A 57,671-nucleotide genomic window follows, 5' to 3' on the forward strand; every position below is an offset into this window, starting at 1 on the left:
GATTTCGAACTCAAGATTCCGACCACAGCAGGTTTAGGGATTGAAATTGATGAAAACAAAATTGATGACTTACGTCGTAAATAACATTTAGCTAGGAGTGAGAAATGCTTTTCCAAGTACGCATGGATGTCAATATTCCATTAGATATGCCAGTCGAAAAAGCCAATGAAATTAAAGCTGTAGAAAAAGCTTATTCACAAGATCTACAACGTCAAGGTAAATGGCGCCATATCTGGCGCATTACTGGTCAATATTCAAATATCAGTATTTTTGATGTTGAAAGCAATGAAGAGTTACACAACATTTTACAAGGATTACCCCTTTACCCGTATATGAATATTGAAGTTATGGCTTTAAATCGTCATCCCTCTTCTGTTCGTAGTGATGATAGCTGATGCGTTTGGATTCCAATTGTGTAGCACATGATTGGAGTCCATTGATCTGCATTTTTAAGTTTGTAAACATTTGAAATAAAAGATTATCTTCCTTACATGACTGAAGTGGTTAGTCAGGTAAATAGTTTTATCGTTCTTGATGAAGGATCGTAGCATGATTGATAAAAGTACCGCTTCCTTAACAGAAGCACTTTCTCAAATTAAGGATGGATCTACCATTATGATTGGCGGCTTCGGTACGGCTGGTCAGCCTGCTGAACTGATTGATGGACTGATTGAACTTGGCATCAAAGATCTCATCATCGTCAACAACAATGCAGGTAATGGTGACTATGGATTGGCTAAATTACTCAAAGCTGGTGCTGTCCGTAAGATGATCTGTTCTTTCCCTCGCCAATCGGACTCTTGGGTGTTCGATGAATTATATCGTGCAGGAAAAATAGAACTTGAGCTTGTACCACAAGGTAATTTGGCTTGCCGTATTCAGGCGGCAGGCATGGGTTTGGGTCCAATTTATACACCAACAGGTTTTGGTACGTTGTTGGCAGAAGGCAAACCTACACTCAATTATGAAGGCAAAGATTTTGTCCTCGAAAATCCAATTAAAGCTGATTTTGCTTTAATCAAAGCTCATCAGGGCGACCGCTGGGGCAACTTGGTTTACAACAAATCAGCGCGTAATTTTGGCCCCATTATGGCTATGGCAGCAGATGTGACAATTGCTCAGGTTTCTGAAGTTGTTGAACTTGGTGCATTGGACCCAGAGCACATTATTACCCCTGGTATTTTTGTACAACATGTTGTTGCTGTTCAACCTGCACAGCTTGAGCAATCTGCATAAATCACGTGAGGAAAGAACCATGAGCTATACCAAATTAACCCGTGATCAAATTGCAGAACGTGTTGCACAGGATATTCCAGATGGTGCTTATGTCAATTTAGGCATTGGCTTACCCACTAAAATTTCAAATTATTTACCAACAGACAAAGATGTTTTTCTACATTCAGAAAATGGCCTTTTAGCTTTTGGTCCTCCTCCGGCTAAAGGCGAAGAAGACCCTGAATTAATTAATGCAGGAAAAGAGTTTGTTACTATGCAAACGGGCGGCTGCTTTTTTCACCATGGTGACTCTTTTGCCATGATGCGTGGCGGGCATTTAGATATTGCAGTATTAGGCGCTTTTCAGGTTGCCCAAAATGGTGACTTAGCAAATTGGCATACTGGTGCGCCAGATGCAATTCCTGCTGTAGGTGGTGCAATGGATTTGGCTGTTGGGGCGAAAAAAGTCTTTATTACTACAGACCATGTGACCAAAAAAGGTGAACCGAAAATTGTCGCTGAATTGTCATACCCTGCGACAGGCCTGCAATGTGTCGATCGTATTTACACAGATTTGTGCGTGATTGATGTAACAGTTGAAGGCATGAAAGTGATTGAAAAAGTTGAGGGTCTGAGCTTTGACGAATTACAGTCAATGACCGGTGCAAAGCTGATAGATACGACAGCATAAAGCAAAAAGTCCCTCCTTGATTAAAGGAGGGATTTAGGGAGGATTAATATTCAAAAATTAACTTCCTGTAAATCCCTCCCAACCTCCCTTTAAAAAGGGAGGAGCTGAGTTTTTAGGATTTATAAAATGAAAAATGCCTATATTATTGATGCAATCCGCACCCCTTTCGGTCGCTATGCGGGCGGTTTGGCAGCAGTACGTACCGATGACCTAGGTGCCTTACCTATCAAGGCACTGATGCAGCGAAATCCAAGTATTGCTTGGGAGTCTGTTGATGACGTGATTTACGGCTGTGCGAACCAAGCCGGTGAAGATAACCGTAATGTTGCACGAATGTCGTCGCTACTCGCAGGTGTCCCTTTTCAAGTTCCTGCTACAACTGTGAACCGACTTTGTGGTTCATCACTTGATGCAATTGCGATGGCAGCCCGTGCAATTAAAGCAAATGAAGCAGACTTAATTATTGCTGGCGGTGTTGAAAGTATGTCCCGTGCGCCCTTTGTTATGGGTAAATCGGAAAGTGCTTATGGACGCAGCCAAAAGATTGAAGACACCACCATGGGCTGGCGTTTTATCAATCCAATACTCAAACAAATGTATGGCGTGGAAACCATGCCTCAAACCGCTGAAAATGTGGCAGAACAATTCAATATTAACCGTGCTGATCAAGATGCTTTTGCCTTAGAAAGTCAGCGCCGTACAGCTGCTGCACAAGCCAATGGTTTTTTTGAGAAAGAAATCATCTCTGTAATCATTCCACAGCGTAAAGGCGACCCACTGATAGTCGATACAGATGAGCATCCACGCGCATCGACGACAGCAGAAGGCTTAGCAAAACTCAAACCTGTGGTGAAAGCAGATGGTACGGTAACTGCGGGCAATGCTTCAGGAATCAATGATGGTGCGGCTGCACTACTGATTGCTTCAGATGATGCTGTTAACAAATTTAAGTTAAAGCCACGAGCCAAAATTATTGCGGCAACGGTGGTGGGTGTTGAACCCAAAATCATGGGCTTTGGTCCTGCGCCTGCCATCAAAAAGCTATTAGCTCAAACAAGTCTAAGCCTTGAACAAATGGATGTGATCGAGCTGAATGAAGCTTTTGCGGCTCAAGCCTTAGCGGTTACCCGTGAACTAGGTTTAGAAGATAGCGCTAAACATGTCAATCCAAACGGTGGCGCTATTGCTTTGGGGCATCCTTTAGGTGCATCTGGAGCTCGTTTAGTGACGACTGCGTTAAATCAACTTGAGGCAATTTCAGGTCAATATGCCCTCTGTTCGATGTGCATTGGTGTCGGTCAAGGCATCGCTTTGATTATTGAACGTGTTTAATCCCCAATAAAAGTCCTCCTTCTCATGGGGGGATTTAGGAGATTTATAAAATTAAGGATTCAAAATATGCCTACATTCATATCCAATGATGCTTTGATTAATTACGCAACTTTTGGTGACCACACACAACCTGCGATTGTCTTTTCTAACTCTTTAGGCACAAAGTTCAGCATGTGGAAGCCTCAGATAGAGGCGCTGCAGCAGGATTATTTTGTCATTTGTTATGATACACGTGGTCATGGTGCATCTTCTGCCCCTCAAGGGCCTTATAGCCTTGATCAATTGGGTACAGATGTCATCCATTTATTGGATCATTTAAATATTCAACAGGCCACATTTTGTGGAATATCGATGGGTGGTTTAACAGGTCAATGGCTTGCAATACATCATCCTGAACGCTTTAACCATGTCATTGCATGCAATACCGCTGCAAAAATTGGGCAAGAATCAGCTTGGAATGAACGTGCACAGTTAGTCCGTCAACAAGGTCTGAAACCAATTGCAGAAACGGCAGCATCACGATGGTTTACAGAACCCTTTATCCAAAGTAACACGGCAACTGTACAATCTTTGAGTAACGACCTCGGAGCTGGCAGCCCAGAAGGTTATGCAAGTTGTTGTGAAGCTTTGGCTAAAGCGGATTTACGCAATGAAATCTCGTCTATTCACATCCCAGTATTGATTATTGCAGGTCAACAAGACCCTGTAACTACAGTTGCAGATGGTCAATTCATGCAAGAACGCATTGCAAATAGCCAATTATTTGAAATTAATGCATCGCATATTTCAAACATTGAACAGCCAGATGCATTTAATCAGGCTTTGCAGAATTTTATACAGCAATAATAAGCAGCTGAACAAATTCAATGTAATGTTATTAAAATAGAGCCTTGCCATTGTGCAGGGCTTTATTTCGTTTGAAGGCTTATACTCTCATCAATGGAGGTGGTATCGATGATCTTGCTGTGCAATTAGTAGACTTGAAAAATAGGCATATAAATGCTTATTGCGTGCAGCATTGCGGAAATTGGTTTGTGTATAATCCAGAATTTGAATGTTATAGCTTTAAGAAAAAATATCAAGGCGCAAAAGTATGGACATCTCTTTCATACAAAAAAATAAAGACCGTATTGCAGGCCCAAGCTTTGATGAATAATTATACTTTATCTAGAAAATTAACATTAAAAGCACTCCGTAAATGAATATTGATATTGAAAAAGACCGAAGTATTGGAGTCCTTCGGTCTAAACTTTTAACTCCACTCATTCCACATAGGCGTTTAAGCCCATATATTGAAGAATAGTTTGAAGAATAATCCCATGAAATTTTAAGCTGCAGGATGATTGAGTTGATCAATGATGCCTTGTGCAGCCAATTCATTTAATTCAGCTTCAGTTTTAAATTGAGACAAAATTTCGATTGTGTGCTGCCCTAACTGCGGCGGTGCATGACGGTATTCTACAGGCGTATCAGATAATTTCATCGGTGATCCAATCACTTTAAAATCATGATTTAAAGCATGTGGAATATTCACAACCATTTGACGATGTTGAATTTGCGGTTCATTTAATGCGTCTTCTACAGAGTTGATTACACCCACTGGCACTTTTACCGCATGAATCGCATCAACCCAAACTTGAGCATCTTGAGTCAGAAAATAAGCACTCAATAATGGAATTAATTCTTCACGGTGCTTCACTCGATCTTGATTACGTAAATAGTTCGGCTGATCTAGCAGTTCTTTATAGCCAATCGCAATACACAAATCTTTAAATTGTTTGTCATTACCACAGGCAATAATAAATTCTTTATCTTTAGCTTTAAAGGTTTGATACGGCACAATATTCGGGTGATTATTTCCCATGCGCTTGGGTGCTTTGCCCGAGGTCAAATAGTTCATACCTTGATTGGCCAAAGCCGCTACCTGTACATCGAGTAATGACATATCAATATATTGACCACGTCCAGTATGTTGCCGTGCTAACAATGCCGCCTGAATGGCAATCGTTGAGTACAGTCCGGTCTGAATGTCGACCACAGCGACCCCCACCTTTTGTGCGCCACCACCGATTACATCATCAGATTCACCAGTAATACTCATCAGACCAGACATGCCTTGAATAATAAAGTCATAGCCTGGTTCTTCCGCACGTGGACCATCCTGACCAAAACCTGTAATTGAGCAATATACGATATTGGGATTTAGTGCACTGAGCGATGCATAATCCAAACCATATTTTGCAAGTGAACCTGCTTTGTAGTTTTCAATCACGACATCTGCAGTTTGGGCAATTTCACGGACTAGGGCTTGCCCTTCTTCACTGGCAATATCAATGGCTACAGAATATTTATTGCGGTTCGCACATTGGTAATAGCCTGATTCTTTCGTCGCTTTACCTTGCTGATTTGGCATCCAGGGTGGTCCCCACATGCGGGTATCATCCCCGACTTTAGGACGCTCAATTTTGATTACCTCTGCACCTAAATCAGCCAATATTTGACCGCACCAAGGACCTGCCAAAACACGGCTTAAGTCCAATACACGAATTCCTTTTAATGCACCCATAGTTCACTCCAGATGTGCCATAGTATTGAGCTATGGCACAGATCTTTTAATTATTTTACTGTTGCAGTTTTTGCAGATGCTTTTTGTTCTGCATCATCAACATATGTATCTACACTTGCCAGTTTTTCTTTTTCCGCATCTGAAGAAAGTGATGCTTGCTGGGGATCATATTGACGTTCACGAATGAACAAGCCCGGAATAACACCTGCAATAAAGTACGCAGTACCCATTACAATAAAGGCCATAGTGAATGATCCGCCAGCGGCAATCATACCAATGGTTGCTGGTGCTATGGCTGCGCCTAAACGTCCCATATTGTAAGCACCGCCAATAGCCGTACCGCGTACATCCGTCGAGAAGCTTTCTGCCATATAAGTTGCATTTACACCGTATGGAATACCGTATAAGAAACCGAAAGTTACGAGTAAATAGGCGATATTGGTTGGTGTGTTATAGAAAATGATGATCGGTAAGAATGCTGCCGTAGCTACCGTACCAAACACAAAGGTAATACGACGTCCGAACTTGTCAGCGGCATAGCCTGCTAAAATTTTACCCAGAATCATGGCGGTATATGCGCCTACCATATAGCCTGTCATCGCTTTAAAGTTCATGCTGAGTTCGGTTTCTAGATACGTTGGCATCCAGTTGTTGACACCGTAGTAACCGAATTGTAGAAATGCAGCGGTCGACATCCAAAAGAAGAACATTTTACGATGATTGGTATGCCCAAAAATACGTTTATAAATACTTTCAGAAGGTGCATTTTGATTGACTGCAGCATGTTGCTGTACAGGTTCAAGTTTTAATTCACGGCGTTTTAGCTGCTCAATTTTTGCTTCCTGCCAAGATTTTGGTTCAGGAACAAAACGCATAAAGATCAGGGCAAAAGCAGCAGGAATAATGGTGACATAAAATAGCATGCGCCAGCCGTGATCTGGAATAATGGCACCCGCCATCAGCGTTGCAACGATATACCCCACAGTTTGACCCGTCTGCAAAGTCCCAAGTACTGTTGTGCGGTATTTGGTTGGTACATATTCTGCCATCAGCGTATTACACGCCATATAAAGTGAGCCCAGACCAAATGCGCCAATAAAACGTAAAATTAAAAATTGTTCATAGCTTTGGGTAAAGCCTAAAATACAGGTCATGATTGAGAAAAATACTACCGACCAAGCAATAGTTTTCACACGGCCAAATTTATCGCACGCCCATCCACCCGAAATACCACCCAGCGCCATCCCTGCTAAAGAAGAACTACCGAGCATTCCGGCTTGAAATGTACTTAAACCAAATTCAGCCTTTAAACTGGTCAGGCTGAATGACAGCAACATGATGTCTACACCATCAATCACCAAGGAAATAAAGGCAAAAATAAAAGCCATTTTCCAAGTGTTGCTTGTAATACGATGCATCGTGCCCACGTTAGAAGGCAATTTGAGCGTTCCTGCTCCGTTTCGCATTTCGTTATTCATTTCCTTGTTCCTCATTTTCCCAAATGAGTCATCGGCATTCCTATGTCTGCACATTTGCCTTTTTTATTCTTTTTATTTCATCACTGCTCAGGCTATTGCACAGAGTTACAAGAGTGTTTCACGATGAATCCTTTATTGATTAAGTTTATTTTTGCATAAAAAGTCTCTAAGGCACTCTATGTAGAGCACCTTATCGATATATAATTCAATTAGTTACCAAAAGCCGCGATGCCTGTTTGCGCACGACCTAAGATCAGTGCATGTACATCATGCGTTCCTTCATACGTGTTGACGACTTCGAGATTGACCAAATGGCGGGCAACACCAAACTCATCAGAAATGCCGTTACCACCCATCATGTCACGCGCAACACGGGCAATATCTAAAGCCTTGCCACAGTTGTTACGTTTAATTAATGATGTGCCTTCTACAGCAGCAATGCCTTCATCTTTCATACGTCCAAATCGAAGCGCAGCTTGTAAACCCAAGGCAATCTCAGTTTGCATATCTGCCAGTTTCTTTTGAATCAGCTGATTCGCTGCCAATGGTCGGCCAAACTGTTTACGGTCCATAGTATATTGGTGCGCTGTATGCCAGCAGAATTCTGCGGCGCCCATTGCGCCCCAAGCGATACCATAACGAGCACTATTTAGACAGGTAAATGGACCTTTTAAACCACGTACTTCTGGAAAAGCATTCTCTTCAGGGACAAAGACATTGTCCATCACAATTTCACCGGTAATCGATGCACGTAAGCCAACTTTACCGTGAATTGCAGGAGCAGATAGACCTTCCCAGCCTTTTTCTAAAATAAAACCACGAATGTCACCAACATTACCTTCAGGCGATACTTCTTTCGCCCAAACAACAAACACGTCGGCAATTGGGCTGTTGGTAATCCACATTTTTGCACCCGTGAGACGATAGCCACCTTTGACTTTTTTTGCACGAGTAATCATGCTACCTGGGTCAGAGCCATGATCTGGTTCAGTTAAACCAAAACAGCCAATGTATTCGCCTGTTGCCAGCTTTGGTAGGTATTTCTGTTTTTGCGCTTCAGAGCCAAATTCATTAATGGGCACCATCACCAAAGAACTTTGAACGCTGGCCATTGAACGGTAGCCAGAATCCACATATTCAATTTCACGTGCAACGAGACCATAACTAACATAGTTTAGACCTGCGCCGCCGTATTGCTCTGGAATCGTTGGGCCAAGTAAGCCAAGTTCGCCCATTTCTCGGAAAATAGATGCATCGGTTTTTTCATGGCGGAATTGTTCGAGTACACGTGGCTGTAAACGCTCTTGACAGTATGCATGCGCAGTATCGCGAATCATGCGTTCTTCTTCAGTTAATTGCTGTTCCAAAAGAAACGGATCTTGCCAGTTAAATTGTACTTTTGGTTTTTTTACATTGACCATTTGATTCATAGCATCCTCTGCTTTTTCGGGCTTTCTTTGTTTTATTCGATGCTATGTGTGAAAAGTGATTCATTCAAACGAATAATTTGCATGTAGATATGCGCCTTTCGCATACCTGAGCTTTGTTCACAGCGTGTTAAGCACTTTAGCCACTGATTTGAACTGCAGATTGCTTTATTTATAGACTATAGTGGTATATGAAAATCATTCTTATATGCCATTTTGTGATACCTCTCGATAAAAAGGACTTTATCTATGCGGCGTAATATTCCATCATTGCAAAGCTTAATTTGCTTTGAATCTGCTGCAAAACACGCAAGTTATACGCATGCTTCTCAAGAGTTATTTATTACTCAAAGTGCCGTGTCGCGCCAAATTCAACAGCTTGAAGAATATTTAGGTGTAATGCTATTTAGCCGAACACGTCACGGTGTCGATCTCACAGAAGCAGGCAAGCAATATGCAAAAAGTATTAAACCCTTTTTGCAAGGCATCGAAAAAAGCACTTCTGATATCATGACGCACAAAGGCTTAGGCGGTACTTTAAAACTGGGCGTTGTGCCAACGTTCGCCACACGTTGGCTGTTGCCAAAATTACATAAATTAAATGCGCAACATCCTGAAATTACCGTGCATTTGGAAACCAGTACCAAACCTTTTTTGTTTAATGAAAATGTCTTTGACGCGGCGATTTTTGCAGGAACGCAACAACAAATTGAGCATTGGCCTGGCATTCAAGCGCATTATTTAATGGATGAAGAAGTGGTTCCCGTTTGTTCCCCCAAATTGATTGAAAACAACTTTCCACTTGCGGAAATGACAGATGATCACAGTTTTAATTTAAGCGATGATGAATTGCTTCAATTGCCCTTATTACAGCAAACCACCCGTCCAAGTATTTGGCAAGAATGGTTTCAAGCCCATCAAATTCAGCATCCCAAGCCTTTCGATGGGCAGAGGCATGAACTATTTTCTATGCTTTCTGTGGCAGCCAGTCATGGCATGGGTATGGCACTGATTCCACAAATGCTGATCGAAGCAGAACTGAGAAAAAAAGAATTGGTGATTGCATCAAATAAGAAATTGCACGGTAGCAGAAAATATTATTTAGTCCACTCGAGCCAAGACAGTTCACCGCAAATACAAAAATTTGTCGATTGGGTGCTACAGGAGTTGCATCAGTTGAGCTGAATTAATCGCTATATTTTGGGTACAGTGAACTCACTGAACATCTATTTAATAAATGCAGTAGCACTCAATAGATTTATAAATTAGATATAAGGCTTAAATGACTATGCAAAAAGTTGTGGTGTTTTCAGGTGCTGGTATGAGCGCAGAAAGCGGCATCAATACTTTCCGTGACAGCGATGGTCTTTGGGAACAGCATCGTATTGAAGATGTTGCGACACCAGAAGCTTGGGCACGTAACCCTGCTTTAGTACAGCGTTTTTATAATGAACGCCGTAAACATATTTTAGCCGCAGAGCCAAATGCAGCGCATAAATTGATTGCTGAACTCGATGATTTTTTTGATGTACAAGTCATCACACAAAATATTGATGATCTACATGAACGTGCAGGCAGTCAAAATGTGCTGCATTTGCATGGCAATATTCGCTACGCTAAAAGCTCTGGCCCTCAGGCGCAATATACGCAGGAAATTTTCCCTATTGAAGGTGCAGATTTAAACTTAGAGACCGACAAATGCCCTGAGGGTTATCCTTTACGTCCACATGTGGTCTGGTTTGGCGAAGCAGTTCCTGCCTATGAAGATGCCAGTGTGAGTGTGCAAACAGCAGATATTTTTATTGTGATTGGCACGAGTCTGGCTGTCTATCCTGTGGCAGGATTGATTCACGAAATCCCTGCCAACTGCCGTGCATTTTATATCGACCCGAAAGCAGATTATCAGCGTGTACCTGAGCAGTATCAATTGATTAAAGCAGGCGCGAGTGAAGGAATGAAAAAACTGTTTTTGCAATTGGTTGCGCCATAAAAGCACATTTTGGCATCAGTTTTGATCTAAAAAATGATATCGCCTGCTTCTTTTGCAGGCTTTTTGCTGTTTATAGCCTATATAACTTTGCTTAAGTCCAATAAATCATGCCATACACGCGCTTGGCATTCAAATTGCTTAACAGTATTACGTTTTATTAAAAAAGTAATATTGGGGCTTGGTCAGTATGGGTTATGTCGCAAGAGAGCTCAATCCAAAAAGTAAGCTATTGCTTGGCTTAGGATCATTTTTAATTCCTGTGCTCATTTGGTGTGCAGTGAGTTATTTGCCATTTTTATGGCATCCACAGGTGCAAATTACGCAGTCTGGCAGTGTGCAGTATTTTCAGGTTGATAGCCGTGTAGACAAAGCGGTGTTTTATGCCGAAGCGCAATCTGCGGTCAATGCAGGTTTAGCACCACCTCAAGGTAAACTGGTCAATCCAATCTATTTACCTGCACCGCACGAAGTAGCAAAAGCATTAGTTACGGCTTTTATAACTCCGCCTGCCCAACCTGATGCCCCATGGTTTCATCAAAGCTTATGGCACAGCATTAAAATTGTGTTCAGCGCTTTTTTTATTGCCTCTCTCATCGGTATTCCGCTGGGTATTCTTTGCGGTTTTTCTCAAAAAATATCTCAACTGACCGAACCCTTTGTTGAGTTTTTCCGCTACTTGCCCGCTCCTGCTTTTGGTGCCTTAGCCGTTGCGATTTTAGGCATTAATGATGCACCTAAAATCGCCATTATTGTGATTGGTACGCTATTTCAGCAAATTCTAATTATTGCCAATACCACACGGATGGTTGACCGTGGCTTGATCGAAGCAGGTTTTACGCTGGGCACCAATAAATTGAAAAGCTTATTTCATGTGGTGATTCCAGCGGCGCTTCCCGACATTTACCGCGACTTGCGTGTCTTGCTCGGCTGGGCTTGGACTTATCTGATCGTATCTGAACTGATTGGCACAACCTCTGGGATCACATGGTTTATTACTCAACAAGCGCGTTACCAAAACTTTGACAATGTCTATGCCGCGATCCTCATCATTGGGGTGATTGGTTTGGTGTGCGATGTGGTGCTCATGAAACTCGGACAACGTCTATTTAAATGGAAAGCAGGAGCAAAATAATGAACAGCACAGAATTTAATGCCACCACTTATTTCGATGCAATTTATGCGCGCCCTGTCATTTTAGAAGCAAAAAAACTTACACAAAGTTTTAAGCACGGCAAAACTGAACGCACTATTTTAAATCAGTTGGATTTAAAGATTCATAAACGTGAATTTATCTGCGTGATTGGCCCATCGGGTTGCGGTAAATCGACCTTTAGCCGAATTGTGGCTGGACTTGACCCTTACAGTAGCGGTGAATTGCTGGTCGATGGCCAAGCCATTGAAGGCCCAAGTCCTGAGCGTGGCATGGTGTTTCAAGGCTACACGCTTTTTCCATGGAAAACGGTCAAAGAAAATGTGATGTTCGGCCCTTTAATGAAAGGTGCCAGCAATGCTTCGGCTGAATCCAGCGCCCGCGAATGGATTGATATTATTGGTCTAGAAAAATACCAAGATCAGTACCCGCATCAGCTTTCTGGCGGGATGAAACAGCGCGTTGCTATTGCCCGCGCATTGGTTAATGAACCCAAAATATTATTGATGGATGAGCCGTTTGGCGCGCTTGACCCGCATACCCGTCAAAAAATGCAAAAACATTTAATGGATCTTTGGCAAAACGTTGATATCACCATCATTTTTGTGACCCACGATATGGATGAAGCCATTTTATTGGCGGATCGTATTGTGGCGCTCAAAGCCAATCCTGGTGAAATTAAAGAAATAATTGAGGTCGATTTACCCCGTCCTCGTAATCCTGAACTCATGCTGAGTCCTGAATTTAAACAACTGCGCGAACGTGTAGATTTCTTGGTACATGCACAGGAAGACGAGCTCGACCCTGCGATGGAAAACCTACCGAAAATTCCGCGTATGACCCAAGTCAGTACGCAAAAATAACTGGATTAATCCCTCTTCATCTTTAGGACGGCCTAAATGATGTACTACAGCGTTGGACGGCCAACATTATAGGAATTGAAGATGAATGAATCTTATGTTTTGCCACTTGTTGATATTTCAAAAATGCAAAGCACGGTACTGTCAGAACGCTTAGAGGTGGCAACCGCGTTGGATCAAGCCTGTAAAGATGTTGGTTTTCTATATTTAAAAGGTGATCAGTTCAATTTTGATTTTGCGACATCACTTATTCAGGTGGCAAAGCGTTATTTTCAACAAGATACCGCCAGTAAAATGCAACACTATATTGGGCTGTCGAAAAATCATAGTGGCTATGTGCCAATTGGTGAAGAACAGTTTGCTGGCAACAGCTACGATTTAAAAGAAGCTTATGACGTCAATTATGATTACCATGGCGAACCTACAGCATTTCCCTTGCTGGGCCCTACGTTATGGCCAGATGATGCCACATTTAAAAGTACGGTCAGTGATTATTACCACCATTTACGTAGTATCAGCGAACAAATTTTTCAGGCCTTTGCTTTAGCATTGAATGTAGATGAGCATTTTTTTGATTGCAAAATTACCCATCCGACCAGCCAACTGCGTCTAATCCATTATCCCTATAACCCTGAAGTTAAAGATGCCGAAGGTATTGGCGCACATACAGACTATGAATGTTTTACACTGCTCTTGCCGACGGCACCGGGTTTACAGGTACTCAATAAACAAGGTGAATGGATGGATATTCCATTGATTGAAAATACCTTGGTGATGAATATTGGCGACATGATGGAAATTTTGTCGAATGGCAAATATTTGGCCACCAAACACCGTGTTAAAAAAGTCCCTGAAGAACGCTACTCTTTCCCTCTGTTCTGTACCTGTAATTACGACACGATCATTGAGCCTGTACATTCTACTGACGCGCCCAAATATCAGCCCTTAATTGGCGGTGAGCATTTATTTAATCAAACCGCGCAAACCTTTAATTATCTTAAAAAACGTATCGCTTCAGGAGAGCTGAGTCTAAGAAATGCTGTGCCGTTGTCATCATTTGGTATGGATGAAAATACAGAAGTGCAAGGAGCAAGCGCATGAATCTATTTCAAGCTTTAAAACAGCTTCCAGCCAGCCAAGAGGTTTCAGGTCCTATTCCAGACTATTTATATGGTGCTTTTCGCCGTAAAAGCATTAGTTTTTCGAATGGATTAATGGATGAAAAAACCATTGTGTATTGGTTTCAGTCACGTAGTTTCACCATCGATCTACGTTTAAAAAGCCGTGAAAATACGCCAGTGAATGAACGTCAAGGCTGGATTGGCAACACTCTTTGGGATGCTGAACAGCAATTATTGTCTTGGGACGTTAAAGCACACTCAAATTATCAAAATCATGTGCAATGGCCAGAACTTGCAAAACTACATGCGATTGGCAACTGTATTTTAGAATTCTCTCCAAGCAATGCGTATGTCGAAGACTGGCGTCAACAAGTGCATGAAGGGTTATTTTTAGGCCTGCGCTTGAAGTCAGCTTTAGATGTAGAAAGCCATCAGCCATTGCAGATTGATGGCGGTTTAATTATTTGTGATAAGCATGTGGCCTTTGCACGGAGCCGTTTACCTACAGATCAGCAAACTGTTGCCAGCATCGATATATCATCTGCACCTACTATGTATGAAACGGTGATTGAAAGCTTTGAAGTATCCATCGCTGTAGATGGTCTGCATAAGCACTATACAACGACTTCATCTCAGCAAGATCAACCACTTAACTTTGATCATTTCAAAGTTATTGATGAAACACATTTAATGCAAAACGTCATTATTAATGGTCAAGCAATACAGCTGATGTTCGAGGTGGATATTTATGTTCCGCATTATGCATTTCAGCGTCGCACTGATACCACGACAGAAAGTACAGATTGGTTGCAAAATGAAAAACAGCACCTCTTGTACCATGCCGTAGAATGTCTATAGGAAATCAATGTCGTTTATATATTTGCTCATCGCAATCATTGCTGAAGTGATTGCCACGTCCGCCTTAAAAGCCAGCAATGGCTTTACTGAACTAGTACCGATTATTTTTACCGTATTGGGCTATGCCATTGCACTCTTCTTTTTAGGTTTGACCTTTAAATCAATTCCTATGGGATTGGCCTACGCCATGTGGTCTGCTGCCGGCATTGTACTTATTTCTTGTGTGGGCTGGATTGTGTTTAAACAAAATTTAGACCTGCCTGCCATGATTGGTTTGGCCTTTATTTTATTGGGTATTGTGATTATTAATGTTTTTTCTAAAAGCACAGAGCTTTGAAATGTCAGTTTTAAAATGAATTTTTTAAATAATATCTCTGAAATTTTAAAGACTTAAATTGCTTTAAATAAAAATGCTCTAGCTTGCTGTTGCACACTAGAGCATACGCTTCGAATGAATTAACTGTGATCAGTCGGCTTCTATAAAATGCCTTTCACTAGAAAAAAGCATCCAACAATACATAACAGCACCGCAAAACATTTTTTCAGTACTGCTGGTGAAAGCGCATGCGCAGTTTTCGCGCCATATTTAGCCGTAAAGAAACTCATCACACTAATGCCCAAAAAGGCATAGATATGAATAAAGCCAATGGTATTTGGAATTTCAACTTGCTGTTTCATACCAAAAAACATAAAGCCTAATGCACCAGCAATGGCAATGGGTAAACCGCAAGCCGCAGACGTCCCGACCGCTTTTTGCATCACCACGCCATTTGCCGTTAAATACGGTACCGTAATACTACCGCCGCCAATCCCGAAGATGGCCGATGCAACGCCGATACCCGAACCTGCTGCAATTTGTTTAGCTGTAGATGGCAGTGTTTTGTTGGGATGGACTGGCTTTTTTGCACCCATAAACATGGTATAAGCCACCCAAAGTAAAAACACACCGACAATCATTTGCAGATGTAAGCCTGACAGCCAGCCTGCAATACCCGCGCCTGCAAAACAACCAATCGCCATAGGCGGAGCTAAATTTTTAAATACAGGCCAAATCACAGCGCCATTTTTATTATGCGCCATCAATGAACTGATAGACGTCACAACAATCGTAGCCAAAGATGTGCCGAGCGCCAAATGCATAATCACATCGGGACTATAACCCATTTGGCTAAAAACAATATAGAGCAATGGCACAATGATAGTACCGCCGCCAACGCCAAACAGCCCCGCAGCAAAACCTGCAAATGCGCCAATAATTAAGAAAGTAATGAGTTCCACGAAATAGATACTTTTAAAGTGATGTATTGAAGAAGTCTGACTGGTTTAAGCCAACTCCACTTGACCAACAGCATGATAAGCGCGGTTGAAATATACCAAGCTTTCCTCCTGCTGACTTTGCTTGATTGCAACCACACGGCACATAAACACACTGTGCGTACCCACTTCTTGAATCTGTTCAATCTGACAGTCAAAACTGACCAAAGCATCTTTTAATATCGGTGAACCTGTTTCTAATACAGTCCAAGAACCCAATTTAAAACGCTCTTCCGAATTGAATTTGCTTGAAGCAAAAGCATTGGAAATTTGCTCATGCTGTGCGCCTAAAACATTGACAGAAAGAACTTTATTTTCAAGAAAATGCGCATGAGAACGAGATGATTGATTCATACAAACCAGCAAAGTTGGCGGTGTATCTGTCACACTGCATACTGCTGATGCTGTAAATCCATGCATGCCTGCTTCACCCTCAGTCGTAATCACGTTGACTGCAGTCGTCAATAAAGACATTGCATTTCTAAAAACAGTTGCTTCAATCATCTCTTCAATCTCAATGGTCTATATGGCTTATCTCTTTCTCAGGTTTGGGCAATAGCAAATTTAATTTCCTTATTGCCCTTACATGAAATTGAGTCAGCTCGAATTTATGCGGTCAATTCTTGGCGAATAATAGCAGCGCCTGCGCTTAGCGCATTTAGTTTGCCTTGCGCCACGTGGCGAGGTAAAGGCGCCATACCGCAGTTTGTTGAAGGATATAGCTTGTCGGCATCTACAAACTGAAGCGCTTTGCGTAATGTATTTGCTACTTCTTCTGCTGTTTCAACCTGATTGGTTGCTACATCAATGGCGCCAACCATCACTTTTTTACCGCGGATGAGTTCAATCAAATCCATCGGTACACGAGAGTTTTGGCATTCAAGCGAGATGATATCGAGCTTCGATTGCTGCAATTTCGGGAATGATTCTTCGTATTGGCGCCATTCATTACCTAAAGTTTGTTTCCAATCAGTATTGGCTTTAATACCGTAACCATAGCAAATGTGAACTGCTGTTTCGCATTTCAAACCTTCAAGCGCACGCTCTAAGGTCGCAATACCCCAGTCATTGACTTCATCAAAAAATACGTTAAACGCAGGCTCATCAAATTGAATAATATCCACGCCTGCCGCTTCAAGCTCTAACGCTTCTTGATTCAGGATTTTAGCAAATTCCCAAGCCAATTTTTCACGGCTCTTGTAATGACCATCATACAAAGTATCAATCATCGTCATCGGGCCTGGCAAAGCCCATTTGATCGGCTGATTGGTTTGGCTGCGTAAGAATTTTGCATCATCAACAAACACTGCTTTCTTACGAGATACTTCACCGACCACAGACGGTACACTTGCATCATAACGATTACGAATACGCATCGTTTCACGCTTTTCGAAATCTACACCTTCAAGATGTTCAATAAATGTGGTTACAAAATGCTGACGGGTTTGTTCGCCATCGCTGACAATATCAATGCCTGCATGGATTTGTTCATGCAAAGATAATTTCAACGCATCACGCTTTGCATCTAATAATTCTTCGCCTTCAAGTTTCCATGCTGACCACAATTTTTCAGGTTCAGCCAGCCAAGATGGTTTAGGTAAGCTGCCAGCAGTTGAAGTTGGGAGTAAAATGGCCATATTCGATCTTCTATCTCTATTTTCTTTAAAACGGGTGGTTTAACTCACCCGTGTTTCATCTATTTGCGTGATTTAAAATTAAGCTGCGGCTGCATTTTCAATACTAAAATTAGCCGCCCACTCATTCAGAATGTCTTTATATGGCTGGATAAAGTTCTCTTCTGTCCATTTGCCCTGTTTAACCGCCAACTGACCACGTTCAACACGGTCATAAACAATACGGGTTAATGAATAATCACCGAAGCTTAAGCTTGGTTGATACACTAAACCTGCTGTCGCATTGGTATTGTAAATTTCAGGACGGTAGATTTTTTGGAAACTTTCCATGGTGCTGATCGCGCTGATCAGTTCGAAATCTGTATAGTCGCTGAGCAAGTTATTTGCCGAATAGAATGCCAATGGTGCAGTTGCATTTTCAGGTTTAAAGTAACGAACGCTTAAGCCCATTTTTGCAAAATAATCATCGGTACGTGAATAGTCATCATTAGTGTATTCCACACCTAAGATCGGATGCACATTTGCAGTACGGTAATAGGTTTTTGTCGTTGAAACACTTAAACAGATGACAGGCTGTTTTTTAAATTCAGCTTTGAATACATCTGAATTGATCAAATGTTGATATAGCTTGCCATGTAAATCACCAAAATCTTCAGGTTTTTCATTGAACTTACAGCCGAGTGCTGGTAATACCACGCTGAAGTCATAGTCACGTACATACGATGAAAAACTGTTGCCGATCATGCCTTCAATGCGTTCATTGGTTTTATGGTCGATGATGGTGCTCTTTAAAGTTTCAATAAATGGGAAAGTTTGACCATTGCCTTCCACATCGAGTTCAGCCGAAATGATGTCAATTTCAAGTGAATAACGATCTGCATTTGGGTTGTCACAAGTAGCTAAACTATTGAAACGGTTATTAATCATTGCCAAAGTACGGCGCAGATTCTCTTCACGGTGTTCACCACGTGCCAAATTGGCAAAGTTCGTTGTTAAACGTGTATTGTCAGCTGGTTTATAGTTTTCATCAAAGCGGATACGTTTGATTGAACATGCAAATTTATGACTCATGGAGATTCACTACCCTAAAATTAAAAATAATCAAAATTTCTGTATGAAGTAATTTATACGTGAAACTTAAGATGAATAAAAATGATTTAACCTCAACTCAAAGTGAGATAAATTCATGTTTAAGATTTAAATACAATGAATTTTCTTCAACTATGCATCATTCAACTAGCGATAAAAAAACTGCCACCCAGGTAGCATTTAAATTTTATTTAATATAAATAAGGGCTTAAAAAAAATTCAATGAAAATTTTTTCATTCAAACACACATCTGAAATGTGTCGAATCGTACAGATTGGCTCAATATCTCCACTCTCAAAATTCAGCGATTTATTCATTCGGGTGAATTTTTCTAACTTTAAAATGAAAAAAGATCAAATCACTAATTGTTTTAATATTGAATCTGTAACACTAATATACTTTTGCCCTGAGCTATAAGGTTCTTAAAACTTGCCATAAATAGAAAACCAAATATGAAATAAGCATATATTCATGTCGTTTCAGCTTTTTAGTCAATATACTGAATATTACTCAACTTGTACTTAGAAAAAATCAGCATATTCGAGCTTTGGTATGTTAAGGAATCGCTAAAATATTCGGTTTATACTTATACCTTCTTTAAATCATGTCTAATAAATTAGAACGTCAGACACTGACTCTCCCAGTAGGTCATGACAAGTTTTTACTCCACTCTTGCTGTTTCACCATGCTCTGGCGAAGTCATGGAAACATTAATTGAATCAGGTATCGATTTTTCAATTTTCTTTTACAATCCCAATATTCATCCTGTGAAAGAATATGAAATCCGTAAAGAGGAAAATATCCGCTTTGCCGAGAAACATAACATTCCGTTTATTGACTCTGACTATGACACAGACAATTGGTTTGCTCGCGCTAAAGGTATGAAAATGAGCCTGAAAAAGGCATTCGTTGCACGATGTGTTTTGATATGCGCTTCGAGCGTACTGCACTTTATGCGGCAGAACATGGTTTTAGCTTAATTAGTAGCTCACTGGGAATTTCACGCTGGAAAAATATGAAACAGATTAATGACTGTGGTCATCGCTCCGCTTCACATTATGAAGGCATAAGTTATTAGGACTATAACTGGCATAAAAATCGTGGCGCTGTGCGAATGCTAGAGATCAATAAAAATGAGGAATTTTACCAGCAAGAATATTGTGGGTGCGTATATTCACTGCGTGATACCAACCGCTGGCGTATGAGTCATGGCCGTGACTGTATCAAACTGGGTGTAAAGTTTTACTCAAATGCCATGGATGAAGAAGCTTGAGTTCTGCACTTCATTATTTGCATTGATATTAAATTGATGATGTTAAGCCCTGAAGAATTTATACTATTCAGGGCTTATTTTTATTTACGTTTCAACTTATTTCAGTTCTTCAACCAAAGCTGGATAGATTGATCCATCGACATCCATTTCGGTTTTATAAATGCCATTGGCAACATTAAATTTATTTACGTGGTAGCTAGAACCATAAATCGAGTCAAAACCAGTTCCTTTTTTAAAGACTTGTTTGTTGGCAGCTAAATCCAGTAAATGTGTCCCGCCAATAAACTGTTCATATTGTGCAGGATCAACACCAACACGGGTCGACATGATTTTCACTGCATCGGCATGCGTTGCAGGGGCGTTGATGTATTTAACTGTTTTATCCCAAACTTGAATGATTTTTTTCCATTCTTCTTTGTTAGCAGATAAATGCGCCATGTTGACGGTTAATGTGTCATAAATCAGACCGGGTTTATCTTTCGATGTATAAATAATTTTAGAGCCAGCAACAGCTTTCAGCGCTTGATTTGCGACTGGTTGCCACACGGCAATCGCTGCAATATCAGGACTTGCAAATACTTGTGGCAGCTCGTTGGTCATGGTGTTGACCAACTTTACTTCAGAAGCTTGAATTTTTGCATCATCTAACGCCGTCGTCAAAAGCAAATGATCAACCAAGCCTTTTTCTGTCGCGATACTTTTTCCTTTTAAATCAGTTAAACTATTGATGCCATCTTTAGCAATGATGACATCATTCCCCGCAGAATAGTCCGTCGCCATAATCATGACGCCTTTCGTGCCGCCAGAACCCGTGACTAAGTTGTCACCATTGGTGACTAGAACAGCATCCAACTGATTTGCCGCAAATGCAGATAGTGAAGCTGAATAATCAAACCATTTAAAGTCTACATTGACGCCGGCTTCTTTCAACCAGCCTTTTTCAATAGCAACTTGCCATGCGACAAAACCAGGCCAGTCGCTATAGCCGATCGTGATGGCTTTTGTATTGACGGTGCCTTCTGCTTGCGCGTTTGGTTCAGGTGTTTTGGCTGTATTGTCACACCCCCCCAGTAAGATAGCGGTCACAACGGATGCAGATAAGCAGGCTTTTTTGATCATAGTTCGATTTCCCCGATGGCATTACAGTTAAATTTGGTATTGGTGTTCAAAAACGATGGTGTATTCGGATTACTGACAGATTGAGCATTACGCTTTGCACTATTTGGTCTATGGTTGGCTGCATTAGCATGTGCTTGCTTTTGGTTTGTGATTTGATCTTTAAACTGATCTTGTGATCGATATAATTGGCCCATTTTAAACTCCTAAATCCTTTGCATTTTGCGGAATTGGCGGCATTACAGCGTCCATCAACTCCAAATGTCCTTTAATCACACCTTTAAGTGCTGAAAAATGCTGACTGATAACTTTGAGCTCTGAACTGACGCCTTGCAGAATCATGACTTCTAAAATTTTGTGGTCATCGAGTTGAATATGCAGCGAACTCACCACTTGTTCTAAAAACTGCTGCTGTAAATCTAAAAGCTGAATACGTAGCGCCGTACTACTTGCGTCATAAAGTAAGGTAAATGTGCCAACCATCACTTCGTTGCGCTGCTCCTGATCGGCAATCAGATGCTTATTGATCATGTCGACAATGGCCTGAGAACGGCTTTCATAATGCTGATCGACAATTTTTTGATCCAAAGCATCGACTGTTTTTTCAGGCACGGTAATACTGATACGCGCCAGCTTTTGTTTAGGCACTGTTTTTCCTTATTTTTTTTGCTGAATATAGAAACCCGCACGGGCGCTCAGTAACTCAATAAAAAATTGCTTTAATTGATGCAGAAATGTTGCAGATTGATGGCGGTTCATATGCATCTCCTGTTTAAGTAATACAAAATATTTATTTCGTAATATCGATAGAAATGCAGAATCTGTGCCAAGTGAGAAATACAAAAAATGATCGATTATTTTGTTCTTTTAACTTTCTTTTAAATTTTACTGTTCATGATTTGTGCAATAAATGCACTCATCGAGACCCCTTTGCACTATTGCTGCAATGGTTTATTTTATGATGGGCTATTTCTAAAGCTTATTAATTTTATTAACCGAGAACATTGACAGACCAGCAACAAACTCGAAGTTCAATTTATTTCATCAACATTGAACATCATTTATACTGATTAATCTTACTATTAATCACTCAACGCCTATGAAGTATTTCAGCTGCGCGGTATGTACTAACCAAATCTTTTTTGCCAATTCACACTGTGTCAATTGTCAGACTGCGCTGGGTTATATTGCCTCTGAAAAGCAAATGGGCTGTTTTGAAAAGCACAGCAGTACGTTATGGCTTGCGTTAAATCCTGAAATAAAGGGAAAACGCTTTAAACCTTGTCATAATTATCAGCATCATCAGGTATGTAACTGGATGGTGCCTGCCGACAGTGAAGAAATTTATTGTGAATCTTGCCTACTGACACATACCATTCCCAACTTAGATAACCCAGACCATATTGTGTACTGGGCACGATTGGAACATGCCAAACGGCGTTTTTTGTATTTAATGCAGCAACTGAATACCATGCCGCGTCCTAAACGCAGTCAAGATGACCGTTTTGGGCTGCGTTTTGATTTTCTCATGCCAACAGAAAATACACCTGTCATGACCGGTCATGCCAATGGCATTATTACCTTAAATGCCAGTGAAGCAGATGTGATTTACCGCGAAACAACGCGTATAAAAATGGGGGAAAACTACCGTACACTTCTTGGTCATTTTAGACATGAAAGTGGTCATTATTATTTTGATTTGATTAAACATTTACACCCTGAGCTGATTGATGAATTTCGTGAACTGTTTGGTGATGAACGACAAGATTATAGTGAAGCTTTGAAACGGCATTATAATGATGGTGCGCCACAAAATTGGGCGGATTACTATGTCAGTTCATATGCCAGTACGCATCCTTGGGAAGATTGGGCGGAAACATGGGCGCATTATTTGCACATGATGGATACTCTAGAAACAGCCTACTATGCAGGATTAGTGGTCAAAACCAATAAGTCAGATTTAAATAATTTAGAATTAAAAGAGAACCCGATTGGCGCTCAGGATTTTGACCTATTGCTGCAACATTGGATGACCTTGACCTTTAATTTAAATGCGTTGAACCGCAGCATGGGCTTAGATGATGCATATCCGTTTACGCTGTCGAATCCAGTATTGGATAAATTGCGGTTTATTCACCACAAACTGCTCAACATGACCTTAAAAAACCAGCAGCACAATTAGATTAAATTTAATACGTGATATTGTTTGAACCTCAGATCAACTTTTCTGTATTACAGCATTCGTACATTAGCTTATAGAAAGGATGTATACGTAGTAATTTTCTAGAATTGAGCGCTGTAACACCTGCCCTATTTTTACTATTTTATAAAGGTTAAAATAACAAAAAATAGATGCCTGTGACCTTTCCAATGATGCCTTTCACGCATTTACCCGCTCGTTTTATGTGTATCATCGGCCTGAGTTTGCTCAGTGGATGCCAATTGGTCAAATTACAAGAAAATCAACTCAGTGCATCACTAAATAATAAAACAGATAGCATATTAACCCATCAGAAGCTCAGTACATTTAGCCATCAAATCCTGTTAATGGTGAATGAAAGCGACCAATCTTGTTTAAATGCGCTTGAAAGCTGTATTCACAAAATGCGTAATAATGAAACTTTAGATATTGCTCAAGTCTATGCAGCAGCAAGTGAGCTGTACATGGCACGTGCTTTAAGAGCCGATCAAAATCCACAATGCAAAAAAAGCTTAAAACAACACAGCGGAAAATTAGCTTCAAGCAAAATTAAAATGTGTATGGATCAGCAGCTTGCAGACTTTGATTTCAGTCTGCGTTACAGCTATGTCTATCTATTTAAATCCGCTCAAGCCCCAGAGGAACGCTTATTTGATTTGCGTCAGGGACAAGTCCGCACCTTTTATAATGTGGCTTTATCACGTTTAATTACCTCATCATTTACCCGTTTTGACTATCAGCAAATGCCTGAAAGTTTAATGCTGGGTTCATCGCTTTATCATTTTAACTATGAGCATTATCCTGAAATCAAAAATGCGGACATTGATAAATTACTGTCGAGCTATAATTTTAATTTTTCAGGCTTAAAAACCATTAACCGTCAGGAAGGAATTGGTTCTGAATTTGTCTTAGTCAAAAAAGCCACGGATCTGTCTGCTGCCCAGCCTTTTGTACTAGACCCTGAACAATATTATTCAAATAAACCCAACCCGAATATCCATACTGCACGGTATTTATCTGTCAGTGCGATCGCCGAGCCTGCCAAGACCAATAGCAGCATTAGTGAAATTTTGTCGCCGCAATCAGACTTTAATGTTGAATTATTTAATCCCTATCAATTTAAAAAGGCAAAAATTGAATCTCAGTCCTACACGCTAACGGCCAATTATTCTGTGCCTTATGGACTTTGGTTAGCCGAAAATAAATTAGGAAAATCTGGCTATTGGACACTCCTAAATAAGGAAGAACATTTGCGCATGCCACATGTGTTTATGTTAGAGCCGTATCAACCCCATAAAAAGATTATTGTCATGGTTCACGGATTAGCCAGCAGTCCTGAAACTTGGATCGGCCTGACCAATAACATTATGGGTGATCAAAAACTACGTGATCATTACCAAGTTTGGCAAGTGTTTTACTCAACCAATATGCCAATATTTGAGAGTCGTTTTCAAATCAATGCTTTACTCAAACAGGCATTTGCAACTGTTCAGCCCAATACGCCATCGGCTCAAGATGCTGTCCTTATCGGACATAGTATGGGCGGCATCATCAGTCGTTTATTGGTTAGTGATGCAGATATTTCCGCTCAAGCTATTCCACTCATGAACTATGAACAAAATACACAGTTACAACGTCATCCAATTATCCGCGATCGTTTTGTCTTTAAAGCCTTGAAGCCAGTTAGTCGTGCAATTTTCATTGCCGCACCGCATCATGGTACTGACTATGCAGACCGCTGGTTTACCAATTTGGCGAAAAAAATCGTGGTATTGCCTTTAAGTTTTTTAAATGATGTCAATGTTGAACTCCCGAATGCAAAAAATTCAACTATGGGCCTGATTAAGTCTGGACCTGCAGATTTAAGTCAAAAATCACGTTTTATGCTGTTGTCTGCTGACATCATGCCAAATAAAGATATTCCTTATCATTCTATTATGGGAAATCAGACGCAAAGTACTGAACCGAGCAAAATGTCGGATGGCATTGTTCCCTATACAAGTTCTCATTTAGATGGCGCGGTGTCTGAAAAGATTTTCTATGGTGGACATTCAATCCATGAATCTGCGGATGCCATTTTAGAGTTACGACGCATTTTGAGAGAACATTTGGATAATAAGTGAAATTTTTAAGCGCGGTTTTTGTGAACTCGAGCTTATAGGTCGTCTAAAGTGGTCTTTATCGTTTTTACCCTTTAGCTTTTTCTGCTAGTTCTGTTAAATGCACATCTTCCGAAAGACAATCATTCAAAATTATTTTTGCATTTTCCATAATTCGATTTCGACTTTCAGAGCTACGAGCATCTAAAAGTTCTTGTAGTTTTTTAGCCATAATTAAAAAAATCTCTTTTGATTCCATTGGCATCTGAAATATTTGCGACAAAGCATGATCGGATAAAATTATGCTTTACAAAACCGTTAATACGCTTCCTGAAGCTCTAAGGATAAAATTGTTTTTGCTTGATTATATATTTCACTATCTTTGATCATACAGCTACAAAAATATGAATACTTTTTAGTAGGTTGCATTAAATTTTCAATTCTCGCTATAGACTCAGAAATTTTTCTCAATTGATTCTGTTTTTTTCTTTCAGTATCTTTTACCTCTAGCTCTTGAAGTGCTTCTTCTAAATCTTGCTCATACTCACAAAACACTTTAATCAAGTTACTATATGGATCGTATAATCGGCTTTTTAAGCCACAAACATCTATTGTCATTTTCGCTATTTCAGTCTTACCTTTCATACGTGCCAAAGTAAATTCAAAATGCTCACTTGGATCAAAATCACTCTCATATGGATTTAGAATAGGTTCAACTCCTACATCATGTGCAAGTTTTGAATCATTACATTTACGACAACTAGGTAAAAAATTTTCCCAATCAAAAGTTTTATCATGATAGATGGATTTTGGATAGAAATGTTCAACTTCTATATTTCCACTATCCTTTGGAGTAGATTCACAAAAAGCACATTTTTGATATGAACTATCAAATAAAGGAGTTGTAATATCTTTATGTCTGTAATGACTGAGTGCAGAAGCTTTCTCTTCTTTCGGAATCTCCTTGTAACTTCCATATTTACTTACTAATGACAGTAAATGATCTGTCCATTCTTTTTGTTTATCCTGAAGAATTTGAGGGGCATTAACAGATTTTTCAAGTTTAATCATATCTTATAGAAGCTCCAAAGAAGCCATTTTCATTTCTAGCACTTGAACAATTGTGTCATCAGAATGAGTAATATTCTTTAGCTGTTCCATCACAGATAAAAGCTTAATCTTATCTTTTGACTCATAAGCATCAAAAGCTTCATCAATTAATTTTTCGTAATCTTTATTTTTCAGGCTTTTAACCCCCATTACATCTTCTAAAATTTGATCCGTGTTCCAACCTGAATAGCGCTTATTACTAGGCTCAAAATGATATTCTGTTTTTCCAGTTTCACGGCTCATAATAATGACTTCACCATTTCTTGCTGATGCCAAAAGATGTGGTGAATGAGTCGTAACAATGAACTGAAGATTAGGGAATAAAGCTTCTAACCCATTTCTAATATTAAATTGCCATTCAGGATGCAAATGTAGATCTAACTCATCGATTAGTACAGTACCAGTTGCATCTCCTATAAAGCGTTGTCCCTCAGAATTTGTGTTTTCAACCCATTCAATGATATTAACGACTATAGTAAAAATAGCTTGAAACCCTGCTGAAAGTTCTTCTAGATAACATTTTTGACCATATAATGAAAACATAGGCTCTAAATCATCTCTGATCTCAACAAATTCAAAATCACTACCATTTGGAGCAAGTTTTGGAAGATATTTAATTAAATGATTCCAATTTCTTCTATAATCATATGCCCACTCTTTATCTATCCAAACATAACGATTAATCATCCATTGTTTTACAAATCGATCCTTATCAGTATAGTGAGAGTTTAATCCTCCATTCAAATAACTATCTCTTTTTTGATCCTCTGGTAATAAACGTCGTGTTCCCTCAATAAACTCGTACTTAATATTTCTTTCAGATGTGATATTCAATGGAATTACATGAGGAAAAGTATTTTTAAAATCTATTATACTGAATCCTTTAAATCCATCTTGAGTTGCTAAAGGTGTAAGATAATTATATAAAGAATTACCACGATATTCTTTATTTCTGAAAGATCCCCATCCAAATCCAACTGAAATTTTTAGAAAATTAGCTGTATCACTACCAATTATTAAATTAGTTAAAATACTCGAATCATCCGAAAAACGAGTATTAATGTGGTTATTACTATCAAAACTGTGCATAATTCCATGTAAAACACTAGTTTTCCCACATCCATTAGAGCCAGTAATAAAATTAAATTTATTATTGAACTTAATAAATAATGATTCGAAATGTCTGTAATTTTTAGCTTCAAAAGAATGCATGTAAAAATTTTGCATAATGTATTTAAATTAAATTTATATATCTAAATCAATTCTATATCTTTTTTTTTAAAAAAACCGCCCTTATGGACGGTCTTTTTTATTCCTATCTCATCAAGCCACTGGCGACAAAGTAAACAACACCTGCCCTGTTTTCACTGTTTGCCCTTTTTCAATGGTAATTTCAGAAACCTTCATACGTTCAGGTGCAATAATTGGAATCTCAATCTTCATCGCTTCAATCACCGCAAGCGTTGCACCTTCTTCAACAATATCACCTGACTTGCATTCAATTTTCCAAATACTTCCCGGCATGTGTGATTCCACAGCACAACCACCTTCTGGAATTTGAACATCACTATCATCAGTTACAGCATCTAAGCTTTCAGAAACATACTCTGCAAGCCCTGCTTCATGCCAGCGACGACGTTCTGCATCAAAGTTGGCTTGTTGCACAGACTTAAATACCGAAATCGATTCTTGGTTTTCAGTTAAGAAGTCATTGTATTCTTTTAGGTTTAAAACACCTTCTTCTACACGGAGTTTTAAGCGACCCGCTTTGAAGTCCTCACGCATCTGCATCAGTTCAGCTTCTGAAACTTCATAAAACTTGATTTGGTCAAAGAAGCGTAATAACCACGGCATACCTTGCTCAAAGTCAGGGTTTTTACGATAACGAGACCACATTTGCGTAGTACGACCCACGAACTGATAGCCTCCCGGACCTTCCATACCATAGACACACATATATGCACCGCCAATACCGACAGCATTTTCAGGCGTCCATGTCCGTGCAGGGTTATATTTGGTGGTCACTAAACGTTGACGCGGATCTAATGGTGTTGCCACAGGTGCACCTAAATACACATCGCCCAAACCCATGACCAAATAACTCGCGTCATAAACCACATCTTTGACCGCTTGTTTGTCTTTTAAACCATTAATACGACGGATAAACTCAATATTGTCAGGACACCATGGTGCATCTGGACGTACCGTTTGCATATAACGCTCTGTCGCTAGCTGGGTTTGTGAATCCTCCCAAGCGAGTGGCAGATATACGGTACGTGATGGGACTTGCATCTCGGTCACATCAGGCAATTCAGCTTCAGCAACTTGTAATAAACGCAGTAAATCAATTTGATCAAGCTTGATCGAATCAAAATGGATTTGTAGCGAACGAATGCCCGGTGTCAGGTCGATAATGCCGGCAATGTTTTGCTTTTGTACCCATTGCATGAGCGCTTGGATACGGAAACGTAAGTTTAGATCAAGTACTAACTCACCATATTCCACCAGCATGTAGTTGTTACCCGCAGGACGATACACCACATCCGGCAAGCCATTCTGACCTTTTAAAGTATCAAGCACTGCATTTTTTAAGGTAGAAAGTTCAGGATAAAATGACTCATCAAATGATACGTCTTGAGTATCAGATGCTTCTAATTGCGCATGATATTTTTCATTTAAGAGCTTAGCTTGATGATAACTCACAGGTATAAATCTAACTTTGTCTCCTGCTTTCAATTGACCTAGTTTCCAAAGCTCAGAATTAATCACCACGGCAGGACAAACAAAGCCTCCTAAACTTGGACCATCTGGACCCAAGATAATCGGCATATCACCAGTGAAATCAATCGCACCAATGGCATAAGCATTGTCATGAATATTTGATGGATGCAGACCTGCTTCACCACCATCCTCACGTGCCCATTCCGGTTTTGGCCCGATTAAACGAATACCGGTACGGCTTGAGTTAAAGTGAATCTCAAAAGTATTGGCAAAGAAAGTATCAATGTCATTTTTGGTAAAGAAATCAGGCGCACCATGTGGGCCATACATCACCGCAATTTCCCATTCATGGCTAAATGAAGGCACTTGTTCAGGTGCAAGAGCTTTAATTTCATCGCTTGTGAATGCTGTAATTGGGAGCATATCGCCAATCAGTAAGTTACGCCCGGCATGACCACCAAACTGACCCAAGGTGAAGGTTGCTTGTGAGCCGAGATATTCAGGTACATTTAAACCGCCTTTAATACCAATATAGGTACGGCAACCTGTCGCAATTTTGCCACATTTGAGCACCTGACCTTTACGCACATTCACGTTCTGCCACATCGAAACTTGAGCGCCATCTAGTGTTGATGGCATATCGCCCCCGGCAAGCACGATTTGGCTATCACAGTGGAATTTTAAGGTTGGCCCTTGTAGGGTACATTCAAGCCCTGCAGTGTTATAGGCATTACCAAGCAACTGGTTTGCAACATTCAGTGATAATGGATCTATCGCACCTGAGGGTGGCACACCGACATCCCAGTACCCCAAACGCCCTGTGACATCTTGCACAGAAGTTTGAATGCCTGATTGCAACACTTCAATTTTTTGGGTTTTCCACTCAAAAGTATTGAGGAAACGTGTGGTTTGCGTACCGGCTTTAAATACATCACAGTCGATAATATTTTGTAGATATTCAAGATTGGTTTCAATCCCTGCAACTGAGGTTTTCGCCAAAGTATCTGTCATGGCTTGAATCGCAGAAGCACGATCGTCTGCTGTGACAATAATTTTAGCAATCATTGGGTCATAGAATGATGATACATTCGAGCCAGTTTCCACCCATGTTTCATTACGGGCATTGGCATCAAACTCAACATGCGTTAAAAGCCCTGCACTCGGTTGGAAGTTCTTGATCGGGTCTTCTGCATATAAACGGACTTGAATCGAATGACCTTTCGATTCAAGTTGTGCTGTTGGGGCAATCCAATCGCCACTGCCTAAAGTGACCATCCATTCCACAAGGTCTACACCAAACACTTGCTCCGTCACGCCATGTTCAACTTGCAGGCGGGTATTCACTTCTAAGAAATAGAATTCCTGTGTGTCGGTATCCATGACAAATTCAACCGTGCCTGCCGAACGGTAATTCACTGATTGCATCAGCCCAATCGCAACTGATTGAATATAGGCACGTTGCTCATCATTGATATGTGGTGCAGGCGTTTCTTCCACGACTTTTTGGTTTCGGCGCTGCACCGAACAATCACGCTCGCCGAGTGCTAGAACTAAACCTTTGCCATCACCAAAAATTTGCACTTCGATATGACGGGCATTTTGTACGAATTTTTCAAGATATAAACCGGCATCTTTAAAGTTGGCTTGCGCTAAATAAGACACAGTTACATAGGCATCTTTCAGCTCTTCTTCATTCCACACCAAACGCATACCGATCCCACCACCGCCTGCGGTACTTTTCAGCATCACAGGGTAACCAATACGATTGGCTTCAAGCAGTGCTTCGTCTTCATCAGCCAACAATTGACTACCTGGAAGGAGAGGCACATTAGCTTGAATCGCAAGCTCACGCGCGGTATGTTTTAAACCAAATGATTTCATTTGTGCCGAATTTGGCCCTAAAAATACAATGCCTTGTGCTTCACACAGATCACAAAATTCTGCATTTTCAGACAAGAAACCATAGCCCGGATGAATCGCTTCAGCGCCTGTTTGCTTTGCGACTTCTAACATTTTATCGACATTTAAATAGCTTTGGCTCGCAGGTGCTTCACCGATATACACCGCTTCATCGGCCAAAGTCACATGGAGTGAATCACGATCAGCCTCTGAATAGACTGCAACCGATTGGATACCTAATTTTTTAAGGGTACGAATGACACGACACGCAATTGCACCACGGTTGGCGATTAAAACTTTATTAAACATGTTATGCGTCCTCGCCTTCACGGATGATCAATTGAATTTTGGTTGGGTTATAGGCATTACAAGGATTATTCAGCTGTGGGCAATTAGAGATCAACACGATCAAATCCATTTCCGCTTTTACTTCGACATATTTACCCGGTGCAGAAATACCATCATCAAACTTTAAATGCCCCTCGCTTGTGACGGGTACATTCATAAAGAAGTTAATATTTGGACCGATGTGACGTACGTTTAAGCTGTGTTTTTTCGCAATCGGATGCTGAGACAATGCAATCATGAAATTATTACGGCAGCTATGCATTGGATATTTGTCATGTGCATAACGCACCGTGTTACTTTCACATGAACATGCCCCGCCTAAAGTATCATGACGACCGCAGTTATCATCATGAATGGTGGCAATTTTATTGCCAAAGTTGGTGTATAGAGCTGTGCCTTTTTCTAAATAGATTTGTTGATTAATCGCTAAGGTATCGGTTGCGCTATAACGCTCTTCAGGGTTTGATGCCGAGATAAACAGTGTATCCACCGCTTGATTACCTTCTAAATCCACAATACGGAAATATTGCCCTTTTTTGACTTCGCACATCCATGCTTCACCGGCAGGACAAACTTCGCTTAAAACTGTTTTTTCATGATGTTGTAGTGAGTTTACTAAAGCTGTCATGTTGTATCCTCCAAATTAAGCGCTGAGTGCGTAGTAACGATTGTTGTTTTGAAATGCACGTTGATTTTGCGGGCATGAATCACGACATACATCGTTGTCGCCTAAAGGAAGTGCTTTGTATAAAGACAATTGAACATCGGCAGGTGCATATTCAGTGCTGTTGTCTAAAGCATGCGGTGCGGATGATAAGAACACCAAGCAATCCATTTCAAAGCGCAGTTCAATGATTTGATTTGTATTGTCAGATGCAACATAGCTTAAGTTGCCGTTGGCTTCAGGTTGAACTTTAGAGAATAAATTTAAAGTACTGCTCAGGTCCGTTGCAGATAAACCAAACTTGGTCATTTCAAGCAGTAAAGAATCTTTGCCGTTACGGTACATGTCGTTGCGTGCATCTTGAAATGTTTTTGAACCAAATTGTTGTTCAATTTGCTGTGCATTGCTGGGTGCACAAAATGCATCATTCCAGCCATGGTCATCTTTGACAATGCAAATCATCGCGCGACCAAGGTCAGATGCAAGGATATGTCCTGTACTTAAAAATGCCGTATGTTGCCCTTTTAAGCTGTCTGGCATGTTATAGCGTTCAAGCTTATCTTCACTATTTACACAGTAGAGTGCCACATTGGCATTTTGCCCTAGCGATTTAAGCTGTAATACTGCCCCACGCTGAATACGCGCTGACCAGTGGTGTCCACCCGGTAAAAGTTCAGTCCATAGTTCTTTATCATCATGATAATGTGTTGTGCTCATTGCAGCCTCTGCCTAATTCTTAACTATTTACCTCCCGGGCTTTTATCCCTCCGTGCAGCTTTGCTTTGAATTAAAACGAAGCCGTGAACTCTCGGTCGCAGTCATACATAGAAATGTATCGGAACCCTAGATCACTTTATGATGTATGTAGAAAAGCAAAGGCTATGCCAATTTGGTATTACGGTTTGAATAAATCGTATTACTAAGGTTTTAGGATTCGTTTTGATGCTTAAGCTGCAGCATTGGTTTTAAATTGCGCTATTTTTGAACCGTGTTTCTGCCTAGATATGCTTCATGATTGTGCAAATGCATTCATGGTTAAGTTTTTTGGAATTTATATTTTTTCGATTTCTTCAAAATAAAAAGCCCAATTTTAGTATTGGGCCTTTCCTGTGATGTTTGCAAACAGCTACTTTCGCTTTTAACTTGCTGCTTTATAAAATGGTACCGAGCCATTCACAGTTGCACGATGCATAATGCGGTGCGCATCACCATAGTCAAACAGCGCTTTGTGCTGCGTGCAGCGGTTGTCCCAAATAGCGACATCACCTTCTTGCCATTTCCAGCGCAAGTGAAATTCTTCCTTCACTGCATGTTCAAACAAGAATGTCAGCAATGCATCGCTCTCTTGTGCATTTAATTCATTAATTTGTGTTGTAAATCCCTCATTCACAAACAACACTTCAGCACCAGTTTCGGGGTGTGTACGTACGACCGGATGCACTACTGGCGGATTTTTAAGGAAACTATTTACAAGGCGTTCGCGGTCTGCTGCTGTTGTGCCAAAGCGCTCTAATGGAAAAGACTTACGTATATCATGTGTCGCTGTCAAACCGCGTAGGTGCTGTTTTAAATCTTTACTGAGCGCATTAAAAGCAGCTGTACCGCTGGCCCAGAGCGTATCCCCACCAAACTCAGGGATTTTAATCGCTTGCAGCACACAGCCCAATGGCGGTGTCTGACTAAAGGTCACATCAGTATGCCAAAGGTCATTGTCTCTTAAATCTTGTCTGTGGCTATCCAATACAATCACTTCTGGAGCATCTTCCATCGCAGGATAAATCGGATGAATATGTAAAGTACCAAAGGTTTTTGCCAACGTCACTTGCGACTGTGCGCCAAGTGCCTGCTTTCTAAAAAAGATCACTTGATGCTGCAATAGTGCCTGTTTTATTTCCTGCAGCAACGGTGTATCGGCATGGTTTAAATCGATACCTTCAATAACAGCGCCAATGTTTTGGTTAATTTGCTTTGCTTGCAATGACATAATTAAATCTTCTTCAATCTCTAAATCTGTTTACAGCTGTTGGCCATACCAAGGCGCCAACTGCTTTTGCAGCCAACGTAAAAATAGCTCAAAACTTACTGCGACAATCGCGATCACAATAATCCCAAGAATCACGGTATCAGTAATTAGGAACTGAGCCGCAGACTGCACCATAAAACCAATACCGCGATCAGCAGCAACCAACTCTGCAGCCACCAGTGTTGACCAGCCCACGCCCAAGCCAATGCGCACACCCGTTAATATGTGCGGCAAAGCTGTAGGTAAAATCACATATTGCAAAACCTGCAAGCGCGTTGCGCCTAAAGATAATGCTGCACGTTCACGGTTTTTTTGATGGCTGATCACACCATGCGCACTGCTAATAATAATTGGCGCCAAAATTGAAAAGAAAATCAGCAGCACTTTGGTGGTTTCACCAATACCAAACCAAATCACCAATAACGGTAAATACGCAAGCGGTGGAATGGGACGGAGTAGCTCCACAAGTGGATCAAATACAGCACGTACCCATTTGTTGAGTCCTATCCATAAACCTAAAGGCACACCAATCACAATAGCACCAATGAGTGCGCTAAACACACGGCCAATACTTTCAGCCAAATGCTGCCAAAGCGTGGCTTTCATAAAACCTTGCTGGCTGACTTCAATAAACTTCTGCCATACCGCTGCTGGACTTGGTAAAATCAGCTCAGGAATAATTTTCAAAGTGGTTACGACAAACCAAAGTACCAGCAAACTCACTACACTGCCGATGCTCACAATAAGTGGTAAATTTTTTCTAAAAATAGAAATAGATGAGCTTCTATTTAATGTTGCCGTTTCTGCACGATTTTCGCTTAGATGAGCCTTATTTAATTTTTGAATTTGCGTATTCATATTAAGACTCCACCGCATGTAATTTTTGCGCTTTTAAGCGTTCAAACAACATTTCACGCAGCTGAATAAACTGCAGATCAGATTTAATTGCACGTATAGATTCACCGTTTCTATAGCGCTCAGCAAAATCCAGCTTGAGCGTTTCAACAATTGTCCCCGGGCGCGCTGTCATCAGTACCAATTGATTGCTTAATAAAAGCGCCTCTTCAATATCATGGGTAATTAAAAAGAAGCCCTTCTTCTCTTTAATCCATAAATTCAGCACAAACTCCTGCATGCTTTCGCGGGTAAATGCATCGAGTGCTGCAAATGGTTCATCCAGCAAAATAAACGGAGCATGACTAATCAAGGCGTGTGCAATGCCGACACGCTGTTTCATACCGCCTGAAAGCTCCCAAATATTGGCATTTGCTACATGCGACAGCCCGACGGTGTTTAAAATTGATGCAACTTGTGACTTTATCTCTGTACTTTTTAAGCCTTTTAATTTCAAGGAAAATGCCACGTTATCTGACACGTTAAGCCACGGCAGCAAAGCATGTTCTTGAAAGACCACTGCACGTCTTGCATCTGGAGCTATTAGAACTTCATCATCAATTTTGACTTGGCCTGCGCTCACCTGCTGAAAACCCGCCAAAATATTTAAAAGCGTCGTTTTGCCGCAGCCAGACTCGCCAAGTACAACTGTTAAAGTCGATTCAGGAACGTCCAAATTGATATTTTTTAGTACAGCCACCTCTTGTTCAGGATAGATCAGGCTAATATTTTCCGCTTTTAAGATACTCATTTTCACATCCTTAAGGCTGAACAAATAAGGCTGTCACATTGCCCTTGTAATCGGCTTTGACTTTATCTACTTTGCCTTGGGCTTTTAAAAAGGTCGCTGTATCTAAAATATTCTTGGCAAAATCTGTGCTGAAGCTTTGCGCTTGCTGCTGCTGATTCAAATAAATATTGCCAGATAGCAGCAAAGGAATATCTTTCGCATCAGAACCAGTTAATTGCGCGATACTATTGATATAAGCAATATTCGCTTCAAACGCTTTCGGATCTTGATTGTATTCATCTATTTTCTTTAAAGAAGTTTGAACGAAGGACTTTAAAAACTCTGGATTTTGCTCTGCAAAGTCTTTACGAACCACCCAAACATCAAAGGTTGGCGCACCCCATTCTGCAACTTGCTTAGAATCGGTCAGAACTTTACCTGTGGCACTCGCTTTGCTTAAAGCGGGTTCCCATACATAAGTCGCGTCAATATCACCACGTTCCCACGCCGCTGAAATTTCAGGCGGGCGTAAATTAATAATTTTGACCTCAGCCTCAGATAAATTCCAATGCTTCAATGCAGAAAGTAGGCTGTAATGTGCTGTAGAAACAAAAGGCACAGCAATGGTTTTACCCTTTAAGTCTTCAGGTTTTTGAATGCCTGATTTATTGCTCACCACTAAGGCTTCTGAAGCACCAAGTTTGGCTGCCACAAAAAATACCTCAATAGGTAAATCACGGCTGGCAGCAGCAGCTAAAGGACTGGTACCAATATTGCCAATACTGACATCACCTGATGCCAAAGCATTTACAACGTCTGCGCCCGTATCAAATTTTTTCCATTCTATGGGCTGTTGGCTGTCTTTTTCATAATCGCCATTGGCCTGCGCCACTTTGCTCGGATCAACACCCATTTGATAGGCAATAATTACCGCTTTCTGATCTTTTTGCGCAATTGCAGCCGTTGAAGTGTCAGGAGTAGATTTTTTAGCTTGGAAATATACGAAAGCAGCGATCGCCACAATGACGATCGCCGTAATAATTAAAGGTTTAGATTTGCCGCTCATATTTTTTCATAAAAAGTGATAACTAATTCACATACTAATCAGTCAGCCTTATGATGAAAAATAAGTTAATTGACAATATTTATCACAAAATTGCATTTATCGATTAGTGGAATACTTATGCTTTTATTCACTAAACGTCTAGCAATCAATTTTCTGCACGAGATCTTTTAATGGTATTTTTTACTTCACTAAGATTTCATGGAACATATGACGTAGCCATTGATGGCTGGTTTTATGATGGCAGGACATATGCCAATATTGCTTCACGCCATAGGTTGGAAATGCAATCGGTGCGTCAAATATTTTTAAGTTGCCGCGCGAAAGCAATACTTCACTCAAGTAATACGGCACAGTAGCAATCGCATCAGTGTCTTGCACGACTAAGCCTACACCTAAATAACTAGGTAAACGCATCAAAATATCACGTTTTAAATCAAGGTTAAGCAGCTCATTTTCAATATGGTAGTGCCCCATCCCTGCATCAATATCAATGTGCGACTCTGATAAATATTGCTCAGTTGTAATGGTGTCACCCGTTAATCGTGGATGATCCTTAGCTGCAATCACCACATAATATTGCTCAAACAGTTTTTGTTGATAAAAACCGCTTTCCAAATGTGGTAAAAAACCTAGTGCTAAATCAATTTCACCATTCGCCATTTGATAACTGGTTTCAGTGGTAATCGGGCGTACATTCAGACGTATTTGTGGCGCGTGTTTTTTTAGATATTGGCTGATTTTAGGCAATAAAACCAAATGCGAAACATCGGTCATGGCCAAAGTAAATTGTTGATCTGAAATGGCTTGATCAAAATTAATCGTAAAATTATTAATGGCTTCGACTTTACTCAAGGCTTCGCTAACTAAAGGAAATAATTGACGCGATAACTCCGTAGGCACCATTTCATTGCCGATACGTAAAAATAAGGGGTCGTTATAATGCTGTCGTATTTTATTTAAAATATTACTGACTGTAGGCTGACTCATCTGCAAGTGTTCAGCAGCTTGTGACACATTTTTGTACTTATAAACATGAAAAAAAATGCTAAGAAGTTTACAGTCCAATTCAAACACGAAAGATTTAGTCCCTAATTAAATATTGCAAGTTATGCTGTGCATCATCTGCTGAATTATACAAAAAGCCAATAACGAAATATTACTTTTATTGCAGATGAAACGCCAGTTTAGCCTGCTCAGTTGCATTTGGCTTTTCAACACTCCAATCAGTCCGCATAATAGACCCAGCACGAATTTGGATATCAACATGCTTCAAGGAAAAAAACTGGTTTGTTTTGATTTAGATGGCACACTTATCGACTCTGTTGGCGTGTGGAATCAGGTTGATGCAGATTTGATTCAACAGTTGACTGGACAAACCATCCAATTGGATTTAATTCAACGTGAACGTGACATTCAGCTGCAATTATTTAAAAACACACCAGACCCTTACTTAATGTACTGTAACTATCTAAAAGATACTTATAAGATTGAACAACACACAGCAGATCAAATCAAACAGCAACGATATGCCATTTCACAGCATTTTTTAGAGCATATCATCTTGCTTAAACCACATGCAGCGTTATTTGTTCAACAGCTCATTCAGCAAGGCATTCAGGTGGCAATTACCACCACGACCAGCCTGCAAAATATTTATCGATATCAAAAAAATATTAACATCTATCCAATGCTGCATTTTGAAAATAGCTTTGATCTGATCCTGACCCGTGAAAGTGTCAAAAATATTAAGCCGCATCCTGAAGTCTATTTACAGGCGATTGAACATTTTGCAGTTCGACCTGAAGAATGTTTAATTTTTGAAGATTCACTCATTGGTGTAGAAGCTGCAAATGCAGCAGGCATTGAAGTGGTTGCGGTGTATGACGCATATTCAGAGCACGAAATTGAGCAAATCAAAAATAAAGCGGATTATTTTATCCATGATTTCTCTTCGGTTCTGAACTAAGTTAAAGTAAATAAACGTTCGCTTAAAAGTTAAAAAGCAGCCCAACTTAGAGGCTGCTTTTGATATTTTTGCATCTATAGATAATTGATCTATTTTACTTTTTTATAAATGGATCCAGACCCAACTAAATTTCCAGTTTTTTCGTCAATCGCAAATTCAACAGCACCTGTCCCAGAGTTTACAGCCAGTAAACCAGATTCAGCGACAGATGCAGGTACAGGATTTTTCTTTTCAGATTTACCACTTTGTTTATCTTTTAAAGTATTGGTAATGAAATAGTTTTCACCATTTTTACTAATAATCAGCGCATTTTCAAGTTGCGGATCTACTGCGGTATTTTGCCATGTTCCAGCATAATCAGGCGCTGGACTTTGTTTACATGCAGTGAGGAGAACTGCGAACAACATCGCAGAAAATAATTGAATCTTTTTCAAAATACTGACCTTCTTTGTCAATGAGTTTTGCATTATAGAAAGCCTTGAAGAGAACTTAAGACCGTTCATGTTGTGCAAAAGTTGCAAACCAAGTCCTGCTGTTTTTCTTTTGTCATGTTTTGAAACATTTGTAGTCTTTCATAATAAATAAGCCCACTTGATCGTGGGCTTATTTAAATATTTTCAATCTTTAGATTTATACGATTTGACGCATTGAACCGGTTTCTTCAAAAGTGGCATGCCAAGACAAAGCCTCTTTTAAAATATGCGGCGTTTGACCACCAAGCTCACATGCGCGTTCAAAGTAGCTCAACAATGCTGCGCGATAATCTGGATGTGCACAGATTTCAATGACTTTACGTGCACGCTCACGTGGTGAAAGACCACGTAAATCTGCCAAGCCCTGCTCTGTAACCACGATGTCAACGTCGTGGTCAGTATGGTCGGTATGACTCACCATTGGCACCACAGATGAAATCGCACCACCTTTTGCAATCGACTTGGTTACGAAAATGGCAATGTGCGCATGACGAGTAAAGTCTCCTGAACCGCCAATACCGTTCATCATTTTGGTACCCGTCACATGGGTCGAATTTACGTTTCCGTAAATATCAAACTCAAGCGCCGTATTAATCGCGATAATGCCTAAACGTCGAATGATTTCAGGGTTATTGGATAGCTCTTGTGGACGTAACACAATTTTGTCTTTGTACTGATCAAAATTGTTCATCACATGCTGTGCACAAGGCTCAGACAGCGTCATTGAACAGCCTGAGGCAAATTTCATTTTTCCAGAATCAATTAGCTGGAAAGTACAGTCTTGTAGTACTTCTGAATACATTTCCAAATCATGGAAATTAGAATGCTCAAAACCAGCAAATACAGCATTGGCAATCGAACCCACACCTGACTGTAGCGGGCCTAAATTTTCAGGCAAACGCCCTGCTGCTACTTCACCTTCAAAGAAATCAATCAGGTGCTGAGCAATCGCTAGGGTTTCAGCATCAGGTTCATCCATTTTAAACTGGGTATCTGGCAGATCATTCAACACAATAGCTGAAATCTTATCGGGGCTGACATTGATCCCAATCGTACCGATACGTTCACCGACCTGAGTCAGTGGAATTGGCCCACGGTTTGGTCGCGCTTTCGGCACATAAATATCATGTACACCTTCTAGCACTGGGTTAATCGTATTATCAATTTCAATAATCACATGATCTGCCATTTCAATGAAATTGGCTGAGTTACCACATGAACCTGTCGGAATAACTTGACCATCTTCTGTAATTGCAGTCGCTGCAATAACGGCCACATTAATGCGCGGTAAATTATGATGACGAATATTATCGGCCATTTCAGACAAGTGTTGGTCAATATACATGACCTCGCCAGCGTTAATGGCTTTACGTAAACCAGGATCTGCCTGATACGGATAACGACGTTCTATCGCATGCGCCGCATTGAGGCGACCATCGATACTATTTCCTAAACTAGCACCCGTTGCCAACGTGATACGAAGAGGATGTGAAACTGCATGATCTGCAAGTGCCAATGGAACCGTCTTTGCCTCACCTGCACCACCAAAACCACTTAAACCAACCACTGAACCATCTTGAATTAACTCAATCGCTTTTTCAGCAGACATTACTTTGTCGCGAAGGGAGAGTAAGCGAATGCGATCTAAACCATTCATAATTAAATCTCAAAAAATAAATATCTCAAAATAAACATCTTTTTTCGCCATCCCAGCGAACTGAGATAGCGTTTGTTATTGCTTATCTAAAAACGTACTTATCTAAAAGCTTACTTATATAAATTGAGGCAAATTAAATCAGTTCAACCGCAATTGCAGTTGCTTCACCGCCACCAATACACAGTGCTGCGACACCTTTTTTACCGCCAGTGCGTTTTAAGGCATGAATCAGCGTCACAATAATACGTGAACCTGATGAACCTAGTGGGTGACCAAGTGAGCAAGCACCACCATGAATGTTCACTTTTGCTTCATCTAAGTTAAATCCATCAATCGCCAGCATTGTAACCATGGCAAATGCTTCATTGACTTCCCACAAGTCAACCTCTTGTGCATCCCAACCTGCTTGTGCAAGCACTTTCTCAATAGCACCGACTGGAGCAATCGTGAACTCTGACGGATGCTGTGAATTTGTGGCATAAGCAACGACTTTTGCTAGTGGTTTTAAACCACGCGCTTGAGCCGTTTCTTCTGATGTAACCACCAAAGCAGATGCACCGTCAGAAATTGAGCTGGCATTGGCGGCTGTGATCGTGCCGTCTTTTTTGAATGCAGGACGCAGTGTAGGGATTTTTTCAGGCTTAGCACTTAAAGGCTGTTCATCTGTGTCAACAACGACGTCACCTTTACGGCTTTTAACGGTAACTGGCACGATTTCATTTTTAAAGAAACCACCTTGAATCGCTGCAACGGCTTTATTGAGTGAGTTGATGGCAAAAGCATCTTGCTGTTCACGGGTATAGCCTTTTTTATCTGCCATATCTTGTGCAAGGATGCCCATCGACAAACCTGTCTCAGCATCTTCTAAGCCTTCTTGGAACATGTGATCAGTGGTTTTACCATGACCCATACGATAGCCTGAACGCGCTTTTTCAAGTAAATATGGCGCATTTGACATCGACTCCATACCACCAGCAACCACAATATTGGCAGAACCAGCTTTAATCGCATCGGCTGCTTGCATCACCGCCTTCATGCCTGAACCACAGATTTTATTAATCGTGGTGGCACCCGTTGTATCTGGTAAGCCTGCTTGACGCATCGCTTGGCGTGCAGGACCTTGTTTAAGACCAGCCGGTAATACACAGCCAAAAATAACTTCGTCAATATCTGTAGGTTCTAAACCTGCACGTGCAACAACAGCCTGAATCGCTGCTGCACCTAAGTCTGGGGCTGTACAAGATGAAAGTGAACCCTGAAAACCACCCATCGCTGTACGTACGCCATCTACAATTACAATCATTTCTTATTTCATCCTGTTTTAAATCTTTTAACCCCAAGGAACCATGACTGGTTCCTCAGATTTTCCATCTTAATGTTTTTCACAGTGGTTTCGATGAAACCTTAAGATTGAGCGGTGAAGTATTCTTCAGATAGCTGCATAATAAGTTCAGAACCAGCTTTAATGCGTTGAGCACGAGCAGCAAGGTCAGGTAGAACTTTATCAACATAGAAATCTGCGAGTACCAGTTTGTTTTGGTAGAAGCTCTCTGGTTTTGCAGCCGCAGCTTTGCTAATACGCGCAAACATATAAACGAAGCTGAGTAAACCAACTGCATGCAGATAATCGACTGCAACCGAACTGCTAAAGTCTGGGGTGGTCTTAGATTGTTCAATAATGAATTGCGTTAATGCTTCAACTTCGTCAGAAACTTGCAATGCTGCAGATTTAACTTTTGAATCTGCCATGGTTGCAGCAAAATCACGAATTTCAGTAATGTATTCGGCAATAAATGCACCATTACATTTCGTGGTTTTACGTCCAATTAAATCAATCGCTTGTACGCCATTTGTGCCTTCGTAAATCTGTGAAATACGTAAGTCACGAATGCATTGCTCCATACCCCATTCACGGATATAGCCATGACCACCAAAGCACATTTGCGCTTCTAAAGTAGCTTGTAGGGCTGTATCTGTTAGGTAGGCTTTTGCAATAGGTGTCAATAAAGCCACGCGGTCATTGGCTTTTTTCACAGCAGCTTCGTCAGTTGAATATTTTGTAATATCCAGTTGCTGACCAACATACACAGCAAATGCACGAGATGCTTCGTTGTTGGCGCGTACATTCAACAACATACGACGTACATCACCATGTACTAAAATAGAGTCTGCTGGTTTTTCAGGAGATTTCACACCTGTCGCAGAACGACCTTGTAGACGATCAGTCGCATACTGTGCAGCATTTTGGTAAGCAAATTCTGCTGCGCCAATCCCTTGGATACCCATCGATAAACGTTCGTAGTTCATCATGACAAACATCGCCGCAAGACCTTCGTTTTCTTTACCAACGATATAACCTTTGGCGCCATCGAAGTTCATGACACACGTTGCAGAACCTTTAATACCCATCTTGTGCTCAATTGAACCCGCTGATACGGCATTACGTTCACCGACTGAGCCATCGGCATTGACATGGAATTTTGGAACGATAAACAATGAAATACCACGTGAACCCGCAGGTGCATTTGGCGTTTTTGCTAACACAAGATGGATGATGTTTTCACACAGATCATGTTCACCACTAGTGATGAAAATTTTCGTGCCTGTAATATTAAATGAACCATCTTCATTCGGCTCTGCTTTGGTTTTAATGATCCCCAAATCAGTCCCTGAATGTGGTTCAGTTAAACACATAGTGCCTGACCATTCACCCGTATAAAATTTTGGAAGATAGGTTTCTTTTTGCTCTTGCGAAGCACGGTCATTAATCGCCATACCTGCACCCACAGTCAGTAGTGGATACAACATAAATGATGGATTGGTACTCCAAATCATTTCGTCAGCAAGTACCGTCAACATTTTCGGCATGTTTTGGCCGCCCCATTCTTCAGAAGCGCCTAAACCAACCCAACCACCTTCAGCGAATTGTTTAAAAGCGTCTTTAAACCCTGTAGGCGTAGTAACAACACCATTACTAAACTGCGCACCACCTTCTTCATCTGCAGTACGGTTCAAGTCTAGAATAACGTTTTTAGAAAACTTAGCCATTTCTTCTAAAATGGCATTTGCAGTCGCCATATCAATATGAGCTAAGTTTTCATTTGACTGCCAGAACTCATCTGCATTGAATACATCATTTAAGATGAAGTCCATGTCCTTTAACGGCGCATTGTATATTGGCATTGTACTTTCCTTTTCTACAGGCTTTGTCAGCGTCTTTGACAAAGTACTTTTTTAAAGTTGCACGCTCCCGCACAAAATCATCAAATCAATTTTGTGTGGATTTTTTAAAGATCTGTTTTTTCAGATAGATATCTAAAATGGATATAGATAATGTGTTTTTACCGACAAGTGGAAAATAACCACCTGATATTTTGAGCAGCATTATTTTATTACAATTAAATAAATTTATTGAATTGAATAAATTTATAATTGGTAATTGATTAAAACCAAACATAATAGTACCTATAATCATGTTTAATTTAGGGTGTATTAATAACATAACAACCAAGACCGTTTTGTTAAATGCTGCTTTTGTTGTAAAAGCGAAAAGACAATAAATTAAAAAAAATAAAAATGGAATTTTATTTCAAAAAAATGACCTCAAGGGTTCAGTTTTATTGACATTAATTTTATGCTATGAATTCTATATGTTTTACGCACTCTACTAATGTGTTTATTTTTAAACCAATTTATGTAATATTTGAGACCATAGTGGAATGTAAGATTCACAAGATTTAGCTTAAGCTAGGCTTGTTCACCCTCAAGATGTTTATGGAACAGTTATCATGAGTTCAGTACGCCAACAAAATTTTATCCTTCGCAAGGAAAAAATTTTAGCCATGGCAGAAGCCCTGCTATTAGATAATAATCAAGACATCACCTTAAGTGAGTTAGCTTGTGAACTAGATATTGCCAAAGGCACGATTTATAAACATTTTAAAAGTAAAAACCAATTATATTTAGAACTGATTATCTTAAATGAAAAACGATTATTAGAAATTTCAAAAAAATATAATCATGATATTAAAACTTATGTTTCACAATATATGCTTTATAATATGTTGAATTCTAATAGAACTATATTATTACATGTCATTGAAGAACGCTTAACCAATAATGAACGTAAATTAAAAGAGTTATTTGAAGAGCTCTATCGTGTTCGTGAAGAACGTATTATTGAAATTAAGGATATGACCAGTGATTATCTAAAATCACTTGAAAGCGCAATGTCGATACGTGATTATTTATCTTATATTTGGACGGTCACTTATGGTGCATCCCTACTCCTCAATTCAACGCATTATCAAAAATCAATCGGTTCACGTGAACGCTTAATCAAGCTATATATTAATCAGGCGCTGATGACGCCAGATAAAATTTCAGCCGTATAGAATTGATTTATAAATAAAAAAGCCGAACAATTGTTCGGCTTTTTTTTCATTAAACAATATCTAGGTTATGCAATCACAGGTGGGAAGCCATCTTCGGTTAAAGCGCTAATCAATTGCTCTGCACTGGCACTAGATTCAACGTCAACTAATTTTGTAGCTACATCAATAGTGACCGTTGCATTTTCGTCTAAGTCTTTAATCGTTGCTGTTACGCTACGGGCACAACCACCGCATGTCATATTATCAATACGAAATTTCATGATATTCATCCTTCTTTTCTAATAACAACACTATAAACCTTGCCACGATTGTAAGGTCAAGCGGATTTAAATCTTTGCTGTATGGCAGCACTCAGCCATGCCCGTTTCGATTTGATTTAAAATCGTACAATCGGCTTGATCATTACCGGCACAGCCATCTACAGATTGTTGCAAGATCTCAACCATGGCCTGTAAGTCTGCGATTTTTTGATTTAAGGTCTGGATATGTTTTAACGCCAATGCTTTAACTTCTACACTTTGCCGACTTTGATTTTTCCAAAGTCCAAGTAAATCTTTCATTTGTTCAGAAGAAAAACCTAAATCACGCGCATGTCTTAAGAAACTCAAGGTTTTAATATCGGCTTCCGAGTAAACTCGATAGCCGGCATCGGTGCGCTGCGCATTATTTAACAGCCCAATCGATTCATAATAGCGGATCATTTTTGCAGAAATGCCCGATGCTTTCGCTGCTTGTCCAATATTCATCTCAAGACTCCTGAAAAACTGGCCCTTTAAATGCTTTTAAACGTAAGGCATTTGACACAACAAACACCGATGAAAGTGCCATTGCACCTGCTGCGAACATCGGTGAAAGCAATATGCCAAAGAATGGATATAACACACCTGCAGCGACAGGAATCAATGCTGCATTGTAAATAAATGCCCAAAATAAATTTTGGCGAATATTATTCATCGTCGCTGTACTCAGTGCGATCGCTGTCGGTACCATTTGTAAATTACCCGACATAAGCACAACGTCTGCAGCCTCTATCGCCACATCTGTCCCTGTACCAATTGCCATGCCCACATCTGCTTGTGCAAGTGCAGGCGCATCATTAATACCATCGCCGACAAAACATACGACACCATGTTCTTTTTGCAATTGTTGTACAGATTGCACTTTTTGATCTGGCATCACTTCAGCGATCACATGATCAATTTTCAACTGTCGTGCTATGGCAGAAGCGGTATGTCGGTTGTCGCCTGTAATCATGGCCACTTTCAGCCCTAAATCATGCAAAGCTTGAATGGCTGTAAAGGTTGTAGCTTTGATCGGGTCGGCTACAGCAACAATGGCAGCAAGCTGTTGATCGATCGATACATAGAGCGGGGTTTTCCCTTCATTGCCCATGCGTTCCGCCAGTGATGAAAAGATTTGTGTATCTAAACCAAGTTTATGCATCAAATGATCTGCACCGATAAAAATGCTTTGTCCTTCAACAACGGCCTGAATCCCAGCACCAGTCACGGAATCAAAATGCTCAACCTCTAAAAGTTGCACTTGCATCTCTTTTGCAGCTTGAACAATGGCATATGCAATCGGATGCTCAGATTTCTGCTCTACAGAGACCAATAACTGAAATACGCGATCTTTATCAAAATCTTCAGTGACTTCAAAATCAGTTAATTTCGGTTTACCTTCCGTCAATGTCCCTGTTTTATCAACTGCAACCACTTGTGTATTTTTGAGTTGTTGTAAGGCTTCACCTTTACGGAACAATACTCCAAGCTCTGCACCTCGCCCTGTACCGACCATAATAGACGTTGGTGTTGCCAAACCCATTGCACATGGACATGCGATGATCAGTACTGCTACAGCATTGACTAAGGCATAGGTTAAACTCGGTTCAGGTCCAACTACATACCAAACTAAAAAGGTGATCAACGCCAACGCCATCACCACCGGTACAAACCATAACGTGACTTTATCCACCAAAGCTTGAATCGGTAATTTTGAACCCTGAGCTTGTTCGACCATATGGATAATTTGTGCCAAAACAGAATCTTGACCTACCGCAGTGGCTTGTATTTTCAATGCCCCATTTTGGTTAATCGTACCACCGACAACTTCATCACCGGCTTTTTTCTCGACAGGAATTGGCTCGCCACTGATCATGGATTCATCAATATAACTGTTCCCAGACACTACAGCACCATCGACTGGGCAACGTTCACCAGGCCGAATTTCAATCAACATACCTGTTTTAACATCACTAATCGGCAAATCTATAAAGGTACCAGATTGCTCTACACGTGCTGTTTTGGGTTGCATGCCGACTAAGTATTGAATAGCTTGCGATGTTTTACCTTTGGCTTTCGCCTCCATAAAACGACCCAAAAGAATCAACGCCACAATTACTGCGGCTGCTTCAAAGTACACATGAACCGTACCTTGCGGTAATAATTGCGGAGCAAATGTTGCAACACAAGAAAAACTATAAGCAGATAAAGTCCCGACTGCGACCAAAGAATTCATATCCGGGGCAAGTCGCGCAAGTGCTGGTATGCCGTGCTGATAAAAGCGTCTTCCGGGTAGGATTAACACCAAAGTGCTTAATATAAACTGAATATACCAACTATTTTGTGTCCCTAAATTATGCGCAATAAAATGATGAAACGCTGGAATCATGTGTGATCCCATCTCCAAGATAAAAACAGGAACAGCGAGTACCAATGCGATGATTAAATCACGTTTGAGTAACCGAGCTTCGTCGGCTTTTTTTTCTGCCATTGTCGGTTGTTGCTGCGTAGCAATGCTAGCACTGTATCCCGCTTTTTTAACTGCCGCGATCAATTCTTGTGTTTTTGAAGCGGGAGCCTGAACAAAAGCTTTTTCACTGGCTAAATTTACAGTTGCTTTATTGACACCATCAACAGCATTTAAGGCTTTTTCAACCCGTGCTACACATGAAGCACAGGTCATACCGTCAATATTTAATTCAATATTGGGCTGTGCAATATGAAAACCTGCTTTTTCTACGGACTTCGCCAATGCAGAATTTTCAACAGATGCCAATGCCATAATCGTGGCTTTTTCAGTTGCCAAATTCACTTTTGCATCAATGACCTCTGGAACTGTCTTTAAGGCTTTTTCAACACGTGCAACACACGATGCGCAAGTCATCCCTTCAATTTCAAGTTCAAGCTGCTTTTGTGCAACGCCAAAACCTGCCTTTTCAACGGCCTGAATTACAGCAGAATAATCCACATTTTTATCACTCTGAACATGTGCTGTTTCAGTGGCTAAATTCACTTGAGCATCAGTGATGCCATCGACTTTTTTTAAGGCTTTTTCCACCCGTGCCACACAAGAAGCACAGGTCATCCCTTCAATAGCAAGTGTGCCGTCAAAAAGTTTGCGTTCTGTCGAATCTGTCATGGCAACATCCCAATCATATGTGCTTGTTTTAGGCTATAGCTTAAACTTTACCACAATGGGAAGGTCAAGTTTTTCTGACTCACAGCAAGGCTTTTCTTTAAGGTATAAAGAATTGCGAAGATTTAAAAACATAATCAATAATATTGAATAATGATTATTTAATTAGTTTATTTTTCTGATATTAAAACTACACCTTTCCTCATTATTCAGTAAGATAGAGATTCGTGACCACCAAACGAATTACTCTCTTTCGCATGTACAAACTGTCGAACATTTGCTTTAACTGCGCATATTTGTGTGCTTTTTTATTTTTAATTTTAAGTTGGAGTCTAGATCATATTGATGTTTGGCTCACTCAAGTGGTTATCCCTGCTGTCACGATATGCATACTCTTAGGCTTCCTGTTTAAATACATCGCTCGAAAGTTAGGACATGAACCACCTAAAAGAAAAATTAAACAACAAAATGCCAAAAACGATGATCAAGACGCGGCTTAAGACACTTATAAATAGCAAAATCATCAATAAAAAAGCCCATTCAAATGAACGGGCTTTTTTTCATGTCAGAATTATTAGTCAGCACTAATATCTTCAAATAAAACGGAAGAAAGGTAACGTTCACCACCATCCGGTAAAATGACCACAATGTTTTTGCCAGCATTCTCAGGACGTGCAGCAAGTTTTGCCGCAGCTGCCATTGCCGCGCCACTAGAGATACCCACTAAAATACCGTCATGAGTAGCCGTTTTACGCGCCCACTCAATTGCTTCAGCACTTTCAATACCGATCACTTCATCAACAAGGTCTAGATCTAAGTTACCCGGAATAAAGTTAGCGCCAATGCCCTGAATTTTATGTGGCCCAGGAGTCAGTGTTTCGCCTTTTTTCGCTTGGGCAATAATCGGAGATTCAGCCGGTTCTACCGCAACAGAATAAAGCGGCTGATTTTTCACTTTTTCAAAATAGCTTGAAATGCCTGAAATCGTACCGCCTGTACCTACACCTGAAACTAAAATATCCACTTTACCACCGGTCGCTTCCCAAATTTCTGGGCCAGTGGTCAATTCATGAATTTTAGGGTTTGCAGGGTTTTCAAACTGTTGTGGTAAATAATACGTTTCAGGATGTTCGGCAACGAGGCGCTGTGCTTCTTCGACCGCACCTTTCATGCCTTTAGCAGGTTCAGTCAATACGAGATTTGCACCAAAAGACTTCAACACCTTACGGCGTTCGATACTCATACTTGCTGGCATGGTTAATGTAATTGCATAACCTTTCGCAGCTGCAACAAATGCCAAAGCAATCCCTGTATTACCACTTGTAGGTTCTACAATATGCATACCCGGTTTTAATAAACCTTTTTCTTCTGCATCTGCAATGAGAGCTGCACCCACACGACATTTCACAGAAAATGCTGGGTTACGGCTTTCAACTTTAGCCAAGACCGTTGCTTCTGACTGAATCGCACGATTAATACGAACTAAAGGTGTATTACCAATCGCTTCAGCGTTATTACTATATACTGCGATACCTAAATTACTCGTTGCTGGAAAAGCTGAATCTGTTGTCATGACTATTTATCCCTTGTGTATTTATTGAATACGATCTTTAGATGATACAATTATTTTCAAAGTGTGCATGATTTTTTAAGCTAATGTCTTATATTTATGTGCATTTTGTGAAAGCTTGCACTAAAATCAAGCAATAAATTTAACTGATTAACTAAATTTAAACTTATAAAAATTAATGATATTTGATTTCATAAAAAACCATAGAAATTGTCTTATTTATTCAATGTATTAAGCCGTGATATCCGTATACTTGAGCTGTTGTTAATCGTATGGACATATCCAATGAATACCGATCTGGAAATCACTACTATGCGTGATTCTGCCGAATTAGTCGTGGGCGTTTTAAAGTCGCTGGCAAATACGGATCGTCTACTAATTTTATGTCATCTAGCACAGCAAGAATTGAATGTGTCTCAGATTGAAGAAATCACTGATATTAAACAGCCAACCCTCTCACAACAACTGATGATGTTACGCAAAAGTGATGTTGTGACCACGCGTCGTGATGGAAAGCAAATTTATTATTCAATTAAAGATGCAAATTTAGTTCAAGTTCTCAATACTCTTTACCAATTGTATTGCAACCAATCTTATAAATAACACTCAGTTATTTTAAAATTTCAAGCCAGACATGCTGTTCTTGCACCACTATAGATGAATTATCGCAATGGACAGCAATTCAATACCTTAATTTACCCTCCAGACTTCTTTTAAATATCAATAATTATTTCGAATATCCTAAGCTTTAAAACAGCTTATCCTTTTCATTAATTCATTTAAAATGATGGCTTCTTAAATATCCCCTTAAATTTCCTGCAATATTGTACGGTCAAAATTTATTGCACAAGACTTCTTAGCATTTTTTATGCATAATATATATGAAATTGTGATTTAGATAAGTTTATGTCAGATTTAAAACCTCATTTCTTACAGAAATTTCCTGCTTGGCAGTGGTTACAGCACTACAGCACTATGAAATTTAAATCTGATGTACTTGCTTCGCTGATCGTGATTGCCATGTTGGTTCCTCAAGGTATGGCCTATTCCATGCTGGCAGGTTTACCCCCAATCATGGGTTTATATGCCAGTATTTTACCGATGATTGTCTACGCACTCATTGGTGGAAGCTCAACCTTATCGATTGGCCCTGTGGCAATCATTTCGATGATGACCTTCGCCACGCTCAATCCACTATTTGAAGTCGGTTCGCCTGTTTATATTGAAGCCGCTACACTTTTGGCCTTAATGGTCGGACTGATTTCTCTACTTTTGGGTGTACTACGTTTTGGTTTTTTAATTCAGTTGATCAGTCATCCTGTCATTAAAAGCTTCATTATTGCTTCGGCACTGCTCATTGCACTTGGTCAGTTTAAGTTTCTCGTCGATGTCCCGCTAAAAGCCAACAACATCCCTGAGTTTGTTTTAAGTTTGTGGGAATATCTGAGTTTGACTCACTTTGCTTCACTCATCTTTGGTGTGCTGGCCATACTGTTTTTAATCTATGTACCAAAAATGTTGGCCACTCAATCAATTCAATCTCGATTCGGCTCTACGGCCTTTCTAAGTAAAGCACTGCCATTGATACTAGTGGTGATCTCAATTGCATCGGTGATGTTATTTGACCTGCAAAATGTCGGCATTAAAACCGTCGGTGAAATTCCTTCAGGATTTCCACCCTTAAGCTTTCCACATTGGAACTGGGAATTGGTACAAACCTTACTGCCCGGTGCAACAATGATTGCCATGATCAGTTTTGTTGAGTCACTGTCTATCGCCCAAGCCACTGCCTTACAACAACGCAGCCAACTCAATAGTAACCAAGAGTTGATCGCTTTAGGTTTAGCCAATCTAAGCGCAGGTGTTAGCTCTGCCTTTCCTGTGACGGGTAGCTTATCTCGTACAGTGGTTAATGCAGATGCAGGTGCAAAAACCCCGATGGCAGGTGTGTTGTCGTCATTGCTGATTATCGTTGTCAGTCTCTACTTCACTGGTTTTTTCCAAGACTTACCTTTAGTCATTTTGGCGGCCACGATTATTGTTTCCATTTGGAAATTAGTCGACTTTAAACCTTTTGTGGATACATGGCGTTATTCAAAAGCTGACGGGATTGCGATGTGGGTGACCTTTTTCGGTGTGGTGTGTATCGATATTTCTACAGGTCTCATTATTGGCATCATTTCTACTTTTATTCTGTTGTTATGGCGCATCAGTCGTCCACACATTGCGGTGATCGGTTTAGTCGATGGCACACAGCACTTCCGCAATGTACAGCGCCATCATGTCTATACCGCACCACATATTCTGTCGCTCCGTATAGATGAAAATATCTCGTTTTTAAATGCCAATACGCTTAAAGGTTTCTTGATCAATGAAGTCAGTGAAAATATTGACCTAGAGCATGTTGTTATCAATTGCTCAAGCGTCAGCTCAATTGACCTCAGTGCCTTAGAAATGTTGGAAGATTTAAATGCTGAATTATCAAAATTAGATATTCGACTGCATTTTTCCGAGGTCAAAGGCCCTGTCATGGACAAATTGCAGCACTCAAAATTACTCACGCATTTGAGTGGTCAAATTTTTCTCACCCACTATCAAGCCGTTACAGAGCTTGCGACAGCCAGTTCTGAGTACCAAATTTAAAGGCCTATTAGCTCACTGTTTAATCAATGCGAATTTGATAAACAGTGAGTTTTGAAGGGTTTACATTTTAATACACAAAAATAGATTATAAAAAACAAAGGTTTATTTTTAAATTAAATTATTTTTTAAGCATTCCACATTTTCGTATAAAATACAGGGCTAATTTTCATCATTTTGTCATTGTAATTCTGACAAGGCTCTCCTATGTTTTCAGCATTTACACGCTTGAGTTTAGTAACCCGAATTATTATCGCCATTATTTTAGGTGTATTGGTTGCTGTTGTAGCTCCAGGCGTTGCACCCTATTTAAGTTTGCTTGGTGATTTATTCATTAAGGCATTGAAATCCGTAGCACCGATACTGGTCTTTGTACTTGTGCTGTCATCCATTGCAAATTTCAAAGTGGGTAGCAGTAATGCATACATTAAACCAATTATATTGATGTACGCTTTGGGTATGTTCTTGGCAGCGCTTAGTGCCGTGATTGTCAGTATTGTATTCCCAAGTACATTAATTTTGGATGTTGCTGCGGAAAATCTTGTTCCGCCAGGCAGTCTTGCTGAAATCTTGAAAAACTTATTATTAAGTTTTGTCGCAAACCCTGTTACAGCAATTTCTGAAGCAAATTTCATTGGTATTTTGGCTTGGGCTGTTGCCTTAGGTATTGCATTTCGTCATGCATCAGAGAACACCAAAGTCTTTTTATCTGACGCTGCTGATGCAGTGAATAAAGTGATCCGTTTAGTGATTAACTTTGCACCTATTGGTATCTTCGGTTTGGTTGCTGTTACATTTGCCGACTCAGGTCTAAAAACGCTTGTTAGTTATGCGCACTTACTTGCGGTATTACTCGGTACCATGTTCTTTGTAGCTTTGGTCATTAACCCACTAATGGTGGCATTTATGACTCGCTCAAACCCGTTCCCATTGGTTTTCCAATGTCTACGTGAAAGTGGTATCACTGCATTCTTTACACGTAGTTCCGCTGCAAACATTCCAGTTAACTTAGACCTTGCAAAGCGTCTTGGTGTACCAGAGTCAACTGCAAGCGTAGCGATTCCTTTAGGTGCAACTGTCAATATGGCAGGTGCATCGGTCACAATTACAGTCCTCACACTAGCAGCAGTTCATACTTTGGGCATTTCTGTTGATTTCAGCACAATGTTGATTTTATCAGTCGTTGCTACCGTTTCTGCATGTGGTGCTTCAGGTGTTGCTGGTGGTTCATTGCTGCTTATTCCAGTGGCTTGTGGCCTGTTTGGTATTTCAAGTGATATCGCGATGCAAGTTGTAGCCATTGGTATGGTTATTAGCGTACTCCAAGATTCAACTGAAACCGCTTTAAACTCTTCGACTGACGTATTATTTACAGCTGCAGTAGACCGTGGTTTAAGATAATATCCTGATATTGGATACTTTTTAAGGCGAGGCCATGCCTTTACAGACTTTACCGCTTTGGATACAACTGGGTGCTTTTTTCCTCGCAGTGAATGCAGGAATGATTAATGTACTTGGACTGGTGACCATCTTGCACCAGTCAGTATCTCACATGACCGGTAATGTCAGTATGTTAGCCATGGCCTTCATTGCATGGCAGCCAAATACGATTATTTATTTGATTTTAGTCTTACTCTGTTATGTGATTGGCTCATTTTATAGTGGGCTTATTCTTGGAAATAGTCACTTTAGCTTAACCAGACGTTATGGCGTCCCATTAAGCTTGGTGGCTTTTTTTATTGTCCTGTGTTGGCTACTATTGCCCTATTTTCCACGTTACGCTTTGCTTTGGGCATGTGTGGCTATGGGTGTACAAAATGCAATGGTTAGCCACTATAAAGGTACCATTATTCGTACCACACACCTTTCTGGTGTTTTGACGGACTTAGGTTTGGCTTTGGGTTATAAAGCCCGTGGACTTCCGGTTGAGTCTAAACGTGTGGTCTTACATTTATTAATTTTGGCGGGATTTATCGTTGGTGGCATACTTGCCAGTTGGCTTTATCCTTATTTAAAATTAAACGCATTCCTGATTCCTGCCGCACTCAGTTTAGTCATGAGCGCAGTATATTGGATCATCTATTTTCATTATCGACATATACACGATTAGTTGGAACGTATTATGGTTAAAAATGCATTACAGGCGCAACTGCTTAAAGCAGGTCTGGTCGATAATAAAAAGGCAAAAAAATTGTCTAAACAAGCCGTACATGAAAAACGTACTGGTGAAAGTAAAGATGCTGAAATCAAGGCGAAAATTGAGCAAGATCAGCAGCAGAAAATGGCCAAAGATCATGCTTTAGAGCAAGATCGTAAAGCAGTTTTGCAAGAAAAAGAATTAAAAGCTGCCATCATGCAAATGATTAATCAGCATAAAATTCGTGATACCGATGGCGAATCGACCTATCAATTTATCGATGATGCCAAAATCAAAAAGCTTTATATCAATCAGCAAATTTATAATGCCCTTGTTGCTGGCAGTCTTGTTATTGCACGGGAAAATAGCAACTATGCTTTTTTACCAAAAGAATTAGCCGACCGTATTAATGCGAAAATGGAAGGCTTTATTATTGTGAATAATTCTGAAGCGAATGAGCAAACCACGGATGAAGAAGATCCATATGCAGCTTATGTAATTCCTGATGATTTAATGTGGTAAGCATTTCATATCGCTAATGAAGCTCCCAATTAGGGGGCTTTTTTTAGCTCAACATTTATTTATTTTAGTTCATCAATTAGGTTATACCTTCAAAAAATCATTTTTAGCACAAAATAAGTAACATTATGGACTATACATGTCGTAACTCCGTAAAGTTTACGAGTATAAAATTGCTTATATAATCATCATAATTACAATAGTTTGATCATTAAGCCTTTCATTTACTTCAATAAGAGTAGGATAATTTTGGAAAAATTTCAGTTCATTAAAAATATTCAAGATTGGTCAGATCAATACCCTTGGTTAGAAATGCTGACATCGCTCAGTCTCATTATTATTTTTGCCATCATTGCAAATTTTATCGCCAAGCAAATCGTGGTGCGTGGAATTCGTAAGCTCGTTTCTAAAATGGCCTTTAGCCATAGTCAAATTTTGTCAGAACATAGTGTGATTAAACGCTTTGCTAACATTGTTCCAGCAATTGTGATCTTAAATGGCATAACCACAGTCCCACATTTATCTGTGAAATTTATTTCAATCGTTCAGATGGCTTGTCAGGCTTTTATCTTCTTGACCATTGCTTTGGCAATTTCTGAATTACTGAATATTTTTAATCTGATTTACCAACGTAATCCAAAATCTAGAAACAAACCGATTAAAGGCTATTTGCAGTTGGTCAAATTGATTATTTTTTTGGTCTGTGGCCTGATGATTTTAGGTACTTTCTTGAAAAAAGATGTATTTACATTACTCGCAGGCTTTGGTGCTATGGCGGCCGTGCTCATGTTGGTTTTTCAGAACACCATTTTGTCACTGGTGGCTTCGGTACAAATTTCTTCTTATGACATGGTGCGAATTGGTGACTGGATTGAGATGCCTTCGCTCAATGCGGATGGCGATGTCATTGATATGTCATTACATACCATTACCGTGCAGAACTTTGATAAGACTTTTACCACGATTCCAACCAATAAACTGGTGACTGACACCTTTAAAAACTGGCGTGGTATGGCTCAGTCAGGTGTTCGTCGTATCAAACGCTCACTTTATATTGATCAAAGCTCTATTCATTTCATGACACAGGATGAGCAAAACAAACTCAAAGAATTTTTATTGCTAGATCAATATCTTGATCATAAGCATGAAGAGCTTGCTCAGTTTAATCAGCAACTTTCAAATCAATCGAAATATAATCAGCGCCGTTTAACCAATCTTGGGACCTTTCGTGCCTATATAGAATTCTACTTACAACAGCATTCAGGCATTGCCCAACACCAAACAATTTTGGTGCGTCAGTTACAACCCACGAGTGAAGGCATACCTTTAGAGATTTATGCTTTTAGTAAAACAATTGCATGGAAAGATTATGAAGCGATTCAATCTGATATCTTTGACCATCTGATTGCAATCACACCTGAGTTTGGTCTTAAAATCTATCAAGCCCCTTCTAGTGCCGATTTTAAAGACCTCGTTCAACCAAATGCCGATAAAAGTTAAGAGCTAAACTTTCCTCTCCCCATGTATATTCAAAGAAGAAATTCTGCAAATTAAAAAAGTCACAATGGCTTTTGAATATACATGGGGCTATCGGTTACCCCCCTCTACTTCCGCAATTACTTTAGATCATGCGATACAAGGAATAAAAGCGAATCAGATAAATGCGCTAATCGCTCGATTCCTTAAAAATATAATTCATCCGAAACAACTAAACATAATTAAAAAATCAGAACAAATACTATACAAATGTAGACATTTTTAGATACTATTTGTTAACAGTTGCATAAAAACGCTTCTAAAATAGGAACTTGATCATGGAAGGCCCCAATCAACCTTCTCGGAAATCAGTTAAAAACGAATCACAATTACTCATAGAATCGATGAATCGCACTTCTGCCAAACATACGCTCATACAGGCAGAAGCATGTGACCTAGAGAATCGTGTCCGTATTGAGCGTGCTTTATCCGACCCGATTGCACGTATTCCGGCACAGTTTAAAAATGCTTATTACAAATTTTTGTACTACAAC

At 40.1% G+C, this 57,671-nt stretch carries 54 protein-coding genes, 2 pseudogenes and 1 riboswitch (2 of these 57 only partly in view); of the genes and pseudogenes, 26 read left to right on the plus strand and 30 right to left on the minus strand.

The features are described 5' to 3' along the window. The 7 genes from FTT99_RS04375 to FTT99_RS04405 all read left to right on the plus strand — a co-directional run. Positions 1-84 carry the end of a muconate/chloromuconate family cycloisomerase gene (locus FTT99_RS04375; protein ID WP_180129760.1) on the plus strand. It extends 1,026 nt beyond the left edge of the window, so 84 of the gene's 1,110 nt are visible here — the last part of the coding sequence; its start codon lies beyond the left edge, outside the window; it ends in the stop codon at positions 82-84. Positions 85-104: 20 nt separating this feature from the next. Continuing rightward, complete coding sequence (catC, locus tag FTT99_RS04380; protein WP_078190886.1) at positions 105-395, plus strand: muconolactone Delta-isomerase; 291 nt, start codon at positions 105-107, stop codon at positions 393-395. Between the two features lie 154 nt (positions 396-549). Then, entirely contained in the window at positions 550-1,236 is a 687-nt protein-coding gene (locus tag FTT99_RS04385; RefSeq protein WP_078193765.1) for a 3-oxoacid CoA-transferase subunit A, read from the plus strand. Between the two features lie 19 nt (positions 1,237-1,255). Next, positions 1,256-1,906, plus strand: a complete 651-nt coding sequence (locus tag FTT99_RS04390; protein WP_078193766.1) for a 3-oxoacid CoA-transferase subunit B — start codon at positions 1,256-1,258, stop codon at positions 1,904-1,906. Between the two features lie 126 nt (positions 1,907-2,032). Then, the gene (pcaF, locus tag FTT99_RS04395) at positions 2,033-3,238 is read left to right on the plus strand and encodes a 3-oxoadipyl-CoA thiolase (RefSeq protein WP_180161261.1); all 1,206 of its coding nucleotides are present in this window, start codon (positions 2,033-2,035) and stop codon (positions 3,236-3,238) included. Between the two features lie 66 nt (positions 3,239-3,304). Then, positions 3,305-4,084 (plus strand): 3-oxoadipate enol-lactonase, encoded by a 780-nt coding sequence (gene pcaD / locus FTT99_RS04400; RefSeq protein WP_180129757.1) that lies wholly within the window; start codon positions 3,305-3,307, stop codon positions 4,082-4,084. Between the two features lie 71 nt (positions 4,085-4,155). Continuing rightward, a complete protein-coding gene (locus FTT99_RS04405; RefSeq protein ID WP_257221490.1) occupies positions 4,156-4,440 on the plus strand; it encodes a hypothetical protein in 285 nt (94 codons plus the stop codon). A 125-nt stretch (positions 4,441-4,565) separates the two neighbouring features. Here FTT99_RS04405 and FTT99_RS04410 read toward each other — a convergent pair whose 3' ends face one another. The 3 genes from FTT99_RS04410 to FTT99_RS04420 form a co-directional block, all read right to left on the minus strand. Then, on the minus strand, positions 4,566-5,804 hold the full coding sequence (locus tag FTT99_RS04410; protein ID WP_180129756.1) for a CaiB/BaiF CoA-transferase family protein: 1,239 nt from the start codon (positions 5,802-5,804) through the stop codon (positions 4,566-4,568). A gap of 50 nt (positions 5,805-5,854) precedes the next feature. Next, a complete protein-coding gene (locus FTT99_RS04415; protein ID WP_180129754.1) occupies positions 5,855-7,282 on the minus strand; it encodes an MFS transporter in 1,428 nt (475 codons plus the stop codon). Positions 7,283-7,491: 209 nt separating this feature from the next. Beyond that, complete coding sequence (locus tag FTT99_RS04420) at positions 7,492-8,712, minus strand: acyl-CoA dehydrogenase (protein ID WP_180129753.1); 1,221 nt, start codon at positions 8,710-8,712, stop codon at positions 7,492-7,494. A 246-nt stretch (positions 8,713-8,958) separates the two neighbouring features. On the opposite strand from FTT99_RS04420, the gene FTT99_RS04425 reads away from it, so the two are divergent. From FTT99_RS04425 to FTT99_RS04455, 7 genes are all read left to right on the plus strand, one after another. Beyond that, the gene (locus tag FTT99_RS04425; RefSeq protein WP_180129751.1) at positions 8,959-9,894 is read left to right on the plus strand and encodes a LysR substrate-binding domain-containing protein; all 936 of its coding nucleotides are present in this window, start codon (positions 8,959-8,961) and stop codon (positions 9,892-9,894) included. A 103-nt stretch (positions 9,895-9,997) separates the two neighbouring features. Next, the gene (locus tag FTT99_RS04430; RefSeq protein WP_180129803.1) at positions 9,998-10,699 is read left to right on the plus strand and encodes a Sir2 family NAD-dependent protein deacetylase; all 702 of its coding nucleotides are present in this window, start codon (positions 9,998-10,000) and stop codon (positions 10,697-10,699) included. Positions 10,700-10,886: 187 nt separating this feature from the next. Then, positions 10,887-11,831, plus strand: coding sequence for an ABC transporter permease (locus FTT99_RS04435; protein ID WP_180129750.1), 945 nt, complete (start codon positions 10,887-10,889; stop codon positions 11,829-11,831). Beyond that, positions 11,831-12,712: an ABC transporter ATP-binding protein gene (locus FTT99_RS04440; RefSeq protein ID WP_180129748.1), complete on the plus strand. Its 882-nt coding sequence runs from the start codon at positions 11,831-11,833 to the stop codon at positions 12,710-12,712. The genes FTT99_RS04435 and FTT99_RS04440 overlap by 1 nt, the downstream gene beginning before the upstream one ends. 81 nt (positions 12,713-12,793) lie before the next feature. Continuing rightward, positions 12,794-13,810, plus strand: coding sequence for an isopenicillin N synthase family oxygenase (locus FTT99_RS04445; protein WP_180129746.1), 1,017 nt, complete (start codon positions 12,794-12,796; stop codon positions 13,808-13,810). Continuing rightward, positions 13,807-14,688, plus strand: coding sequence for a hypothetical protein (locus FTT99_RS04450; RefSeq protein WP_180085001.1), 882 nt, complete (start codon positions 13,807-13,809; stop codon positions 14,686-14,688). Before FTT99_RS04445 ends, FTT99_RS04450 begins: the two co-directional genes overlap by 4 nt. Positions 14,689-14,695: 7 nt before the next feature. Then, complete coding sequence (locus FTT99_RS04455; protein ID WP_168377505.1) at positions 14,696-15,025, plus strand: multidrug efflux SMR transporter; 330 nt, start codon at positions 14,696-14,698, stop codon at positions 15,023-15,025. Positions 15,026-15,165: 140 nt separating this feature from the next. On the opposite strand, the gene FTT99_RS04460 is transcribed toward FTT99_RS04455, so the two are convergent. The 4 genes from FTT99_RS04460 to FTT99_RS04475 all read right to left on the minus strand — a co-directional run bounded on the left by FTT99_RS04460 (position 15,166) and on the right by FTT99_RS04475 (position 18,707). Continuing rightward, complete coding sequence (locus FTT99_RS04460) at positions 15,166-15,966, minus strand: sulfite exporter TauE/SafE family protein (protein ID WP_180085002.1); 801 nt, start codon at positions 15,964-15,966, stop codon at positions 15,166-15,168. Between the two features lie 45 nt (positions 15,967-16,011). Continuing rightward, entirely contained in the window at positions 16,012-16,506 is a 495-nt protein-coding gene (locus FTT99_RS04465; RefSeq protein WP_180129745.1) for a flavin reductase, read from the minus strand. Positions 16,507-16,610: 104 nt separating this feature from the next. Then, positions 16,611-17,639 (minus strand): methionine synthase, encoded by a 1,029-nt coding sequence (locus tag FTT99_RS04470; RefSeq protein ID WP_106984404.1) that lies wholly within the window; start codon positions 17,637-17,639, stop codon positions 16,611-16,613. Between the two features lie 78 nt (positions 17,640-17,717). Continuing rightward, positions 17,718-18,707, minus strand: a complete 990-nt coding sequence (locus tag FTT99_RS04475) for a putative oxygenase MesX (RefSeq protein ID WP_180129743.1) — start codon at positions 18,705-18,707, stop codon at positions 17,718-17,720. Positions 18,708-19,329: 622 nt separating this feature from the next. On the opposite strand from FTT99_RS04475, the pseudogene FTT99_RS04480 reads away from it, so the two are divergent. Next, positions 19,330-19,998 (plus strand): annotated as a pseudogene (locus FTT99_RS04480) (epoxyqueuosine reductase QueH). 96 nt (positions 19,999-20,094) lie between these two features. Here FTT99_RS04480 and FTT99_RS04485 read toward each other — a convergent pair. Genes FTT99_RS04485 through FTT99_RS04495 form a run of 3 tightly spaced genes read right to left on the minus strand, consistent with a single transcriptional unit; the run spans position 20,095 to position 21,762 of the window. Then, a complete protein-coding gene (locus FTT99_RS04485; protein ID WP_180129741.1) occupies positions 20,095-21,117 on the minus strand; it encodes an ABC transporter substrate-binding protein in 1,023 nt (340 codons plus the stop codon). Next, on the minus strand, positions 21,114-21,311 hold the full coding sequence (locus FTT99_RS04490; protein WP_180129739.1) for a hypothetical protein: 198 nt from the start codon (positions 21,309-21,311) through the stop codon (positions 21,114-21,116). The genes FTT99_RS04485 and FTT99_RS04490 overlap by 4 nt, the downstream gene beginning before the upstream one ends. A gap of 1 nt (position 21,312) precedes the next feature. Beyond that, entirely contained in the window at positions 21,313-21,762 is a 450-nt protein-coding gene (locus FTT99_RS04495) for a ribbon-helix-helix protein, CopG family (RefSeq protein WP_180023648.1), read from the minus strand. A gap of 451 nt (positions 21,763-22,213) precedes the next feature. Here FTT99_RS04495 and FTT99_RS04500 point away from each other — a divergent pair, with 451 nt between their 5' ends. Further along, entirely contained in the window at positions 22,214-23,296 is a 1,083-nt protein-coding gene (locus tag FTT99_RS04500) for a putative zinc-binding metallopeptidase (RefSeq protein WP_180161263.1), read from the plus strand. A 188-nt stretch (positions 23,297-23,484) separates the two neighbouring features. Then, positions 23,485-25,437 carry a triacylglycerol lipase gene (locus FTT99_RS04505; RefSeq protein WP_180129736.1) on the plus strand — a complete coding sequence of 651 codons (1,953 nt, stop codon included), beginning with the start codon at positions 23,485-23,487 and terminating at the stop codon, positions 25,435-25,437. A gap of 64 nt (positions 25,438-25,501) precedes the next feature. On the opposite strand, the gene FTT99_RS04510 is transcribed toward FTT99_RS04505, so the two are convergent. The 11 genes from FTT99_RS04510 to FTT99_RS04560 form a co-directional block, all read right to left on the minus strand. Next, positions 25,502-25,672, minus strand: coding sequence for a hypothetical protein (locus FTT99_RS04510; RefSeq protein ID WP_180129735.1), 171 nt, complete (start codon positions 25,670-25,672; stop codon positions 25,502-25,504). A 59-nt stretch (positions 25,673-25,731) separates the two neighbouring features. Beyond that, positions 25,732-26,484, minus strand: coding sequence for an HNH endonuclease (locus FTT99_RS04515; protein WP_179998174.1), 753 nt, complete (start codon positions 26,482-26,484; stop codon positions 25,732-25,734). A 3-nt stretch (positions 26,485-26,487) separates the two neighbouring features. Next, a complete protein-coding gene (locus FTT99_RS04520; protein ID WP_257229257.1) occupies positions 26,488-27,735 on the minus strand; it encodes an AAA family ATPase in 1,248 nt (415 codons plus the stop codon). A gap of 111 nt (positions 27,736-27,846) precedes the next feature. Then, complete coding sequence (gene uca / locus FTT99_RS04525) at positions 27,847-31,452, minus strand: urea carboxylase (protein ID WP_180129731.1); 3,606 nt, start codon at positions 31,450-31,452, stop codon at positions 27,847-27,849. A 1-nt stretch (position 31,453) separates the two neighbouring features. Further along, complete coding sequence (locus tag FTT99_RS04530; RefSeq protein WP_180129730.1) at positions 31,454-32,119, minus strand: urea amidolyase associated protein UAAP2; 666 nt, start codon at positions 32,117-32,119, stop codon at positions 31,454-31,456. A 15-nt stretch (positions 32,120-32,134) separates the two neighbouring features. Further along, positions 32,135-32,872 (minus strand): urea amidolyase associated protein UAAP1, encoded by a 738-nt coding sequence (locus FTT99_RS04535; protein ID WP_180129728.1) that lies wholly within the window; start codon positions 32,870-32,872, stop codon positions 32,135-32,137. 29 nt (positions 32,873-32,901) lie between these two features. Continuing rightward, positions 32,902-33,013, minus strand: a riboswitch (guanidine-I (ykkC/yxkD leader). A 280-nt stretch (positions 33,014-33,293) separates the two neighbouring features. Beyond that, positions 33,294-34,139: a taurine dioxygenase gene (gene tauD / locus FTT99_RS04540; RefSeq protein ID WP_180129726.1), complete on the minus strand. Its 846-nt coding sequence runs from the start codon at positions 34,137-34,139 to the stop codon at positions 33,294-33,296. Between the two features lie 30 nt (positions 34,140-34,169). Further along, on the minus strand, positions 34,170-35,036 hold the full coding sequence (tauC, locus tag FTT99_RS04545; protein WP_180161265.1) for a taurine ABC transporter permease TauC: 867 nt from the start codon (positions 35,034-35,036) through the stop codon (positions 34,170-34,172). 1 nt (position 35,037) lies between these two features. Then, positions 35,038-35,823, minus strand: a complete 786-nt coding sequence (locus tag FTT99_RS04550; RefSeq protein WP_180129723.1) for a taurine ABC transporter ATP-binding protein — start codon at positions 35,821-35,823, stop codon at positions 35,038-35,040. Positions 35,824-35,833: 10 nt separating this feature from the next. Then, complete coding sequence (gene tauA / locus FTT99_RS04555; RefSeq protein ID WP_180129722.1) at positions 35,834-36,868, minus strand: taurine ABC transporter substrate-binding protein; 1,035 nt, start codon at positions 36,866-36,868, stop codon at positions 35,834-35,836. 180 nt (positions 36,869-37,048) lie between these two features. Beyond that, entirely contained in the window at positions 37,049-37,942 is an 894-nt protein-coding gene (locus FTT99_RS04560; protein WP_078190935.1) for a LysR substrate-binding domain-containing protein, read from the minus strand. Between the two features lie 190 nt (positions 37,943-38,132). On the opposite strand from FTT99_RS04560, the gene FTT99_RS04565 reads away from it, so the two are divergent. Continuing rightward, a complete protein-coding gene (locus FTT99_RS04565; protein ID WP_180129720.1) occupies positions 38,133-38,834 on the plus strand; it encodes an HAD family phosphatase in 702 nt (233 codons plus the stop codon). An 89-nt stretch (positions 38,835-38,923) separates the two neighbouring features. Here FTT99_RS04565 and FTT99_RS04570 read toward each other — a convergent pair whose 3' ends face one another. The 4 genes from FTT99_RS04570 to FTT99_RS04585 form a co-directional block, all read right to left on the minus strand. After that, the gene (locus tag FTT99_RS04570; protein WP_111884393.1) at positions 38,924-39,241 is read right to left on the minus strand and encodes a hypothetical protein; all 318 of its coding nucleotides are present in this window, start codon (positions 39,239-39,241) and stop codon (positions 38,924-38,926) included. 223 nt (positions 39,242-39,464) lie between these two features. Further along, on the minus strand, positions 39,465-40,964 hold the full coding sequence (locus FTT99_RS04575) for a succinate CoA transferase (protein WP_171319206.1): 1,500 nt from the start codon (positions 40,962-40,964) through the stop codon (positions 39,465-39,467). A gap of 133 nt (positions 40,965-41,097) precedes the next feature. Beyond that, positions 41,098-42,267, minus strand: coding sequence for a thiolase family protein (locus tag FTT99_RS04580; protein ID WP_180008861.1), 1,170 nt, complete (start codon positions 42,265-42,267; stop codon positions 41,098-41,100). Between the two features lie 101 nt (positions 42,268-42,368). After that, complete coding sequence (locus FTT99_RS04585) at positions 42,369-44,147, minus strand: acyl-CoA dehydrogenase C-terminal domain-containing protein (protein WP_180161267.1); 1,779 nt, start codon at positions 44,145-44,147, stop codon at positions 42,369-42,371. A gap of 605 nt (positions 44,148-44,752) precedes the next feature. Between FTT99_RS04585 and FTT99_RS04590 the strand changes: the two genes are divergently transcribed. Next, entirely contained in the window at positions 44,753-45,358 is a 606-nt protein-coding gene (locus FTT99_RS04590) for a TetR/AcrR family transcriptional regulator (protein WP_180129716.1), read from the plus strand. A 65-nt stretch (positions 45,359-45,423) separates the two neighbouring features. Here the strand turns inward: FTT99_RS04590 and FTT99_RS04595 are convergent, their stop codons facing one another. The 5 genes and pseudogenes from FTT99_RS04595 to cysK all read right to left on the minus strand — a co-directional run bounded on the left by FTT99_RS04595 (position 45,424) and on the right by cysK (position 50,348). Further along, the gene (locus FTT99_RS04595; protein WP_078190942.1) at positions 45,424-45,618 is read right to left on the minus strand and encodes a heavy-metal-associated domain-containing protein; all 195 of its coding nucleotides are present in this window, start codon (positions 45,616-45,618) and stop codon (positions 45,424-45,426) included. Between the two features lie 66 nt (positions 45,619-45,684). Further along, positions 45,685-46,104, minus strand: a complete 420-nt coding sequence (cueR, locus tag FTT99_RS04600; protein ID WP_111884371.1) for a Cu(I)-responsive transcriptional regulator — start codon at positions 46,102-46,104, stop codon at positions 45,685-45,687. A gap of 1 nt (position 46,105) precedes the next feature. Beyond that, positions 46,106-48,589: a copper-translocating P-type ATPase gene (locus FTT99_RS04605; RefSeq protein ID WP_373684554.1), complete on the minus strand. Its 2,484-nt coding sequence runs from the start codon at positions 48,587-48,589 to the stop codon at positions 46,106-46,108. After that, a pseudogene (locus FTT99_RS16600) lies at positions 48,569-48,778 on the minus strand (heavy metal-associated domain-containing protein); the annotation flags it as partial. The gene FTT99_RS04605 and the pseudogene FTT99_RS16600, both read right to left, overlap by 21 nt. A 571-nt stretch (positions 48,779-49,349) precedes the next feature. Further along, complete coding sequence (cysK, locus tag FTT99_RS04610) at positions 49,350-50,348, minus strand: cysteine synthase A (protein ID WP_180129713.1); 999 nt, start codon at positions 50,346-50,348, stop codon at positions 49,350-49,352. A 282-nt stretch (positions 50,349-50,630) separates the two neighbouring features. Between cysK and FTT99_RS04615 the strand changes: the two genes are divergently transcribed. The 7 genes from FTT99_RS04615 to FTT99_RS04645 all read left to right on the plus strand — a co-directional run. Then, on the plus strand, positions 50,631-50,948 hold the full coding sequence (locus FTT99_RS04615) for a helix-turn-helix transcriptional regulator (RefSeq protein ID WP_078193801.1): 318 nt from the start codon (positions 50,631-50,633) through the stop codon (positions 50,946-50,948). Positions 50,949-51,251: 303 nt separating this feature from the next. After that, the gene (locus FTT99_RS04620) at positions 51,252-52,988 is read left to right on the plus strand and encodes a SulP family inorganic anion transporter (protein ID WP_180129711.1); all 1,737 of its coding nucleotides are present in this window, start codon (positions 51,252-51,254) and stop codon (positions 52,986-52,988) included. A 204-nt stretch (positions 52,989-53,192) separates the two neighbouring features. Beyond that, entirely contained in the window at positions 53,193-54,386 is a 1,194-nt protein-coding gene (sstT, locus tag FTT99_RS04625; RefSeq protein WP_180129710.1) for a serine/threonine transporter SstT, read from the plus strand. Between the two features lie 34 nt (positions 54,387-54,420). Then, positions 54,421-55,095, plus strand: a complete 675-nt coding sequence (locus tag FTT99_RS04630) for a YoaK family protein (protein WP_078193804.1) — start codon at positions 54,421-54,423, stop codon at positions 55,093-55,095. 12 nt (positions 55,096-55,107) lie between these two features. Then, positions 55,108-55,644, plus strand: a complete 537-nt coding sequence (locus tag FTT99_RS04635; RefSeq protein WP_180120219.1) for a DUF2058 domain-containing protein — start codon at positions 55,108-55,110, stop codon at positions 55,642-55,644. Positions 55,645-55,890: 246 nt separating this feature from the next. Further along, a complete protein-coding gene (locus tag FTT99_RS04640; RefSeq protein WP_180078860.1) occupies positions 55,891-57,141 on the plus strand; it encodes a mechanosensitive ion channel family protein in 1,251 nt (416 codons plus the stop codon). A gap of 314 nt (positions 57,142-57,455) precedes the next feature. Further along, positions 57,456-57,671: the start of a GGDEF domain-containing protein gene (locus tag FTT99_RS04645; RefSeq protein ID WP_249682726.1), read on the plus strand. 1,068 nt of this gene lie beyond the right edge of the window; only the first 216 of its 1,284 coding nucleotides appear in the window; the start codon lies at positions 57,456-57,458; the stop codon falls past the right edge of the window.

The sequence above is a fragment of the Acinetobacter sp. YH12040 genome (genome assembly GCF_013420005.1).
GTDB classification, from domain to species: Bacteria; Pseudomonadota; Gammaproteobacteria; order Pseudomonadales; family Moraxellaceae; genus Acinetobacter; species Acinetobacter amyesii.

Excerpts from the sequence above, each read along its gene's own strand:
- catC (WP_078190886.1), top strand. The coding sequence starts at position 105 with ATGCTTTTCCAAGTACGCATGGATGTCAATATTCCATTAGATATGCCA.
- FTT99_RS04385 (WP_078193765.1), top strand. The coding sequence starts at position 550 with ATGATTGATAAAAGTACCGCTTCCTTAACAGAAGCACTTTCTCAAATT.
- FTT99_RS04390 (WP_078193766.1), top strand. The coding sequence starts at position 1,256 with ATGAGCTATACCAAATTAACCCGTGATCAAATTGCAGAACGTGTTGCA.
- pcaF (WP_180161261.1), top strand. The coding sequence starts at position 2,033 with ATGAAAAATGCCTATATTATTGATGCAATCCGCACCCCTTTCGGTCGC.
- pcaD (WP_180129757.1), top strand. The coding sequence starts at position 3,305 with ATGCCTACATTCATATCCAATGATGCTTTGATTAATTACGCAACTTTT.
- FTT99_RS04410 (WP_180129756.1), bottom strand. The coding sequence starts at position 5,804 with ATGGGTGCATTAAAAGGAATTCGTGTATTGGACTTAAGCCGTGTTTTG.
- FTT99_RS04415 (WP_180129754.1), bottom strand. The coding sequence starts at position 7,282 with ATGAATAACGAAATGCGAAACGGAGCAGGAACGCTCAAATTGCCTTCT.
- FTT99_RS04420 (WP_180129753.1), bottom strand. The coding sequence starts at position 8,712 with ATGAATCAAATGGTCAATGTAAAAAAACCAAAAGTACAATTTAACTGG.
- FTT99_RS04425 (WP_180129751.1), top strand. The coding sequence starts at position 8,959 with ATGCGGCGTAATATTCCATCATTGCAAAGCTTAATTTGCTTTGAATCT.
- FTT99_RS04430 (WP_180129803.1), top strand. The coding sequence starts at position 9,998 with ATGCAAAAAGTTGTGGTGTTTTCAGGTGCTGGTATGAGCGCAGAAAGC.
- FTT99_RS04435 (WP_180129750.1), top strand. The coding sequence starts at position 10,887 with ATGGGTTATGTCGCAAGAGAGCTCAATCCAAAAAGTAAGCTATTGCTT.
- FTT99_RS04440 (WP_180129748.1), top strand. The coding sequence starts at position 11,831 with ATGAACAGCACAGAATTTAATGCCACCACTTATTTCGATGCAATTTAT.
- FTT99_RS04445 (WP_180129746.1), top strand. The coding sequence starts at position 12,794 with ATGAATGAATCTTATGTTTTGCCACTTGTTGATATTTCAAAAATGCAA.
- FTT99_RS04450 (WP_180085001.1), top strand. The coding sequence starts at position 13,807 with ATGAATCTATTTCAAGCTTTAAAACAGCTTCCAGCCAGCCAAGAGGTT.
- FTT99_RS04455 (WP_168377505.1), top strand. The coding sequence starts at position 14,696 with ATGTCGTTTATATATTTGCTCATCGCAATCATTGCTGAAGTGATTGCC.
- FTT99_RS04465 (WP_180129745.1), bottom strand. The coding sequence starts at position 16,506 with ATGATTGAAGCAACTGTTTTTAGAAATGCAATGTCTTTATTGACGACT.
- FTT99_RS04470 (WP_106984404.1), bottom strand. The coding sequence starts at position 17,639 with ATGGCCATTTTACTCCCAACTTCAACTGCTGGCAGCTTACCTAAACCA.
- FTT99_RS04475 (WP_180129743.1), bottom strand. The coding sequence starts at position 18,707 with ATGAGTCATAAATTTGCATGTTCAATCAAACGTATCCGCTTTGATGAA.
- FTT99_RS04485 (WP_180129741.1), bottom strand. The coding sequence starts at position 21,117 with ATGATCAAAAAAGCCTGCTTATCTGCATCCGTTGTGACCGCTATCTTA.
- FTT99_RS04490 (WP_180129739.1), bottom strand. The coding sequence starts at position 21,311 with ATGGGCCAATTATATCGATCACAAGATCAGTTTAAAGATCAAATCACA.
- FTT99_RS04500 (WP_180161263.1), top strand. The coding sequence starts at position 22,214 with ATGAAGTATTTCAGCTGCGCGGTATGTACTAACCAAATCTTTTTTGCC.
- FTT99_RS04505 (WP_180129736.1), top strand. The coding sequence starts at position 23,485 with ATGATGCCTTTCACGCATTTACCCGCTCGTTTTATGTGTATCATCGGC.
- FTT99_RS04510 (WP_180129735.1), bottom strand. The coding sequence starts at position 25,672 with ATGGAATCAAAAGAGATTTTTTTAATTATGGCTAAAAAACTACAAGAA.
- FTT99_RS04515 (WP_179998174.1), bottom strand. The coding sequence starts at position 26,484 with ATGATTAAACTTGAAAAATCTGTTAATGCCCCTCAAATTCTTCAGGAT.
- FTT99_RS04520 (WP_257229257.1), bottom strand. The coding sequence starts at position 27,735 with ATGCATTCTTTTGAAGCTAAAAATTACAGACATTTCGAATCATTATTT.
- uca (WP_180129731.1), bottom strand. The coding sequence starts at position 31,452 with ATGTTTAATAAAGTTTTAATCGCCAACCGTGGTGCAATTGCGTGTCGT.
- FTT99_RS04530 (WP_180129730.1), bottom strand. The coding sequence starts at position 32,119 with ATGACAGCTTTAGTAAACTCACTACAACATCATGAAAAAACAGTTTTA.
- FTT99_RS04535 (WP_180129728.1), bottom strand. The coding sequence starts at position 32,872 with ATGAGCACAACACATTATCATGATGATAAAGAACTATGGACTGAACTT.
- tauD (WP_180129726.1), bottom strand. The coding sequence starts at position 34,139 with ATGTCATTGCAAGCAAAGCAAATTAACCAAAACATTGGCGCTGTTATT.
- tauC (WP_180161265.1), bottom strand. The coding sequence starts at position 35,036 with ATGAATACGCAAATTCAAAAATTAAATAAGGCTCATCTAAGCGAAAAT.
- FTT99_RS04550 (WP_180129723.1), bottom strand. The coding sequence starts at position 35,823 with ATGAGTATCTTAAAAGCGGAAAATATTAGCCTGATCTATCCTGAACAA.
- tauA (WP_180129722.1), bottom strand. The coding sequence starts at position 36,868 with ATGAGCGGCAAATCTAAACCTTTAATTATTACGGCGATCGTCATTGTG.
- FTT99_RS04565 (WP_180129720.1), top strand. The coding sequence starts at position 38,133 with ATGCTTCAAGGAAAAAAACTGGTTTGTTTTGATTTAGATGGCACACTT.
- FTT99_RS04570 (WP_111884393.1), bottom strand. The coding sequence starts at position 39,241 with ATGTTGTTCGCAGTTCTCCTCACTGCATGTAAACAAAGTCCAGCGCCT.
- FTT99_RS04575 (WP_171319206.1), bottom strand. The coding sequence starts at position 40,964 with ATGAATGGTTTAGATCGCATTCGCTTACTCTCCCTTCGCGACAAAGTA.
- FTT99_RS04580 (WP_180008861.1), bottom strand. The coding sequence starts at position 42,267 with ATGATTGTAATTGTAGATGGCGTACGTACAGCGATGGGTGGTTTTCAG.
- FTT99_RS04585 (WP_180161267.1), bottom strand. The coding sequence starts at position 44,147 with ATGCCAATATACAATGCGCCGTTAAAGGACATGGACTTCATCTTAAAT.
- FTT99_RS04590 (WP_180129716.1), top strand. The coding sequence starts at position 44,753 with ATGAGTTCAGTACGCCAACAAAATTTTATCCTTCGCAAGGAAAAAATT.
- FTT99_RS04595 (WP_078190942.1), bottom strand. The coding sequence starts at position 45,618 with ATGAAATTTCGTATTGATAATATGACATGCGGTGGTTGTGCCCGTAGC.
- cueR (WP_111884371.1), bottom strand. The coding sequence starts at position 46,104 with ATGAATATTGGACAAGCAGCGAAAGCATCGGGCATTTCTGCAAAAATG.
- cysK (WP_180129713.1), bottom strand. The coding sequence starts at position 50,348 with ATGACAACAGATTCAGCTTTTCCAGCAACGAGTAATTTAGGTATCGCA.
- FTT99_RS04615 (WP_078193801.1), top strand. The coding sequence starts at position 50,631 with ATGAATACCGATCTGGAAATCACTACTATGCGTGATTCTGCCGAATTA.
- FTT99_RS04620 (WP_180129711.1), top strand. The coding sequence starts at position 51,252 with ATGTCAGATTTAAAACCTCATTTCTTACAGAAATTTCCTGCTTGGCAG.
- sstT (WP_180129710.1), top strand. The coding sequence starts at position 53,193 with ATGTTTTCAGCATTTACACGCTTGAGTTTAGTAACCCGAATTATTATC.
- FTT99_RS04630 (WP_078193804.1), top strand. The coding sequence starts at position 54,421 with ATGCCTTTACAGACTTTACCGCTTTGGATACAACTGGGTGCTTTTTTC.
- FTT99_RS04635 (WP_180120219.1), top strand. The coding sequence starts at position 55,108 with ATGGTTAAAAATGCATTACAGGCGCAACTGCTTAAAGCAGGTCTGGTC.